54 protein-coding genes and 1 tRNA gene (2 of these 55 running past the window's edge) are annotated in these 57671 nt (G+C 34.4%); 47 read left to right on the top strand and 8 right to left on the bottom strand.

Going from position 1 to position 57671, the window contains the following annotated elements:
* Positions 1-134, top strand: partial view of an immunoglobulin-like domain-containing protein gene (locus BMX53_RS01325; RefSeq protein WP_074744249.1) — the final stretch only. It extends 403 nt beyond the left edge of the window; only the last 134 of its 537 coding nucleotides appear in the window; its start codon lies beyond the left edge, outside the window; its stop codon occupies positions 132-134.
* Positions 135-272: 138 nt separating this feature from the next.
* On the opposite strand, the gene pepE is transcribed toward BMX53_RS01325, so the two are convergent.
* Entirely contained in the window at positions 273-980 is a 708-nt protein-coding gene (gene pepE, locus BMX53_RS01320; RefSeq protein ID WP_074744247.1) for a dipeptidase PepE, read from the bottom strand.
* Positions 981-1071: 91 nt separating this feature from the next.
* On the opposite strand from pepE, the gene BMX53_RS01315 reads away from it, so the two are divergent.
* The 7 genes from BMX53_RS01315 to BMX53_RS01285 all read left to right on the top strand — a co-directional run bounded on the left by BMX53_RS01315 (position 1072) and on the right by BMX53_RS01285 (position 6070).
* Positions 1072-1839: a hypothetical protein gene (locus BMX53_RS01315; protein WP_074744245.1), complete on the top strand. Its 768-nt coding sequence runs from the start codon at positions 1072-1074 to the stop codon at positions 1837-1839.
* 66 nt (positions 1840-1905) lie between these two features.
* Entirely contained in the window at positions 1906-2667 is a 762-nt protein-coding gene (locus BMX53_RS01310) for a hypothetical protein (protein WP_074744243.1), read from the top strand.
* 6 nt (positions 2668-2673) lie between these two features.
* Positions 2674-3420, top strand: coding sequence for a hypothetical protein (locus BMX53_RS01305; RefSeq protein WP_074744241.1), 747 nt, complete (start codon positions 2674-2676; stop codon positions 3418-3420).
* An 80-nt stretch (positions 3421-3500) separates the two neighbouring features.
* The gene (locus BMX53_RS01300) at positions 3501-4256 is read left to right on the top strand and encodes a hypothetical protein (RefSeq protein WP_074744239.1); all 756 of its coding nucleotides are present in this window, start codon (positions 3501-3503) and stop codon (positions 4254-4256) included.
* An 86-nt stretch (positions 4257-4342) separates the two neighbouring features.
* Positions 4343-5104 (top strand): hypothetical protein, encoded by a 762-nt coding sequence (locus BMX53_RS01295; protein ID WP_244154460.1) that lies wholly within the window; start codon positions 4343-4345, stop codon positions 5102-5104.
* An 85-nt stretch (positions 5105-5189) separates the two neighbouring features.
* Complete coding sequence (locus BMX53_RS01290) at positions 5190-5507, top strand: Sec-independent protein translocase subunit TatA/TatB (protein ID WP_038984921.1); 318 nt, start codon at positions 5190-5192, stop codon at positions 5505-5507.
* The gene (locus BMX53_RS01285; protein WP_063175160.1) at positions 5507-6070 is read left to right on the top strand and encodes a phosphatase PAP2 family protein; all 564 of its coding nucleotides are present in this window, start codon (positions 5507-5509) and stop codon (positions 6068-6070) included. Before BMX53_RS01290 ends, BMX53_RS01285 begins: the two co-directional genes overlap by 1 nt.
* Before the next feature lie 45 nt (positions 6071-6115).
* On the opposite strand, the gene BMX53_RS01280 is transcribed toward BMX53_RS01285, so the two are convergent.
* The gene (locus BMX53_RS01280; protein ID WP_038984919.1) at positions 6116-6757 is read right to left on the bottom strand and encodes an O-methyltransferase; all 642 of its coding nucleotides are present in this window, start codon (positions 6755-6757) and stop codon (positions 6116-6118) included.
* 827 nt (positions 6758-7584) lie between these two features.
* Between BMX53_RS01280 and BMX53_RS01275 the strand changes: the two genes are divergently transcribed.
* The 4 genes from BMX53_RS01275 to BMX53_RS01260 all read left to right on the top strand — a co-directional run bounded on the left by BMX53_RS01275 (position 7585) and on the right by BMX53_RS01260 (position 12185).
* Positions 7585-8742 carry a serine hydrolase domain-containing protein gene (locus BMX53_RS01275; RefSeq protein ID WP_063175161.1) on the top strand — a complete coding sequence of 386 codons (1158 nt, stop codon included), beginning with the start codon at positions 7585-7587 and terminating at the stop codon, positions 8740-8742.
* A 3-nt stretch (positions 8743-8745) separates the two neighbouring features.
* On the top strand, positions 8746-9459 hold the full coding sequence (locus BMX53_RS01270) for a 3'-5' exonuclease (RefSeq protein ID WP_063175162.1): 714 nt from the start codon (positions 8746-8748) through the stop codon (positions 9457-9459).
* A 465-nt stretch (positions 9460-9924) separates the two neighbouring features.
* Positions 9925-10374 (top strand): OsmC family protein, encoded by a 450-nt coding sequence (locus tag BMX53_RS01265; protein WP_038984916.1) that lies wholly within the window; start codon positions 9925-9927, stop codon positions 10372-10374.
* 125 nt (positions 10375-10499) lie between these two features.
* Complete coding sequence (locus tag BMX53_RS01260; RefSeq protein WP_063175163.1) at positions 10500-12185, top strand: ABC transporter ATP-binding protein; 1686 nt, start codon at positions 10500-10502, stop codon at positions 12183-12185.
* A 54-nt stretch (positions 12186-12239) separates the two neighbouring features.
* On the opposite strand, the gene BMX53_RS01255 is transcribed toward BMX53_RS01260, so the two are convergent.
* Entirely contained in the window at positions 12240-13595 is a 1356-nt protein-coding gene (locus tag BMX53_RS01255) for a saccharopine dehydrogenase family protein (protein ID WP_074744235.1), read from the bottom strand.
* 115 nt (positions 13596-13710) lie between these two features.
* On the opposite strand from BMX53_RS01255, the gene BMX53_RS01250 reads away from it, so the two are divergent.
* Both BMX53_RS01250 and pckA read left to right on the top strand, forming a co-directional pair.
* Positions 13711-14106, top strand: a complete 396-nt coding sequence (locus tag BMX53_RS01250) for a DUF423 domain-containing protein (RefSeq protein ID WP_038984910.1) — start codon at positions 13711-13713, stop codon at positions 14104-14106.
* A 74-nt stretch (positions 14107-14180) separates the two neighbouring features.
* Positions 14181-15794: a phosphoenolpyruvate carboxykinase (ATP) gene (gene pckA / locus BMX53_RS01245; RefSeq protein ID WP_080752477.1), complete on the top strand. Its 1614-nt coding sequence runs from the start codon at positions 14181-14183 to the stop codon at positions 15792-15794.
* 184 nt (positions 15795-15978) lie between these two features.
* Here the strand turns inward: pckA and BMX53_RS01240 are convergent, their stop codons facing one another.
* Positions 15979-16722, bottom strand: a complete 744-nt coding sequence (locus BMX53_RS01240; RefSeq protein WP_038984907.1) for a uroporphyrinogen-III synthase — start codon at positions 16720-16722, stop codon at positions 15979-15981.
* Positions 16723-16736: 14 nt separating this feature from the next.
* The gene (locus BMX53_RS01235) at positions 16737-17411 is read right to left on the bottom strand and encodes a DUF4271 domain-containing protein (RefSeq protein ID WP_038984906.1); all 675 of its coding nucleotides are present in this window, start codon (positions 17409-17411) and stop codon (positions 16737-16739) included.
* Between the two features lie 103 nt (positions 17412-17514).
* Here BMX53_RS01235 and BMX53_RS01230 point away from each other — a divergent pair, with 103 nt between their 5' ends.
* Genes BMX53_RS01230 through BMX53_RS01220 form a run of 3 tightly spaced genes read left to right on the top strand, consistent with a single transcriptional unit; the run spans position 17515 to position 20029 of the window.
* Positions 17515-18237: a polyprenol monophosphomannose synthase gene (locus BMX53_RS01230; RefSeq protein WP_074744233.1), complete on the top strand. Its 723-nt coding sequence runs from the start codon at positions 17515-17517 to the stop codon at positions 18235-18237.
* A complete protein-coding gene (locus BMX53_RS01225) occupies positions 18237-19574 on the top strand; it encodes a dihydroorotase (RefSeq protein WP_038984904.1) in 1338 nt (445 codons plus the stop codon). The genes BMX53_RS01230 and BMX53_RS01225 overlap by 1 nt, the downstream gene beginning before the upstream one ends.
* A 14-nt stretch (positions 19575-19588) precedes the next feature.
* A complete protein-coding gene (locus BMX53_RS01220) occupies positions 19589-20029 on the top strand; it encodes a DUF4296 domain-containing protein (RefSeq protein ID WP_063175167.1) in 441 nt (146 codons plus the stop codon).
* Here the strand turns inward: BMX53_RS01220 and BMX53_RS01215 are convergent.
* Entirely contained in the window at positions 19962-20960 is a 999-nt protein-coding gene (locus BMX53_RS01215) for an NAD-dependent epimerase/dehydratase family protein (RefSeq protein WP_074744231.1), read from the bottom strand. The two genes, BMX53_RS01220 and BMX53_RS01215, sit on opposite strands and share 68 nt — an antisense overlap.
* A gap of 182 nt (positions 20961-21142) precedes the next feature.
* Between BMX53_RS01215 and tyrS the strand changes: the two genes are divergently transcribed.
* From tyrS to BMX53_RS01195, 4 genes are all read left to right on the top strand, one after another.
* Positions 21143-22435, top strand: coding sequence for a tyrosine--tRNA ligase (gene tyrS / locus BMX53_RS01210; protein ID WP_074744229.1), 1293 nt, complete (start codon positions 21143-21145; stop codon positions 22433-22435).
* 722 nt (positions 22436-23157) lie between these two features.
* Entirely contained in the window at positions 23158-26256 is a 3099-nt protein-coding gene (locus BMX53_RS01205; RefSeq protein ID WP_074744227.1) for a SusC/RagA family TonB-linked outer membrane protein, read from the top strand.
* A gap of 14 nt (positions 26257-26270) precedes the next feature.
* Positions 26271-27800 carry a RagB/SusD family nutrient uptake outer membrane protein gene (locus tag BMX53_RS01200; protein ID WP_038984899.1) on the top strand — a complete coding sequence of 510 codons (1530 nt, stop codon included), beginning with the start codon at positions 26271-26273 and terminating at the stop codon, positions 27798-27800.
* A 211-nt stretch (positions 27801-28011) separates the two neighbouring features.
* The gene (locus BMX53_RS01195; protein ID WP_038984898.1) at positions 28012-28668 is read left to right on the top strand and encodes a response regulator transcription factor; all 657 of its coding nucleotides are present in this window, start codon (positions 28012-28014) and stop codon (positions 28666-28668) included.
* A gap of 221 nt (positions 28669-28889) precedes the next feature.
* On the opposite strand, the gene yihA is transcribed toward BMX53_RS01195, so the two are convergent.
* Positions 28890-29510 carry a ribosome biogenesis GTP-binding protein YihA/YsxC gene (gene yihA / locus BMX53_RS01190; protein WP_038984897.1) on the bottom strand — a complete coding sequence of 207 codons (621 nt, stop codon included), beginning with the start codon at positions 29508-29510 and terminating at the stop codon, positions 28890-28892.
* A gap of 1 nt (position 29511) precedes the next feature.
* Positions 29512-30279 carry an alpha/beta fold hydrolase gene (locus BMX53_RS01185; protein ID WP_038984896.1) on the bottom strand — a complete coding sequence of 256 codons (768 nt, stop codon included), beginning with the start codon at positions 30277-30279 and terminating at the stop codon, positions 29512-29514.
* A gap of 354 nt (positions 30280-30633) precedes the next feature.
* On the opposite strand from BMX53_RS01185, the gene mraZ reads away from it, so the two are divergent.
* The 26 genes from mraZ to BMX53_RS01050 form a co-directional block, all read left to right on the top strand.
* The gene (gene mraZ, locus BMX53_RS01180) at positions 30634-31089 is read left to right on the top strand and encodes a division/cell wall cluster transcriptional repressor MraZ (RefSeq protein WP_063175172.1); all 456 of its coding nucleotides are present in this window, start codon (positions 30634-30636) and stop codon (positions 31087-31089) included.
* A complete protein-coding gene (rsmH, locus tag BMX53_RS01175; RefSeq protein WP_038984894.1) occupies positions 31082-31993 on the top strand; it encodes a 16S rRNA (cytosine(1402)-N(4))-methyltransferase RsmH in 912 nt (303 codons plus the stop codon). Before mraZ ends, rsmH begins: the two co-directional genes overlap by 8 nt.
* On the top strand, positions 31990-32349 hold the full coding sequence (locus tag BMX53_RS01170) for an FtsL-like putative cell division protein (RefSeq protein WP_038984893.1): 360 nt from the start codon (positions 31990-31992) through the stop codon (positions 32347-32349). The genes rsmH and BMX53_RS01170 overlap by 4 nt, the downstream gene beginning before the upstream one ends.
* A complete protein-coding gene (locus BMX53_RS01165) occupies positions 32340-34343 on the top strand; it encodes a penicillin-binding protein (protein ID WP_074744224.1) in 2004 nt (667 codons plus the stop codon). Before BMX53_RS01170 ends, BMX53_RS01165 begins: the two co-directional genes overlap by 10 nt.
* A complete protein-coding gene (locus BMX53_RS01160; protein WP_074744222.1) occupies positions 34340-35797 on the top strand; it encodes a UDP-N-acetylmuramoyl-L-alanyl-D-glutamate--2,6-diaminopimelate ligase in 1458 nt (485 codons plus the stop codon). Before BMX53_RS01165 ends, BMX53_RS01160 begins: the two co-directional genes overlap by 4 nt.
* A gap of 19 nt (positions 35798-35816) precedes the next feature.
* Positions 35817-37028, top strand: a complete 1212-nt coding sequence (gene mraY / locus BMX53_RS01155; protein ID WP_038984890.1) for a phospho-N-acetylmuramoyl-pentapeptide-transferase — start codon at positions 35817-35819, stop codon at positions 37026-37028.
* Position 37029: 1 nt separating this feature from the next.
* Positions 37030-38361 (top strand): UDP-N-acetylmuramoyl-L-alanine--D-glutamate ligase, encoded by a 1332-nt coding sequence (murD, locus tag BMX53_RS01150; RefSeq protein WP_038984889.1) that lies wholly within the window; start codon positions 37030-37032, stop codon positions 38359-38361.
* 5 nt (positions 38362-38366) lie between these two features.
* Positions 38367-39605, top strand: coding sequence for an FtsW/RodA/SpoVE family cell cycle protein (locus BMX53_RS01145; RefSeq protein WP_038984888.1), 1239 nt, complete (start codon positions 38367-38369; stop codon positions 39603-39605).
* A gap of 17 nt (positions 39606-39622) precedes the next feature.
* Positions 39623-40717, top strand: a complete 1095-nt coding sequence (gene murG / locus BMX53_RS01140; protein ID WP_074744220.1) for an undecaprenyldiphospho-muramoylpentapeptide beta-N-acetylglucosaminyltransferase — start codon at positions 39623-39625, stop codon at positions 40715-40717.
* Positions 40718-40719: 2 nt separating this feature from the next.
* Entirely contained in the window at positions 40720-42063 is a 1344-nt protein-coding gene (gene murC, locus BMX53_RS01135) for a UDP-N-acetylmuramate--L-alanine ligase (protein WP_063175178.1), read from the top strand.
* Positions 42064-42080: 17 nt separating this feature from the next.
* Positions 42081-42818: a cell division protein FtsQ gene (locus BMX53_RS01130; RefSeq protein WP_074744218.1), complete on the top strand. Its 738-nt coding sequence runs from the start codon at positions 42081-42083 to the stop codon at positions 42816-42818.
* Positions 42819-42827: 9 nt separating this feature from the next.
* A complete protein-coding gene (gene ftsA, locus BMX53_RS01125; protein WP_038985150.1) occupies positions 42828-44261 on the top strand; it encodes a cell division protein FtsA in 1434 nt (477 codons plus the stop codon).
* A 13-nt stretch (positions 44262-44274) separates the two neighbouring features.
* The gene (ftsZ, locus tag BMX53_RS01120; protein ID WP_074744388.1) at positions 44275-46341 is read left to right on the top strand and encodes a cell division protein FtsZ; all 2067 of its coding nucleotides are present in this window, start codon (positions 44275-44277) and stop codon (positions 46339-46341) included.
* Between the two features lie 86 nt (positions 46342-46427).
* Entirely contained in the window at positions 46428-46877 is a 450-nt protein-coding gene (locus BMX53_RS01115) for a GatB/YqeY domain-containing protein (RefSeq protein WP_063175179.1), read from the top strand.
* 13 nt (positions 46878-46890) lie between these two features.
* Positions 46891-46964 (top strand) — tRNA-Arg (locus tag BMX53_RS01110).
* Positions 46965-47568: 604 nt separating this feature from the next.
* A complete protein-coding gene (locus BMX53_RS01100) occupies positions 47569-47991 on the top strand; it encodes a CBS domain-containing protein (protein ID WP_038984882.1) in 423 nt (140 codons plus the stop codon).
* Positions 47992-48202: 211 nt separating this feature from the next.
* Entirely contained in the window at positions 48203-48667 is a 465-nt protein-coding gene (locus BMX53_RS01095) for a GAF domain-containing protein (RefSeq protein WP_074744214.1), read from the top strand.
* Positions 48668-48889: 222 nt separating this feature from the next.
* The gene (rpsO, locus tag BMX53_RS01090; RefSeq protein ID WP_038984678.1) at positions 48890-49159 is read left to right on the top strand and encodes a 30S ribosomal protein S15; all 270 of its coding nucleotides are present in this window, start codon (positions 48890-48892) and stop codon (positions 49157-49159) included.
* Positions 49160-49331: 172 nt separating this feature from the next.
* Entirely contained in the window at positions 49332-51488 is a 2157-nt protein-coding gene (locus BMX53_RS01085; protein ID WP_074744212.1) for a polyribonucleotide nucleotidyltransferase, read from the top strand.
* A 482-nt stretch (positions 51489-51970) separates the two neighbouring features.
* The gene (locus BMX53_RS01080; protein ID WP_074744210.1) at positions 51971-53356 is read left to right on the top strand and encodes a trimethylamine monooxygenase; all 1386 of its coding nucleotides are present in this window, start codon (positions 51971-51973) and stop codon (positions 53354-53356) included.
* A gap of 186 nt (positions 53357-53542) precedes the next feature.
* Entirely contained in the window at positions 53543-54406 is an 864-nt protein-coding gene (locus BMX53_RS01075; protein WP_074744386.1) for a sigma-70 family RNA polymerase sigma factor, read from the top strand.
* Positions 54407-54474: 68 nt separating this feature from the next.
* Positions 54475-54843, top strand: a complete 369-nt coding sequence (locus BMX53_RS01070; RefSeq protein ID WP_244154459.1) for a hypothetical protein — start codon at positions 54475-54477, stop codon at positions 54841-54843.
* An 89-nt stretch (positions 54844-54932) separates the two neighbouring features.
* A complete protein-coding gene (locus tag BMX53_RS01065) occupies positions 54933-55805 on the top strand; it encodes a helix-turn-helix domain-containing protein (protein WP_074744208.1) in 873 nt (290 codons plus the stop codon).
* A 100-nt stretch (positions 55806-55905) separates the two neighbouring features.
* On the top strand, positions 55906-56271 hold the full coding sequence (locus BMX53_RS01060) for a hypothetical protein (protein WP_143061400.1): 366 nt from the start codon (positions 55906-55908) through the stop codon (positions 56269-56271).
* Positions 56272-56353: 82 nt separating this feature from the next.
* Positions 56354-57163, top strand: a complete 810-nt coding sequence (locus BMX53_RS01055) for an MbnP family protein (protein ID WP_074744204.1) — start codon at positions 56354-56356, stop codon at positions 57161-57163.
* A gap of 61 nt (positions 57164-57224) precedes the next feature.
* On the top strand, positions 57225-57671 hold the start of the coding sequence (locus BMX53_RS01050; RefSeq protein ID WP_074744202.1) for a cytochrome-c peroxidase. The gene runs 597 nt beyond the window's last position; the window shows 447 of its 1044 coding nt (coding positions 1-447); its start codon is at positions 57225-57227; its stop codon lies beyond the right edge, outside the window.

The raw sequence follows: 57671 nt of genomic DNA, 5'->3' as shown, positions 1-57671 counted from the left end.
GAGAGAGTAAGACTTTTAATATTAATTTATTCTCAGATAAATTGTCTTATAATGAAGGTGTCTATCGTATACGTAAATTATTTAGTTTTGAATGGGCGCGTTTTGAGCAAGATATAGAGATTGTTATTGAATAGTCCTTTATATGATTTTATTCAGTTAGTAGTAGTTGTATTTTAGATATATGTATATATTAAAAGAATCCCCTAATATTGTTTTCAAGAGAAGACAGTATTAGGGGGATATTTATTTTAGATAGACTCTATCCTATCTGTTTAGTTCAGATCGCTTAAGTCAGTATTAGTCTCTACTTCGTATGCTGCTTTATTTTGTTTGAAGATACGTGCTTGGTGCTCACCTCTCAGTATTATCACATCACCCTTTACTTCTAGCCAACTACCTTCTCTAAGACCAAGTACAGGTTGAGTATTAAATGCGTGAAATTCATTAATACGCGTCTCTCTCGTCTCTCCCATATGAGTAGAGCCTTCGATAGGATCTAGGTAATGTGGGTTAAGGTTAAAAGGAACAAATCCGAATGTCTTAAATGAAGGTGGATATACGATAGGCATATCATTAGTAGTTTCCATAGTCAGACCACAGATATTGCTCCCTGCACTACACCCTAGATAAGGAGTGCCATTATTCACTGCCTCTTTTACCGCGTCTAGCACACTTGTTCTATATAGTTGTTGTACTAATAAGAATGTATTACCACCACCTGTGAATATACCTTCTGCTTTCTGTACAGCTTCTACTGGATTATTATATTCATGAATTCCTTTTACATCTATTCCTATAGAAGCGAATGCTGTACGCACCTTATCAGTATATTGATCATGAGTGATACCACTAGGGCGTGCGTATGGTATAAATAATAATGTAGATACGTTTTTAAAGTGCTCCTTTAATGTAGGTAATAAGTACTCTAGGTACGTACCATTATATATAGTAGATGTACTAGCTATGATTAGATTCTTCATAAGGATAATAATTTTTGTAAAAATAAGCCGTTTAAATAGAACATTGGTCTTTTATCGGGCAAATGTTCACCTAACTAAACAAAACACTATAATGATTAACTTTTTGAGACTACTGAGTCTAGCGGTACTACTGTGGTGTAGTATCGGATATGCTCAGGAGAACACTTCTTTTATAAACGGAAAGATAGTAGTACGTAGAGGCAGTGTAGATGCTATCTCTGTTATTAATGCTACTAAGAACGCTTCTATACTATCAGATAAGTATGGCTACTTCAGCATCAGTAGTCAGGTAGGAGATACACTAAAGTTTATTAGTCCTAATTATATAGAGTATACTTATGTAGTCAATGAATTTGATATAAAGAGAAACCCTGTTCTCTTTCCATTAGAACCGTTATTTACAATGAATCAGTTAGACGAGATTGTGATTACTAAGATAGATAGTGATGCATTAGGTATTACTAATCAATATACCAAAAGGCATACTCCTGCTGAGCGTCAACTAAAGAAAGCTACTACAGGAGGAGGTATTATACCTGTAGATCCTATTGTCAATTACTTTACAGGTAGAACAGCTATGCTTAAGAAGGCGGTAGCTTATGAGAAGGAAGGAACTAGAACAGAGAAGCTTTTAGACTTAGTAAGTAGAGATCGTCTAGTGTCCTATTATAAGATACCAGCAGATTATGTAGATAGTTTTGCATATTACGCAGTAAGTAAACCTGAAGTTAAGGAGGTGCTTAATGCTAGCGTGATAGATACTCGATACTTAGAAAGGTACTTAACACCGATTGTATTTGAGTTTATAGAATTAATTAATAAATCAGACAAAGAATCTATAGATACTAAAGTCAAATAATAATTATAGTTAAGTTACACTATAGTTAGTTATTGATGTATATCAGCTGAATCCCCTAATATAGATATGAGAAGTGTTTTTCCACTATTTAGTCTATTTATCTTCTTTGTTTGTCCTTATTGTATAGGACAGACTAGAGGAGAGGTTATATATGGCAAGATAGTAGTACGCAGTGGCAGTGCAGATGCTATTTCTGTTATTAATACAACTAAGAACGCATCTGTACTATCAGATAAATTAGGCCACTTTGATATCGGTAGTCAGGTAGGAGATACACTAAAGTTTATTAGTCCTAATCATATAGAGTATGCTTATGTAGTTAATGAGTTTGATCTTGGGAGAAAGCAAGTTCTATTTCCACTAGAACCCTTGTTTTCAATGAATCGATTAGATGAGATTGTCATCACTAAGATAGATAGTGATGCACTAGGGTTTACTAATCAGTTTACCAAGAGATATACGCCTGCTGAACGTCAGATAAAAAAAGCTACTACATCTCCAGGAGGAGGAATGTTAGTTATGCCAATAGATCCTATTGTTAATTACTTAAATGGAAGGACTGGGGCGCTTAAAAAAGCATTATCTTATGAGAAGGAAGATACTAGAACAGAGAAGCTCCTAGACCTAGTGAGTAGAGATCGCTTAGTATCATATTATAAGATACCAATAGATTATGTAGATAGTTTTGCTTATTATGCGATAAGTAAACAGGAGGTTAAGGATATACTCAATGCTAGCGTGGTAGATACTCGATATTTAGAGAAACTCTTAACGCCAGTCGTATTCGATTTTATAGAATTGATTAATAGAGAAGTAAAACAAAATTAGATTATTATGCGTTGTACTAAGCCATTCTTATTTGTTGTGTTTTTATTGTTTCACGTCTTTGCTTTTGCACAGCAAGGCTTGAAGAGTCTACATGGTAAGATAATTAGCAATGAAGGAAGTAAAGAAGGAGTTACGATTATCAATGTAAGCAAAGGGATTTTTGTAGTATCAGATGATGCTGGTTATTTTGATATCAATAGTCAGGCTATGGATACACTTCGCTTTATAAGCCCTACCTTCTTACTGTACACCTACGTAATCAAGGATGCGGACTTTGATCGTGATCCTGTGCTCTTTCCTTTAGAACGAAATAAGTCAGGTGAGATATTAGAAGAGATTATTATTACTAAGAAACCTAGTCATATCTATACTTATAAATCTAAAGGACCTTCACCAGTAGAGCGAAAGTTAGCTTCTGCTACCTCGGGTATTATCACTCCATTGATCAACTTGATTAATGGACGAACAGCTATGCTGAAAAAAGCCTTGCTTTATGAAAGAGAAGGGTTCAGAGTAGAGAAGTTTTTAGATTATATACCCCCAGAGAGATTAACCACTCAGTTTAATATACCTTATGATTATGCAGAAGGTTTTGCTTTCTATGCTGTGCTTAATGATAAGGTGAAAGAGGCTTTAGTTATTACTCCAGTCGATGTTCATTATCTAGAAGGAATTATCACTCCTCTAGCTGTCGACTTTTTAGACTTGATAAACCAAGACGATAAAAAGATGTTAAATAATAAAACAGAATAATTTTTATTAGAAGTATTCGTTTTAGTTTATATCTGTTATCATTAGGGGAGCAGATCACCTTACTAAACACTATTGCTAATATGAAAAGCACACACTCACTATGGTGCCTTTTCTTCTTCCTTATTTATTTAAGTAGTATAGCGCAGCAGAGTACTGATGTGTTACATGGGAGAATTATTACTCGAGAGGGTAGTAGAGAAGGTATTGTAGTAACGAATAAGACTAAGGGTAACTCTGTACTGTCTGATAAGATTGGTTATTTTGATATCAACAGTCAAGTAAACGATACCCTAAAGTTTACTAGTCCTTTCCATATCGAATATACTTATGTAGTAACTGAACTTGATATGAAGCGCAACCCTGTTCTGTTTCCTCTAGAACAATTGTATGAAGTAAATCAGCTAAACGAAATCGTAATCACTAAGTATAGCGGGGGCTCTCTTGGACTCTTTGAGGGAATAGGAAAGAAATATACTCCCGCAGAACGCAAGCTTAGAACAGCTACTACAGGATCTCTAGATTTATTAGTCAATGCTTTAAATGGGCGTACTTCTGTATTAAAGAAAAATCTAGAGTATGAACGCGAAGGTAGCAGGATAGAGAAGTTCTTAGACGCAGTAGATAATAGTCGTTTAGTGACTTACTTTAAGATACCGAGTGACTATACCGAAAGCTTTGTATACTATGCAGTAACTAAGGCAGAGGTAAAAGATATGCTAAATAGAAATCCTATGGATCCGGGTGCGTTAGAGAAGATTATCACCCCTATTGTCTTTGAATTTTTAGAGATGATAAAAGAGCAACCTGCTACAACAGTTTCGCCTTTAAATGGGTAGGGATGTAAGTTTATTTAACATAAGTTTGCAGATGTAAAATTTGTACGTTGTACAGAATAAGATATTTTTACAACAATAATTACAGAATGATGAGATTTTTTATAGCCTTTCTACTAATATTGAACATATCTACAATATTTGGACAAGAAAGAAAGATAATAGATGGTAAGATTGTAGCGAGAACTAAGCAGCTAGAGGGTGTCTATGTAGCTAATATCAATACTGGAGAATCTTATATGACGAGAGAAGGAGGGTATTTTAGAATAAAGGCACAGGAGAATGATACCTTGATGTTTTCGGGGCCGTTATTTTTAGGATATAGACATAAGCTAGATAATATAGACTTTAAACGTGACTTAGTATTAATCCCATTAGAACCTAACTCGCTATACTATGAGTTAGACGAGATTATAATCACTAAGATTACAGCGGAGTCTCTAGGATTAGTACCTAAAGGGACTAAGATACGTACACCTGCTGAGCGTAAGATATATACAGCTACTACGGGTAGTGGACTAATCTCTGTAGATGCTATCGTTAATATGATTTCTGGTCGTACTAAGATGCTTAAGAAAGCGTTAGCCTACGAACGACAAGAGACTCGTAAAGACAAATTCCTGAATATAGTAAGTGAAGAAAAACTGATTAAGGATTACAGTATCCCGAAAGACTATGTCAACGGATTTGCTTATTATGTGGCTACAGATGAGCTGATGTCATCTTATCTTAATGCTACTGTACCAGACTCTAATAAGGTGACAAGTTATACAGGAGAGTTAGCTTTAAACTTTATCCAATTGATTAATGAGAAGGAGGTAGAGAAGGGTAAGCAGGCTAAGATAGAATAGTTTAACAAATGGTTTATACGAAAATCTATACAGAAATTTAATAAACTTCGTAGATTTGTAATCTTATAATTATAAAAAACACTTTATGTTTGGAATCGGTGGCGGAGAAATTTTCTTCATATTATTAGTAGTCTTAATGTTATTTGGTTCAGATAAAGTGCCTGAGATGGCTCGTACTTTTGGTAAGTTTATGGCTCAGGTTAAGAATGCTACTAACGATATTAAACACGAGATTAATAGAAGTGCAGAAGAATCAGGTATCAAAAAAGAGATAACAGAGACTTTTGACATGGACATTAACCCAATGAAAGATATGAACCCATTACAGGATATTCAGAACGAGGTAGAGAAGCAGAAAGAAGATATAGAGAATATCACTGGACCTATTAAAAGACAATTGTAATGATAGAGACACTTATACAGTGGGACAAAGAATTATTAGTGTATCTAAATAATTTAGGAAGTACTACATATGATCCATTCTGGTTATTTATCACTAAGCAACTTAATTGGTTGCCGTTTTATATCCTACTGTTATACCTAGTCTATAAGAAGGTATCACTAAAAACTCTAGGAGTAGTACTGTTAGTGATAGCTGGACTTATCGCATTTACAGATCAGTTTACTAATCTAGTAAAGGGATACTTCGCTAGACCTAGACCGTGTAATACAGAAGATATACAGAGTATGTTGAGAATTGTAAAATGTAGTAGTACTAACAGTTTCTTCTCAGGGCATGCGTCTAACTCTACTGCTACTATGTTATTCTTATTCTTATTATTGAGAAGATATTATAAGTATGCATTCTTAGTGTTCATATTCCCATTAGTATTTGCGTATAGTCGTATATACTTATCATTACACTTCCCTGGAGATATCTTAGTAGGTATGTGTGCAGGGACACTGACAGGAACTTTATTCTACAACCTGTTTAAATGGTTAGAAAAGAAATATAAACTGGTTTAATCCAGTACTAAAAAAGGCTTAGAGTGTTCTCTAAGCCTTTTTTATTTATCTTACTCTAGATACTGTAAGCCCATCTCTAATCGGTAGGAGTATAGTCTCTACACGAGGATCTTCTTTTAGTAATTTATTGTACTGATCTATCTCTATAGTAGCTCTGTCATTCCACTTAATCTCTTCGACTACCTTCCCTGACCATAACACATTGTCAGATAGGATAATTCCCCCCTTGTTCATCTTCTCTATGATAAGGTGAAAGTAGTTAGTGTAATTCTTTTTGTCTGCATCTAAAAATACTAAATCAAACTTTTTGTCTAACGTAGGGATAATGTCTAATGCACTACCTAAGTGTTGTGTGATCTGCTCACCATATCCAGACATATCGAAGTACTTGCGTTGGAAGTCTACTAGTTCTTCATTCACATCGATAGTGTCGATGGTACCATCTGCTCTCAGACCTTCTGCTAAGCTTAATGTAGCATACCCAGTGAATGTACCTACCTCTAATATATGCTGAGGGTTGACTAGCTTAGATATCATACTTAAAAAACGACCTTGAAAATGTCCACTTAACATTCTAGGTTGCAATACTTTTTGGTAAGTTTCTTTATCTAGTTTTGCTAATAATTCTGGCTCATCTTCTGAGTGTCTTGCAGCATAATCCTCTAGCTCTGGTGATATAAAATGCATAATCGTAATTCAAGTATTATTTAAGGGCACAAATATAAAACTAGATTAACCGTCTGCCAAATACAACTGTAAATTTATGAGTATTAACGTTTTTAGGGTTGATGTTAGTGGGCTACTTACTACCTCATCTCTGTTTTGTGGTTGTTTCGTGTTGGATGAGTGAGTATTGAGTTAGGTGTATTTCCGTAGTGAGTCCGTTGTTTTAATCAAAACAACGGACTCACTACGGACTCATCACGGAGAGATAACGCACTTACTCAAAATAAGACATAGAGTGATATAGAGTAAAACACCAACAGATAGTTAGTAGATGGTTTGGGTACGAGTTTAGTATGGTTTTGAAAATAGCCTCTGAACCCAAGTAAACACTAGAAGTTACCAAACAGTATCCAAACAAATTAAAAATTATGTTTTATTGAATGCTGATATTCAGTATTTTATGTTTAAATGAATACTCCATAATTGACCATTATAACCATGAGAGGGCATTATCTCCAAATAAGGGCAGGTAAAGTGTTGGGTTTATTGTGTATGTATTTTCTTGCTTTATAGGCATAATGCTTTATGCCGACAACGTATTTCCTTATTATTTACTTCAATGTATTGAGAGATTAATTTCTCTTTTTTCGTATGGCGTATTATATGATTCTTAATACTTACGTGACATTAGGCTTGCCTAAGTTATTGTGGATAAGGATCGAGGGTTTTCACATAGTGCATTCAGAATAGGCACAATTTAAATTTCTTTATATAGACATTACGTTCAAACCTTAGTTTTAGAGATTTATTTTTATAAATTTATAGGAACCAATTATTTAAAAACTATTATGAAGGTAATAAAGAAAATCCTGAAGTGGCTGATAGTCATAATCGCATTAGTGGTAGCATTGATGTATATCTTTAAGGTGGATTATCTATTCACTGCGGTTCGTACTATTTATTTTAATGGATATAAGACAGCGTTCTTAGATGATTATAAGTATTTTCCTACACGTGAGATTAAGAATGATGTAGGACAACCGTGGGCATTCACTAAGGATTATAACACAGTGAAGGCAAGTGAGAATCTAGAGAAGACACATAAGGAGCTTCAGTCTATTGCGTTTATAGTAATTAAGAATGATAGTATCTTTTATGAGGCTTACTATGATGGGTATGATAAAGACTCTTATACTAACTCGTTCTCTATGGCTAAGAGTATTGTGTCTGCTGCTCTAGGTAAGGCATTACAGAGAGGGGAGATTAAGAGCTTAGATCAGAAAGTGATTGATTTTTTACCTGAATTAAAAGGACAATATAAGGATGATATTACTGTAGGAGATTTGTCTTCTATGGCATCTGGTTTAGATTGGGATGAGGCGTACTATAGCCCATTCTCTATTGTGACTAGAGCATACTTTGACGATGACTTGCGCAGTGTTATGCTGGGACTTGAGATAAAGGATAAGCCAGGTCAAGAGTTTATCTATAAGAGTGGAGATACAGAGTTGTTAACTATGGTACTAGAAAAGGCGACTGGTAAACCTTTGTCTGAATATGTGTCAGAGTATTTCTGGAAGCCAATGGGGGCTGAGAACCCTGCTCTATGGCAGATAGATCATAAAGGAGATGGGGTAGAGAAGTCATACTGCTGCTTCACGAGTAATGCTAGAGACTTCGCTAGATTCGGAAAGTTATATAGAGATAAGGGGATGTGGAATGGACAGCAGATATTAGATAGTTCGTTTATAGAGAAGTCTATAACTCCTCGATTTAAGAATGCTCCTGAGTATGGATATGGATGGTGGCTAGTGAACTATAGAGGACAAGATTTCTTCTATATGAGAGGTCACTTAGGTCAGTTCGTTATCGTATCTCCTAAGGATAATGTGATTATCGTACGCCTAGGGCATCTTAAAGGGGTGCAGACAGAGACTGATCCTCACAGCAATGATCTATATACATATATAGACGAAGCGTATAGTATGCTAGACCAAAGAAAGTAGGATATGCTGAGTAGTTTAGAGTTAGATAGCCTGTTGTTTTTTGATATAGAGACTGTTCCTGTAAGTAGTAGTTATGATGAGTTGGATGAAGAGATGCAGGAATTGTTTGATATCAAAACGGCTTATCAACGCAAGGATGGTCAGACAGCAAGTGAGTTTTATGAGCGAGCTGGTATTTGGGCAGAGTTTGGTAAGGTGGTTTGTATCTCTGTGGGATACTTTACTTATAAGAATGGAGACAGGCAGTTTAGGGTTAAGTCTTTTGCTGGTGAAGAGAGAGTATTGTTAGAAGAGTTTTCTAATCTAATTGAGGGATACTTTAGAGATCCTAGTCGCATGCTATGTGGTCACAATATCAGGGAGTTTGATATCCCATTTGTGGTTAGAAGAATGTTGATAAATGGGGTAAAAATCCCCAATAAGTTGTGTATGTTTGGGAAAAAACCGTGGGAAGTAAATCATCTAGATACCATGGAGTTATGGAAAATCGGAGATTATAAAAATTTTACATCTTTAAAGCTTTTGACTAGAATTCTTGATATTCCTTCACCAAAAGATGATATAGACGGTAGTGAAGTGGCAAAAGTGTACTATGAGGATAATAATATCGACAGAATTATAGTGTACTGTGAGAAAGACGTAGTAGCTGTGGCACAGGTTTTGCTTAGGTTTAAGCGAGAGGAATTGCTAAGTTTTGAAGAGATATTATCTGTTTAGGTTAAGGAATAGTTAAAAAACATTGGTTAGTGTTTGGTGTTAAAATATATTTTTCCTATTTTTGACTGTAAATAAAGAGATAATAATGCAAATAATTTATTCAAATACGGTTTATTCGATGAAGTCTGTAGTCTTATGTAAGATTGCATATTTTGTGGTATAGGGTACTTTTGAATAATTAATAATATTTATTAAGCCTCTGTACCTCTACAGGGGCTTTTTTTTTAAAATAATAACAACATAAATAATAGAGTAATGAATTTAGTCTTTAATCACATAACGTCAACGTCATATAAGGGAATTTGTATTCCTGTGCGTTCGATGTGGACATACGTTACCAAGAGTGATTGCTGCTTCTGATTTACAATATTTGATATGTAATGATAAAGAAATGAAAAGGTCCTTTTGGTATATACTACTAAAAGGACCTTTTTTTATGGTTTAATATATAATACTTACAAAAAAATGGAAAGTAAAGTTTTAAAAGTTTTGGGGTTCTCTGTGAGAGAGCAACAATTCGCTGTAAAAACAGCCAACTACTCTTTCACAGTGAAAGATGGGAGAGAATTAGTTAGAGACGTTAATGCGGACTCTGCAGAATTATTATTAGCTAAGTTAGCGGGTAGTATCCATGCTGTGGGTAAACTAATCGGTAATACTTTAGGGCTAAACCTTAAGTCTATTCAGATAGAAGTGTCTGGTGTAATCAAAGGTGAAGGCTTCGAAAAAGATAACTTAGATCACTTTAATAGAGTAGACGTAGTGGTAAAACCTACTTCTGAGGCATCTATCGTGTTGCTAAAAGAATGGTTAGACGCTGTGAAATCAGCTTGCCCAATGTTTGCAAATTTTAAAGAAAAAACTCCTACTATCGTTACGTTAGTCAAGGAATATGATGAAGTAAAAGTAGCTTAGTATGTCTGTATATTCTATAACAATTGTGGTATAGTATAGATGTTTAATTAGTTTATTAGATAGCTTATACTATATCACAATTATTATATATTTTTGTTATTCTAGTGATCGTACTGAATATACAAATGAAAGAAGAGACACCTATATTATCTGTAAGGGATTTACAAATTGATTTTCTGAAAGAGAAATCATGGAATACTATTATCAAGAAGAGTTCTTTTGATATCTATTCTAATGAAATTCTCGGTGTAGTAGGAGAATCTGGTTCTGGTAAGTCAGTTACATCACTTGCATTAATGGGGCTATTGCCTAGAGAGATTTCTCAGATAGCTTCTGGTAATATTATTTTTGAAGGGAAAGATATTACGCATTATACAGATAGAGAGTTTCGCTTACTACGCGGAGCACAAATATCTATGATATTCCAAGAACCTATGAGTGCTCTAAATCCTTCAATCACATGTGGAGAGCAAGTAGCGGAGATATTACGCGAACACACTTCTCTTAGGGGTAAAGATTTAAAAGATGAGGTGTTACGCCTTTTTGAGAGAGTTAAATTACCTAATCCAAACCAAGTTTATAGTAAATATCCACATCAGATATCTGGTGGACAGAAGCAAAGAGTAATGATAGCTATGGCTGTGGCATGTAAGCCTAAGTTGCTTATAGCTGATGAGCCTACTACTGCTCTAGATGTAACGGTACAAAATGAAATCATTAATCTACTGAAGGATTTGCAGAAAGATAATAATATGAGTATATTATTTATCTCTCATGACCTTAATCTAGTGTTGTCTATTAGTGATCGCATATTAGTGATGTATAAAGGAGATATAGTGGAACAGGGTGGAGCTACTGATGTGTTTAATCATCCTCAAGATGTCTATACTCAAGCTTTAGTAGCATCACGGCCTTCGCTGACAGAGCGATTAAAAAGATTGTCTACTATAGGTGATTTTCTAAATAATAAGGTGGTTAAAGAGGTGGTGACTCCTGAGAATCGCAAGAATAAGTTGGTTGCTTTATATAGTCAAGCGCCTTTGTTAGAAATACGCAGTGTATTTAAGGATTATGTGATAAATGGAGGGCTGTTTAAAAAAGGGATATTCCATGCATTACAAGATATTAGCTTTAATGTGTATGAGGGAGAAACTCTTGGGCTAGTAGGAGAGAGTGGTTGTGGTAAGTCTACACTAGGTAATGTAATCTTACAACTGGATAGAGCTACTAAAGGGCAAATATTCTATAAAGGACAGGATATTACGAAGCTGTCATCCAAGGAGTTTAGAGTGTTTAGAAAGGATATACAGATCATTTTTCAGGATCCGTATTCTTCATTAAACCCTAGACTTACAGTTGGGCAGGCTATTATGGAACCAATGAAGGTACATAAGATTGGTAATAATGATGCAGATCGAAGAGGGAAGGTTATAGAAATATTATATCGAGTAGGGTTAGATGAGACTGTGTTTAGTAGATATCCACATGAGTTCTCAGGTGGACAAAGACAACGTATAGGTATAGCGAGAACTATAGCTGTACAACCAAAGCTTATTATATGTGATGAGTCTGTGTCTGCTCTGGATATATCTGTGCAAGCACAGGTACTTAACTTACTTAATGACTTAAAGGACAATTATAACTTCACGTATATTTTTATATCGCACGACTTATCTGTAGTGAAGTATATGTCAGATAACGTGATGGTGATGAATAAGGGAAGAATAGAAGAAATAGGTGAGGCTGATGAATTATATGCCAATCCTAAGACAACATATACAAAAGGATTGATCAGTTCGATACCTAAATAAAATAATAAAGGCTCCTACATAAGGAGCCTTTATTATTTTAGTATACATTTAGGTTTAATTAAAACCAGAGTATGGAACTTCATCCTCAACGAAGTTAATACCATAGTTTTCTAATTCTTTTAGAATAGGTTCGTATACATCTTCGGTGATAGGCATCTGTACACCTGGTGTAGTGATGATTCCCTTTAGTATTTTTAGTGTAGCTATGGCTACTGGTAATCCTACTGTTTTAGCCATGGCAGTATATACTTGATTATCTCCAAGACATACCATGCGTGAATCTATTTGTTTCTTTTCTCCATGTAGTTCATATCCAATACGGTGATACATAACAATCATGTCTTTATCGTCAGGATCTAATGTCCAAGAGTCACTTAGTATCTTCTCTAAGATCTGTGCAGGAGTAGCTTGTTTTAACCCTATTTTTTTGGTTGGGTTAAATAAATCAAGTTCTAATAATTTGTCCCACATAATATCATCTTGGTCAATGCCAAGAGCGAGTCTTAGTTTGGTTTCGACTGTGTCGGTAGGATGGTATGGTAGATAGGAGTTGATAAACTCTCTGTAAGTCATTTCTTCAGAGTTGTCTATTTTATAACTGTCATCTGTGATACCTAATTCTACGAATAGATTCCACGCTCTAGAGTACCCTACTCTTCGTATCGTTCCTCTAAATATTGTACGGGCGTCATCTAGTCCATAAATGTCTTTATATTTTAAAGAATCTCTATTGGCATATGCTTCAAACTTTCCATAACCATCTACGTTTAGGAACTCTGTACGTCTAAAGACTTTGTTATATGGGATATACTTGTATTGTCCTTCTTGTAGGAATTTAGCTGCTCCACCTTGTCCTGCAAGTACTACGTTACGAGGGTTCCAAGTGAATTTGTAATTCCAAAGATTGGTGTCTGATTCAGGAGCGATAAGTCCGCCGCAAAAAGATTCAAAAGAGATGACTTTACCTCCTTTGTTTTTAATGTCATGTATAATTTTCATGGCACTCATGTGGTCTATACCTGGGTCTAGACCTATTTCGTTCATGAAAATAAGATTGTTAGCTGTTACTTCTTCATTTAGTTCTTGCATAGCAGGACTGATGTAAGAAGCTGTAACCATATGTTTTTTATATCTAACACAATCCTTAGCTAACTCAACGTGTAATATAGCTGGTAACATAGAGACTACAATGTCTGCTTTCTGTACTAATGCTTGTCGTTCAGATTCGTTGAATAGGTCAAAAGCAATTGGAGTTGCATTTGGATGATTCATTGCCTTCTGTTGGGCAGACTCAAGGGATAAGTCACCTATGGTAAGATGTAAGTTCTCTTCTTTTGACTTGTCTAAGAGATACTTGATTAATGAAGAGCTGGATCTACCTGCTCCTACTATTAAAATTTCTTTGGTCATAATATTTTAGTTGGTTTTTCAATATACAAAATAGCTGTTCAATATTGAGATAAAATTGTACAAAAATTATGATGTGCTAATTGAGTGATAAGTTGTATATTTGAAAGAAAAATAAATGGGACGAAAAGTTGTTTTTATTGCAGCATTAATTGGTGCTATCGGAATAATGTTAGGAGCATTTGGAGCTCATGGACTGAAAAAAGTTGTTTCAGAAGCTCAGGTACTAACTTTTGAAGTAGGAGTACGTTACCAAATGTATCATGCCTTTTTTTTACTTTTTATAGGAATGAGCAGTTATTTTTCAGACAAGGCTAAAAAAACAGCTATGTATCTGGTTTTGTTTGGTATATTGTTCTTCTCCGGATCTATCTATCTTTTGACTTTTAAAGATATGATTTCCATTAACTTAAGATTTATTGGGCCTATTACACCTGTGGGTGGGGTACTGTTTATTATTGCATGGTTATATGCTGGTATACAGGCGTATAAAGGTAAAAATGCGATTAAATAATTCTTTTGTATATTTATATTTTAAATTTATTTCTAAGTTTGCAAACAAATTAATACACAACCTAAATAATGAAAATGGATATTTCTGAATCAATTTCACTGGAAAAATATGGTATTAAAGATGTTGTAGAGGTAATCTATAATCCTTCGTACGACGTTTTATATAATGAAGAGACTAACCCAAACTTATCAGGGTACGATAAAGGAGTAGTAACTGAGCTAGGTGCAGTTAACGTAATGACTGGAGAGTTTACAGGACGTTCTCCTAAAGATAAGTACATCGTTAAAGATTCAGTTACAGAAAACACTGTATGGTGGAATTCTCCAGAATCTCCAAATGATAACAAACCAATTGACAACAAAACTTGGGCTGCATTAAAAGAAAACACAGTTAATCAGTTATCAGGGAAAAGATTATTCGTTGTTGATGCGTTTTGTGGGGCTAACGAGAACACTCGTTTAAAAGTAAGATTTATCATGGAAGTAGCGTGGCAAGCGCACTTCGTAACAAATATGTTTATCCGTCCAACTGCAGAAGAGTTAGCTAACTTCGGTGAGCCAGACTTCGTAGTAATGAACGGTTCTAAAACTTCATTTAAAGACTATAAAAACTACGGATTAAATTCTGAGGTTTATGTAGCATTTAACTTAACTGAGAAAATCCAAGTTATTGGAGGTACTTGGTACGGTGGAGAGATGAAAAAAGGTATGTTCGCTATGATGAACTACTATTTACCTCTTCAAGGAATGGCTGCAATGCACTGTTCTGCAAACAAAGGTAAAGATGGTGATGTTGCTGTATTCTTTGGATTATCAGGAACAGGAAAAACAACTTTATCAACAGATCCTAAACGTGAGTTAATCGGAGATGATGAGCACGGATGGGATGATGAAGGAGTATTCAACTTTGAAGGAGGTTGTTATGCTAAGACTATTAGCTTAAGCAAAGAGAATGAGCCAGATATTTATGGTGCTATTCGTCGTGACGCTTTATTAGAAAACGTTACTGTAGATGCTAATGGAATTATTGACTTCAACGATGGTTCTGTTACACAAAATACACGTGTATCTTACCCTATCAACCATATTGACAATATCGTTAAGCCGGTATCTAAAGCTGGACATGCGACTAAAGTTATCTTCTTAACTGCAGATGCTTTTGGTGTTATGCCTCCAGTTTCTAAATTGACTCCAGAGCAAACTAAATATTACTTCTTATCAGGATTTACAGCTAAGTTAGCTGGTACTGAGCGTGGAGTAACTAAACCAGAGCCTACATTCTCTGCTTGTTTCGGTAAAGCTTTCTTATCTCTACACCCAACTCAATACGGTGAAGAATTAGTTAAGAAAATGGAAGAGCACAATGCTACAGCTTATATGGTGAACACTGGATGGAATGGTACTGGTAAACGTATCTCTATTAAAGATACTAGAGCTATTATCGACCGTATCTTAGATGGTTCTATCGAGAATGCTGAGACTACGATTGTTCCTATTTACAACTTCGCTGTTCCTACAGCTTTAGAAGGAGTAGATACTAACATCTTAGATCCTCGTAACACTTATGACAATGCTGCTGAGTGGGAAGAGAAAGCAAAAGATTTAGCTGCTTTATTCGTTGAGAACTTTAAATTGTACTCAAACAATGAAGAAGGAAAAGCATTAGTAGCTGCTGGACCTCAATTATAATAGAATATCATATATTTTATATAAATCAAAAGGAGATGATTATGTCATCTCCTTTTTTTGTGGGTATATCTTTCTAGATTGCCTTTTTTAAGAGGTTTAAAGAGTAATTTTGGATTAAGTGAGGAAAAGTATTGATATAAAAAAACCTCCTTGTAAAAAGGAGGTTTTGTATTGTTTAAGTGTATTACTTGTTTGCTTGCTGAATATATTTCTCTAAGGCCATAGTCATAGATGGTGTACCAGGTGCTGGTGCCATAATATCTACTCTAAGGTTGTGATCTAGAGCTTCTTTTTGTGTAGTAGTACCAAATACAGCTATTCTAGTATTATCTTGACTAAAGTCAGGGAAGTTCTTGAATAGAGATTTAATACCTGTAGGGCTAAAGAAGGCTAATACATCATACTTCACATCTGCTAAATCAGATAAATCACTCATCACAGTACGATAGAATGTACCTGGAGTCCAGTTTACTTTTAAATCATTTAAAGTAGTTGGAACATCGTGATTTAATTGATCAGATGCTGGTAATAAGAACGTCTCATCTTTGTATTTTTTAATCAAAGGAGCTAGTTCTGCAAAGTCTTTTTGTCCTACGTAAATCTTTCTTTTACGATATACCACGTATTTTTGTAAGTAATAAGCTACAGCTTCAGACTGACAGAAATATTTAAGTGTTTCTGGCACTTTATATCTCATTTCTTCTGCTACTCTAAAGAAGTGATCTACTGAGTTTTTACTTGTTAAAATAATAGCAGTAAAGTTGTTTAGATCAATTTTTTGGTGTCTTACCTCTTTGGCTGGAACACCTTCTACGTGGATGAAGGGTCTAAAGTCAATTTTTACTTTGAATTTCTGCTCTAATTCGAAGTAAGGTGAGTTTTCTACTTTAGGCTCTGGTTGAGAAACCAAAATTGTTTTCACTTTCATAATTGTACTTTTTCTTATAAGGCTCCATAATCTTTAAACCAGAAATATAATAATAGATAAGGAGCTATTTCAAGGGTGCAAAGATACAAAATAAAATAGAAGACTTTATTTATTATTGATTTTTGGTTGTTTTTTATAAAAATGATGTATAATAGGATATTTGTTGCGATTAACGCAATTAAAAAAGATCCTATTATAAACTTGTTAGTAATATCGTTGTAGAATAGTAGTACGTCTACAGCTAACAAGATCATTCCTAAGTAATTTCGATATGTTGCTTTTTGAAGGTTTAATGCATCTGAAAATTCTTCTATACCAAAGGTAGTAGAGATAATTTTATCAATTAAGTATTTACCAATGATAAAAGTTCCTACAAAGTTTAGAATCATTAAGAATGAACCAAAGTTGTAAATAGGAATAATACCAAATGACTTTAATGCTATCTGTACAAAGAAGGTTACAGATAATAATTGAACCAAAAGAAATGAAAGTGTAAAACTGTTTCTTAAGTTTGTGTTGTCTTTGTAAATCTTTAGATATTTATTAGATACTGCAAGTTTAGTGAACTCAGTGAAACGGACACCGAATATCGTTCTATTAATTGCAATAATAGAGAATCCTATAAAGAAAAGGATAGTGGCCCAATCTTTACTTGGTATTATGCGATCGATAAGTATTAGGTTCTCCATAATTAGTGCAAAATTAGCAAAAAAAACATTCAATGATACTTTGTATTTTATTTAAGTGCTAACTTTATAGAAAAAGGTTATTTTTGTGCCAAACGTTTTAAACATGGAATTAGGACTTGTCATTATACCAACGTATAATGAAATTGAAAATATAGAGTTGATTATTGATGCTGTGATGGCATTGCCTCAACGTTTTCACGTTCTAATTGTCGATGATAATTCTCCCGACGGTACTGCTGATGTAGTACAAAGACTTCAAGAAAAATATCCAACTACTTTATTTTTAGAAAAGAGACAAGGTAAGAATGGTCTTGGTACTGCCTATGTACATGGTTTTAGATGGGCTTTATCTCGATTATATGACTATGTTTTCGAGATGGATGCAGACTTTTCTCATGATCCTAAAGATTTGCCAAGGTTACTAGAAGCTTGTAAAGCTAATCAAGGTCTTGCTATTGGTTCTAGATACGTTACTGGTGTAAATGTAGTTAATTGGCCACTTAATAGAGTTTTGTTGTCTTATGGTGCATCTATTTATGTTCGTATGATTACAGGAATGAAGATTAAGGATACCACAGCAGGCTTTGTATGTTTTTCACGACAAGTATTAGAGAGCTTCGATTTAGATAAAGTGCGTTTCGTTGGATATGCATTCCAAATAGAGATGAAGTATCGCACTTATGTCAAGAAGTTTGCTATTACAGAAGTACCTATTATATTCACTGACCGCACTAGAGGTGAATCTAAGATGTCCGGAGGTATTATTAAAGAAGCTGTTTTTGGAGTAATTAATTTACGTATTCGCAAACTACTTAACACACTATAATGACACAGTATTTAATTAAAAACGGAAAGGTTGTAAACGAAGGAACTACAACAGTATCTGATGTATTAATCGAGAACGGATTTATTACTAAAGTTGCACCTTCTATAGAAGTTGCTGACAATGTAACTGTGATTGACGCCACTGGTAAATACGTTATACCTGGTATGATCGATGATCAAGTACACTTTAGAGAACCTGGATTAACACATAAAGGAGATATCGAATCTGAATCAAGAGCTGCTATCGCTGGAGGTATTACTTCTTTTATAGAACAACCAAATACAGTACCTAATGCTGTAACACAAGAAATACTTGAAGAGAAATACCAGATAGCTTCTACTAAGTCTTTTGCTAACTATTCATTTATGATGGGAGGTACAAATGACAATTTAGAAGAGTTATTAAAAACGAATCCTCGTAATGTAGCAGGTATTAAATTGTTTTTAGGATCGTCTACAGGAAATATGCTTGTGGATAGACAGGATGTGTTAGAGAAGATATTTTCAAGTACTTCGCTTCTAATTGCTGTACACGCAGAGGATGAAGGTACAATCAAAGCTAATCTAGCTAAGTATAAAGAAGAGTTTGGAGAGGATATACCAGTTAAGTATCACCCAATTATCAGAAGTGAAGAAGCGTGCTATATCTCATCATCTAAGGCTATTGAATTAGCTAAGAAAACAGGGGCTAGATTACATGTGTTCCATGTTTCTACCGCTAAAGAAACAGAGTTGTTTAGAAATGATATTCCATTAAAAGATAAGAAGATTACAGCAGAGGTATGTGTACACCACCTTTGGTTTACTGATAAAGACTATGACACTAAAGGGAACTTCATTAAATGGAACCCTGCAGTTAAGACTGAAGCTGATAGAGATGGGTTGTGGAAAGCATTATTAGATGATAGAATAGATGTTATTGCAACTGATCATGCTCCTCATACACTAGAAGAGAAGAGTAAAGCTTATATGTCTGCTCCATCAGGAGGGCCATTAGTACAGCATGCATTAGTATCTCTATTCGAAGCATCTAAACAAGGTAAGATTAGTGTAGAGAAGATTGTTGAAAAAACTGCTCATAATCCAGCTATCTTATTCCAAGTGGAGAAGAGAGGATATGTTAAGGAAGGTTATCACGCAGATATTGCTATTATTGATACTGACTATAAATGGGAGGTAAGCAAAGAGAATGTGTTGTATAAATGCGGATGGTCACCATTCGAAGGGCAAGAGTTTAGTTCAAAAATAACTCATACTTTTGTCAACGGTTTCCTTGCTTATGAAAATGATAAGGTAAATGAACAACATCAAGGACAACGATTATTGTTTGTAAGATAAAACCTAAAAATAAAATGAATAGATTCTTAGTTATATTAACGGTTCTTATTCTTATGTCGTGTAAGAATAGTACTACTAAACCAACTCCTTTTATAGAACAAAAGAAAATGGAAGATATCTTATACGATATGGCTGTATTATACTCTATAGAGAGTGTAAGTGCTTATAGTAGAGAAGATACTCTAAAGAAGATTAATGTTAGTGCTATATATAAGAAGTATGACATCGACAGTCTTACTTTTGTCTCTAATAATAGGTATTATGTAGAGTTAGGAGATGGTGTATATAATAAGATGCAAAACAATATTCTAGCTCGTCTAGAAGCAGCTAAAGTAGTAGCTGATTCTCTTTATAACAAGTTTGAAGCTAATAAAGAAGATCAGAAGGCTATCGAAGATGCTCTTCCGCAATTAGAGGCAGAAAAGATTGATAGTGTTCAAATTCAAAAGAAATAGTATTCTTTATTTTCGAACAATCATAGATATATTTAGAATGAGAAGCTTGCGCGAGAGATCGTGTGAAGCTTCTTTTTTTTCTAGTTATTAGAGAGACAAGGTTATCTAACTTCCAAGCTAATACACTAGAGGTACGTGATACTTTTATACTAGGATGTTTCTTACCCATAAGGTCAGCGATATAGTTGATTAGCTCTTGGTATGAGATGTTGTCAGATACTAGTGCAAATCTCTCATTTTTAACTTCACTATTCATAAGCATATACATAGCATTCACCACATCATTTACACCTACTATACCAGCAATACCTTTTGTATAAAAAGGAAAGTCTTTTTTTACTTTCTGAAAGAAAGCTCCACTACCTTCATAGCCAAAACCTCTACCGAATATAATACCTGGATTGACGATGATAACATCTAATCCTTCTTGAGTACCTCTCCATACCTCCATTTCAGCACCATACTTTGTGATAGCATAGTCCCCGTGATATAGTTCTGGATTCCAATCTGTTGTTTCAGTGATGACTTTATCTTTAGCTAGAGTTTCACCTAGAGCAGCTATAGAACTAACATAGCAGAGTTTCTTTATGTTAAAGGCAATAGATAGATTGACGATATTCGCAGTACCTTCTATATTGGTTTTGCGTAGTTGTTTCTCGTCTTTAGGTTCAAACGAAACTAGTGCAGCACAGTGGTAAACATAATCTACATCTTTAAATGCTACTTCTAATGCAGGTACATCAATTAAGTCAGCTTTTACCCATTCTATTTTTAAGAATAATTTCGCTTGATTATTTAAAGCAAAGAAAGCCTTTGTTTTTTTAATACTTTCTTCATTTCTGTATATAGCACGTATTGCATCTTCTGACTGAAGAAGATGTAATAATAAATGCGCTCCTACTAAGCCTGTACCTCCTGTAACTAGTATCATATTTAGACAAAAGTAAGTTATATGTTTTACATAGTGAAAAATTATGAAATAAAGTTGAAAACTAACGCCCCTATTATTAGTTCTTGAAGGATAAATGTAGAAAACGAATAAAAATGCAGTGTTTGAGAATTTTTATTCCATAAGCTAAGGTTTTGGGCTATCTTTGTGTAAAATTTATTTAAATGAAGAATTTTATTGAAGAAGTGACTTGGAGAGGAATGCTCCACGACGTAATGCCAGGCACTGAAGAACATTTGTTGGAGCAAATGCGTGCTGCGTATGTGGGAATTGACCCAACAGCCGATTCATTGCATATTGGACATTTAGTAGGAGTAATGCTATTGAAACACTTTCAATTAGCTGGACATAAGCCTTACGCTCTTGTAGGTGGAGCTACTGGTATGGTAGGTGACCCATCAGGTAAGTCTAATGAGAGAAATTTATTAGATGAAGAGGCTTTACGTCATAATCAAAACGCAATCAAAGAACAGTTAAGTCGTTTCTTAGATTTTAATTCAGGTGCTGAGAATGCTGCTGTGTTAGTGAATAACTATGACTGGATGAAAGATTTCTCTTTTTTAGAGTTTATTCGTACAGTAGGTAAGCATATCACAGTTAACTATATGATGGCAAAAGACTCTGTAAAGAAACGTCTAAATGGAGAGTTCCAAGATGGAATGTCATTTACAGAATTCTGTTATCAATTAATGCAAGGGTATGACTTCTTGCATTTATACAAAGAGAATAATATTACATTACAAATGGGAGGTTCTGACCAATGGGGTAACATTACTACAGGTACAGAATTAATTCGTAGAACGATCAGTGAGAAAGCTTATGCACTTACTTGTCCATTGATTACTAAAGCTGATGGTACTAAATTTGGTAAATCAGAAGGCGGTAATATTTGGTTGTCTGCGGAGTACACTTCTCCATATAAATTCTACCAATACTGGTTAAACGTGGCTGATGCTGATGCAGAAAGATATATTAAGATCTTTACTTTTATTTCTAGAGAGGATATCGAAGCATTAATTAAAGAGCATGCTGAGGCACCACATTTACGTGTATTACAGCGTCGTTTAGCAGAAGAGGTGACTACTATGGTTCACGGCCAAGAACAATTAGACAATGCTATCAAAGCTTCTAATATCTTATTCGGAAATTCTTCTACAGAAGATTTAAAACAATTAGATGAGAAGACATTCTTAGAAGTATTTGATGGAGTAGGACAGTCAGAAGTAGCTAAGGCTGATATCGAAGCAGGTTTAACTATCGTAGATGCATTAGCAGCTAATTCAGATTTAGCTTCATCTAATGGAGATGCTCGTCGCTCGTTACAAGCTAACTCTATCTCTGTAAATAGAGAGAAAGTAACAGAAGACTATGTAATCTCTTCTAACGATTTGATTAATGATCAATTCGTATTACTACAAAAAGGAAAGAAAAACTATTTCATTTTACACGTAAAGTAATTTAGTTTTCTAATTAATATTGTTAAGGATCTCCATCATTGGGGATCCTTTTTTGTTTGGTCGCAGATGAGTCCGTTGTAAGTCCGCTATAAGTCTGTAGTCACTCCGTTCTTTTAGATGTTTTAGCGGAGTTATATCAGAGTCAAGCTGCTGTTATTAAGCTTTTACGTCAACAGGTATTGTAGTAGGGCAACAGTTTTAGCTATATTAAATACGCTATAAACTAATTATTTGAATAGTGAAGGTTGTATTCTAGCCTTAACAGAAGTTTAAATATACCATATATATGGTATTTCAGAAAAGGTTGGGTACTTATACATTTGTAACACAAAAGTAGAGGTATTTATATCTAAATCTGTTGTGTATAATTATTGTTTGTTTTGTAAAGAAATATTCACATTAGACTTACCTCTACTTTATTTTCACTGAAAAGAGAAAATTATAAAAACCCAAATATTATGCAATCAATTGAACAAAAGCGAGAACTTAACGCTCGTAATTTTAGACTTACTGATTCAATTTCTTCTAGTACATTTTCTATAATGTGCATGTGTTGCTGTATATAGTGTTTTAACATTATTTTTTATTCTCATTTAGATCTTATTTTGTTAAAATTTCGTATTTATAGTACGATATGTCACTTTATGTCTTTTATTTTTATATATTTCAGACAAATCAAAAAACCAAAATAAGACTTTTGTCTTTTATTTAACAAAACTTTTATGCAAAAAATTTACACAATCTTGTTTGTGTTTGTAGGATTCCTTACCCTACATGCACAAGAAAAGCTCGTAACAGGAAATGTTACTGATGCTAACGGAACACTACCAGGGGTTAGTGTTTTGATTCAGGGGAGTAACGAAGGTACAATGACAGACTTAGATGGACAGTATTCCATTAAAGTAAAAGATGGTCAAGTGCTAGTCTTCTCATTTATAGGGTATCAAACACAAAATATTACATATAAAGGGCAGAGCCTAATCAATGTCAAGCTTAATGATGAGTCGAATGAGTTAGGTGAAGTAGTTATCACTGTACCTTATGGTACTGCTAATAAAAAGACTTATACTGGATCTGTAGGAGTAGTACAGGCTAAAGCAATAGAAAATGCTCAGGTGAGTAACGTAACTAAAGCTTTAGAGGGTACAGTAGCAGGTCTACAGTCTTTCTCAGCTAGTGGACAGCCTGGATCAGAGGCTACTATCCGTATTAGAGGAGTAGGATCTATTAATGCTAGTAGTAATCCATTATTCGTGGTAGATGGTGTGCCTTATGAAGGTGGTCTGAATGCTATAGCTGCTTCAGATATTGAGTCTATTACAGTACTTAAAGATGCTACAGCTGCTACATTATATGGATCACGTGCTGCTAATGGAGTAGTGATGATTACTACTAAAAAAGGTAGAAAAGGTGAGGCTCCACAGATAGAAATCTCTGCTAAGCACGGTTTTTCTTCTCGTGCGCGTAGTGACTATAAACAGTTAAGTACTAATCAATATATGGAGTTACAGTGGGAAGCACTGCGCAACGGATATATGGATAGTAGAAAGATGAATGCAGCTGATGCAGCATTAGAAGCGACTAATCAATTAGTAAACTCTATAGGTATCAATCCTTATGGGCTTAATAATCCTAATCCAGTAGGTACTGATGGGAAATTAAGAGCAGGGTTAACACCTTTATGGAATGATGACTGGAATGATGCATTAAGCCAGAATGCTAGATTTACAGATATTAATTTACGTGTTAGTGGTGGTGGAGATAAATCTAGATACTATGTTTCTGGAGGGTTTCTAAATGATCAAGGGTATGTGATTGAATCTGGATTCAAGAGATTTAATTTGCGTTCTAACATCGTTGTAGATGCTAAAGATTGGTTAGAGTTAGGAATGAACGTTTCTGCTTCTCACTCTATTCAAGATGCACCAAAACAAGATGATAGTGCTATCTCTAACGTAATTGGATTTGCAAGAGGTTTACCTTCATTCTATCCAGTATATGAAAGAAACTTAACTACAGGAGAATATTTAAGAGACCCTGAGACAGGAGAGAGAATTTATGACTTTGGTCTATATAGAACAACTTCATATGCTAAATATAATTTAGCAGCAACTATGCCTCTGGATAAAGCACAGGTAAAAAGAGATGTTGCTACATTTAGAACATATGCGCAAGCAAAACTTTTAGATAATTTAAAGTTTAAAACATCTTTAAACGTTGATTATAGCAGTGTGAATAGTCACAATGTTACTAATCCAGAAGTTGGGCCAGGGGCAGCTACAGGTGGGTCAGTATCTAAAAGTAATGGAAGAAGAGTAGCACTTACGTTTAATAACGTGTTAAACTATGATTTAGAGTTTGGTGATAAACATTCTCTTGGATTAATGGCAGGACAAGAGTATTTTCAAAATGATTATTCTAACTTTGGAGGTGTACGTCAGCAAATTATTACTGTTGGTTTTGAAGAACCAGATGCTGCATCTCGTTTAGTATCTTTCTATGGAAACTCTGATGAGTATAGAATGTTGAGTTTCTTTGGTAGTGCAAACTACTCATACGATAAAAAATACTTCTTATCAGCATCATACCGTAGAGATGGATCTTCGCGTTTTCACCCTGATAACAGATGGGGAGATTTCTGGTCAGTAGGTGCTTCGTGGAGATTAGTAGATGAAGAGTTTATGACTAAATTCCGTGACAAGTGGTTATCTAACTTATTAGTTAAAGCTAGTTATGGTGCTCAAGGGAATGATAATATTGGTAACCTATATGCTTACCAAGCATTATATGATATTAAGAATTATAACGGTAATCCAGGACTTGTTACTTCAAGATTAGCTACACCAGAATTATCTTGGGAAACTAACTTGAACTTAAATATAGGTTTTGACTTCGGATTGTTTAATAACAGATTGAATGGTACAATTGAGTATTTTGAGCGTAGATCAAAAGATTTATTGTTCTCTAGACAATTAGCACCTTCATTAGGATTTACTTCTTTACAGACTAACATAGGAGGAGTTAAAAACTACGGATGGGAATTTACTGTAGATGGATATCCTTTAGTTACTGAAGATTGGAAGATCCATTTAGGAGCTAACTTGACTACTTATAAAAACAAGATTACTTCATTGCCATCAGATGAAATGTGGAATGGTACTAAGAAGTGGGTTCAGTATGGGTCAGTTTATGATTTTTATTTAGTTGAATGGGCTGGTGTTAATCCAGAAAACGGAAATGGACAATGGTATGTGCAGAATGCAGATGGAAGTAAAACAGTTACAGAAGATTACTCTTCTTTAACAAGTAAAGATAAAGTGTATAAAGGAAACTCTTTGCCAGATGTAACGGGAGGATTCTTAACTGAGGTGACTTATAAAGACTGGACATTGTCTGCTAACTTCTCTTATACTATAGGAGGTAAGATTTATAATGGAGATAAAACTAGTTTATATAGACAAGCAGGAAATGGTAATACGTGGAGTGCTGATATGATGGGAAGATGGACACCTGAAAATACAGATACTGATATCGCTAGATTAACGACTAGCCCTGGAAGTTCATGGACTAGTCAGTCTGATAGATTCTTAGTAGATCGTTCGTTCTTAAAACTTAAGAACTTAACATTGACATATAATCTTCCTAAAGAATGGTTGAGAAAAATCAAATTAGGTTCAGCTAGTGTGTTTTTCCAAGCAGAGAACTTGTTTACTTGGACAAAAGAGCAAGGTATGGATCCAGAGCAAACATTTGATGGAACAACTTATTACAGATACCCAGCTATGAAAGTAATTTCTTTCGGGTTGAACGTGAAACTTTAAAAAACTAAGAAATTATGAAACGTAGATTTATAAAATATATTTTAGGAGCTGTATTAATGTCTGGAACGCTTGTGTCATGTGATTTAGACACGTCTCCGACGACGGCTTTAGAGGATGCGAAAGTATTCAAGACAACTGCTGGAAGTGAAAAAGTATGGAACGGAACGTGGGTGTACTTAATGGAAACTTTTAATAGTTATGCGAATCCAGGATATGGGTCATTTTTAAGAGCTAGTGATGCTATGGGGAATGATGCTGTACTAAATGGTAATTACGGCTTTATTAATCACTATAGATTCTCTGCTATTTATGGTAAAGGAGGAACTAATAGTTTGAGCTGGATAATGACTTATAAAGTCATTGATAATATGAATAATATTATTACTAGAATTGACGGTTCAGAAGGGCCTGTTGCGGATAAGAAACGTATAAAAGGTCAAGCGTTAGCTTTAAGGGGATTTATGTATCTACATTTAGCTTCTAGCTACTCGTTTGCAATAGATCTTGATCCAGAAGCAAAAACGGCTCCAATTTATTTGACCCCGTCAACAGCTACTACAACTCCAAATCCTTTAGCGACTGTTAGAGAATTGTACAATCAGTCTATTAAAGATTTAGAAGAGGCTTATAACTTAATTCCTAATCTTGATTCGTATAAAAGAGGATCTGATAAGTTTAGAATAGACCAACAGGTTGTGTTAGGTTTGTTATCTCGCGTCCATTTATATGCGCGTAATTGGGAACAAGCTAAGAAATATTCTGATTTAGCATTAGCTAATAATGATCGATTAATGAGTGAGAGTGATTATAAAGCAGGATTTAATGATGCTAGTAACGTAGAGTGGATTTGGGGGCATTTACAAACTCCAGAACAGAGTGGTGCTTCTTATCAATTCCATTACTTAGATACTACATCTCCTGATAGTTATTACTATAGTTTCAATGCAGATCCATATTTTAAAGATTTGTTTGACGATGGAGATTATAGAAAGAGTATGATTTATTGGGCGCCAAATCCATCTAATGTAGCACCAAAAGAAAAAGATGCTGCTTATATGCGATATGCTAAGTTTAAGTTTAAAGCTGGACAAATAGCTGATATCGTATTAATGCGTACTTCAGAAATATATTTGATTAATGCTGAGGCTAAAGCACAATTAGGAGATGGTGACGCTATAAATAAGTTAAACCAATTAAAAACTGCACGTGGTGCTAAAGTTGTAAGTGGATTAGCAGGAAAAGATCTTTTAGAGGCAATTTATGTAGAGCGTCGTAAAGAGTTGTTTGGAGAAGGATTTGCTCTTGTTGATATTGTTAGAAACCAAAAGGCAGTTGAGCGTAAAGCTATACCTACAGGAATGACAGTGCCATTTACATACGAAACAATAGATAATGCTGGAGTAGTTAAGAATGTTACAGTGAACCTTGTAGCAAATGGGCATAATGTGTTAAACTTCCCTGATAAAACGGCATTTGTACCTAATAGTAAGTACTATTTATATCGTATTACAGATTCTGAAATAAATGAAAACCCTCATTTGTAAAAGAGTTTAAAATAGAATAAAAGAATTAGTTAGCGAAAGAAGGAGTTTTCAATGTTTGTTGGAAGCTCCTTCTTGTTTTATAAATATCGCTTTATCTAAGTAGAAAGAGTGTTGTAATAAATGGTGAAAGTTCTGTATTTTTGTATTTAGAGACATGGATATAGAAGCTTTGTTTTATTGAGAATAAAGTAATACAATTATAAATATTAGGATGTTAAATATAGGAATAGTAGAAAGTCAAGAGATTACTCGTTATGCATTGAAAGCTTTGATAAGAGAGGTTTATCAAGGGGATATAAATGTGCTAGAGTTAGATAATCTAGCAGACCTTAAGAGTTATTTAGCTAAGGATCCTAATGCTGTGATTATAGTAGATCCGTTTAGTCAGTGTTTAGAGAAACAAAGTGATTTATTACTAATGTTGAGAGAGCAGAACTTAAAATCACAATGGCTTTTATTCTTTAGTGAGTTAAATGAACAGTGGCTTAAGCAGTTCTTGTCTAATCGTATTTCTTCTTTTAATATCGTGTTTCAAAATGATAAACTTGAACATATAAAAGAAGGTATCTCTAAGACTATTTTAAAAGAGACTTATCTAGCTCCTTGGATTAAGAAGAAACTGGAAGAACATCAAGATAGCATCCTAAAGGTAGAGCAGATATTGACTAATGCGGAGCGTGAGATACTGAAAGAGATTGCATCTGGTAAGATGACTAAGGAGATTGCTGCAGAGCGCAGTATTAGTACTCATACTGTCATTACGCACCGTAAAAACATCTTTAAGAAGTTAGGTGTGAGTAATGTCTATGACGCTACTAGATATGCTATTAGATCTGGTATTATTACAGTTAATGATTATTATATATAGTGGTGATGTAGATTGTCACTTTGTTATAAAGATGTTTAAGGCTTGTCTTTTATTAGATAAGCCTTTTTTTATCGGCTTTCGTGAACAGAGCTGTTTAAAGACTGAACAGTTATTTTTTTATAAAGGATAGATGTTGTTGTTTTGTGGTGTCTAATAAAAGGATAGTGTACTACAGCAATGAGGAGTTGTAACAAAAAAGACTGCACATTGGCAGTCTTTTATTATATGAAGTTTTGATTTTTAAACATTTCAACGTTTATTTCTTCGATGTAATCTAGTACTTCGTCTCTTCCTGTTTTGTCTTCAGAAGAAGTGATGAAGCATGGAGGCATCTCTTCCCAGTTATTAGCTAGCATCTTTTTTCTGTAGTCAGCTATTAATCCGTGTACTTTTTGTTTACCTACTTTATCAGCTTTAGTAAAGATTATAGAGAATGGAACTTCTGTTTCTCCTAGGTATTGCATGAACTCTAAGTCGATCTTCTGAGCTTCGTGTCTGATATCAACTAGTACGAATGCGCTTACTAATTGTTGTCTGTTCTCGAAGTAGTCAGTGATAAACTTTTGGAATACAGCTTTAGTTTTCTTAGATACTTTAGCATATCCATAACCTGGTAAATCGACTAAGTACCAATTAGAATTAATTTTAAAGTGGTTGATTAGTTGTGTTTTTCCTGGTCTAGAAGAAGTCTTTGCTAAGTATTTTTGATTAGTAAGCATATTAATCAAAGAGGATTTACCTACGTTAGATCTACCGATGAATGCATATTCAGGGATAGGCTCATTAGGACACTTCTTTGCATCAGAGTTACTAACAACAAATTCAGCTGTATTTATTTTCATTTTATTTAATATTTCTCTTGATGAACCAAGCGTTTAATAATTCGTTGAACTGGTCTGGGTGCTCCATCATAGCAGCATGCCCGCACTCATCGATCCAATATAGATCTGAATCAGGTAATAATTCGTCAAATTCAACAGCTACTTCAGGAGGAGTTACTTTGTCGTTTCTTCCCCAGATTAAACATGTTGGTACTTTTATTTTTGGCAAATCTTTAGACATGTTGTGTCGTATCGCACTTTTGGCAATAGTAATTGTTTTGATTACTTTCATACGATCATTTACAGTAGCGAATACTTCGTCTATAAGTTCTTTAGTTGCTATATCAGGATTGTAAAATACATCTTGAGCTTTTTTCTTGATGTACTCGTAGTCACCTCGCTTAGGATAACTGTCTCCCATCGCACTTTCGTATAGACCAGAGCTACCAGTTAATATCATAGCCTGAAGATATTCAGGATACATCTTAGCAAAGTATAAGGCGATATGCCCACCAAGAGAATTTCCTAGTAGAATAACTTTGTTATAACCTCTTTTGTCGATAAAATCTTTTACAAATTTTGCGAAAGCCTTTACATTCGTTTTTAAAATACTGTTAGTGTAAAGAGGAAGTTCTGGAAGAACTACTTTGTAACCTTCTTTTGGGAAAAAATTTGTAACACCATCAAAATTGCTCAGACCTCCCATTAATCCGTGTAAAATGACGATCGGTGTACCTTCGCCAATTTCTATAAAACGGAATTTACCATCTTCTTTTAAAGTTCGCTCCATGTAGTTTCTAAATGCGATTTTTAAATTCCCACAAATATACGCTTTTATCTATGAGAAATATTCTAAAAGAACTAATAATTTAATGCTAAGGTTGTAATTAATTTATTGCTGTGTGTTTTTGTTAGGTGTTTTTGACATTTTATTTCGGTTGATAAATGTGTTTTTTTGAGTAAAAACTCTAGTTGAAAATGCGAATTGTAATTCAAAATTAAGGGCTATAATTCAGTCGATTACCCTATTTTCTTGATTAATTAGGGGGAATACTCAAAACTTATTAACAAAGTGGGAAAAAGTGGTAAATTGTGGTAAAAAAATGACTACATTTGCTAAGATTATATTTATAGGTGTACACAGATGGCAATAATCGGGACATATGAATGCAAAATAGACGCCAAAGGAAGGGTGCTAGTTCCTGCTTCTCTAAAGAAGCAGTTGCCTGGTATTGCTGATGGTTTTGTATTGAAACGTTCTGTTTTTGAGCACTGTTTAGAGTTATGGCCTATGGCAGAGTGGGAGAAAATGATGAGTAAAATAGGAAAGTTGAATCCTTTTGATAAAAAGAATGATGCTTTTATTCGTCGATTTATGGCTGGTGTGAAGAATGTAGATATCGATGATGCTGGACGTCTTTTGATTGCTAAGGATTTGATTGATTTTGCACAGATAAGCAAAGATCTTGTCTTTTCGTCAAAGGTGAATATAATGGAAATTTGGGATAAGAAGATGTATGAGGCAACACTTGAAGAAGATGATTTTGATTTTGGAGAGTTGGCTCAGGATGTAATGAGTAATATAAGTTTTGATGAGTAAAGAAGAATATGGTTATCACAGACCCGTTTTGTTAACGGAAAGTATTGATGGATTAATAACTGATCCGAATGGTGTTTATGTAGATGTTACATTTGGAGGAGGAGGTCATTCTCGTGAGATACTTAGTCGTTTAGGGAGTGAAGGTAAGTTGTTTGCTTTTGATCAAGATGAGGATGCGTTAGCTAATGCCATAGATGATCCTAGATTTACACTGATTAATCAGAATTTTAGATATCTAAAACGCTATTTGCGTTTTCATGGAGTAAAGGAAGTGGATGGTGTTTTAGGAGATTTGGGTGTGTCATCACATCAATTTGATGTTCCTGAAAGAGGGTTCTCTACTCGTTTTGATGGTGAATTAGATATGCGTATGAGTCAGTCTGGAGATGTGTCTGCATTTAATGTGGTAAATGAATATGAAGAGGCAGACTTAAGAAATATGTTCTACATGTATGGGGAGCTTAAGAATGCTGGTTCTATCGCTAATACAATTGTAAAAGCTAGAGCTGAAGCACCAATTAAGAATACTGATGAATTAAAAATAGTATTAGCTAGATTTTTACCCGCTCACAAGAGTGCGAAGATACTAGCTCAGATTTATCAAGCAATTCGTATTGAGGTAAATCAGGAGATGGATGTGCTTAAGGAAATGTTGATGCAGAGTCTTGAGGTATTAAAACCAGAAGGTCGCTTAAGTATTATTTCATACCATTCGTTAGAAGATCGTTTAGTAAAACGTTTTATGAAGAATGGAATGTTCGAAGGAGAACCTGAAAAGGATTTCTTTGGAAGATTTGAAGTTCCGATGAAGCAGCTTGGCAAGTTAATATTGCCAACTGATGAAGAAATAGCAGTAAATAACAGGGCACGTTCTGCAAAATTGAGAATAGCTGAGAAAAAATGAAAAACAAAGTAAGTAGTCCAGGAGATATAATTAAAGCTAAGATTCTCGTAAATGAGAACTCGGCAAAGACTTGGGCATTTATTATTTATGTTATCATTTTGAGTTTGTTGTTAATTGGGAATACACAGTCGTATGAATCGAAGGTATTCAAAATTGCAAAATTAACTCACGAAGTTAAAATGTTGCGAGCGGAATTTGTGGATACGCGATCAGAGTTGATGGAGTTAAAGATGGAATCTACTATTACCAAGAATTTGGAAGAAGATGGGATATTTCCATCAGAGATACCAGCGACAAAGATTAAAGTAACAGAAGAAGTAACAAAAGAAAGTTTTTGGGATAAGTTATGGCGCTAAATAATAAAAATATTTATGTGAATATATATCTTATCTCTGCTGTGGTTTTACTGTTTGCTGGAGGGATAATTTATCGTTTGGTTCAAATCCAAGGGATAGAAGGAAAAGAGTTAAGAGAAAAGGCACAAGATAAAACTAGAATAAAGATAGAGGACATCCCTGCTAATAGAGGGAATGTGTATTCGTCAGATGGGAGTTTATTAGCAACTTCTGTTCCGGTCTTTGAAATTCGTTTTGATGGTTTGGCTCCAAGTGAGAAAGATTTTTATGATAATGTAAAGCCATTGTCTGATTCTTTAGGAGTGATGTTTAATAAGCCTTCTAGCTATTATGAAAATATGCTTAGAAAGGCAAGGAAGAATGGAAGTCGATATGTGTTTATTGCAAGGGACTTAAGTTACACACAGTATGTGCGTGTGAAAAGCTTTCCTCTGTTTAAAAGAGGTCCTTATAAAGGAGGTATTATTTCTCTTCAAAAAACAATTAGACAACATCCAATTGGGAAAATCGCTCAGCGTACCATAGGGTATGAGAGAAAGAATGAGGATAATACATATAGTAGAGTTGGTATAGAAGGAGCGTTTACTTCTTATTTAAGTGGTATCGATGGTCGACGTAAAATGCAAAGTTTAGGTAAGGATCAATGGAAACCAATTAATGATGAGAATGAGATAGAACCTATCGATGGGCAAGATGTAGTATCTACTATAGATGTGTATATCCAAGATATCGCTCACCACGCTCTTTTAAAGCAGTTGGAGTACTATAGTGCAGATCATGGATGTGTAGTAGTAATGGAAGTACAAACTGGAGCTATACGTGCTATTTCTAATTTAGGTAGATCTGAAAGTGGTAATTATTATGAAACTATTAATTATGCTGTAGGAGAAAGACATGAACCTGGGTCTACATTTAAATTGGCATCGTTATTGGCGTTGCTAGAAAAGAAAAAAAGTGATACAGCTAGAATTTACGATACTAATGATGGGGTTGTGAAGTTTTACAATGCTAGAGTTCGCGATTCTAAATGGGGTGGCTATGGTAAGATTTCACTAGCTAGAGGTATTGAGGTTTCGTCTAATACAGTTATAACACAAGCTGTAAATGAAGGGTTTAAAGATAAACCAAGTGAGTTTACTAATTATCTAAGTTCACTAGGATTAGACAAAGCTGTTGATATACCTATTAAAGGAGGTGGAGTGCCATACATGCCAAAACCAGGTAAGAAGGGATGGAGTGGATTAGCATTGCCATGGATGGCTTTTGGATACGGGGTATCTATAACACCTTTACATACATTGATGTTATATAATGCAGTGGCTAATGATGGTGTGATGGTAAAACCAATGTTCGTATCAGAGGTAAAAGAGTTTAATAAGACTGTGGTGAAGTTTGAGCCAGAGGTTATTAATCCTCAGATAGCGTCACCAGAAGTTATCGATCAAGTACAAGCTGTACTTGCAAATGTAGTAAAGAAGGGAACAGGGAAGAAGCTGAGTTCTCCTAATTTTTCTATGGCAGGTAAGACAGGGACGGCTCAGGTGAACTATGGAAAGGGCAAAGGAAAGGATATGTATTATTCGTCTTCATTTGCGGGATACTTTCCTATAGATAATCCTAAATATTCGTGTATAGTTATTATACATAAACCAGATAGAACGAAGAGTTATTATGGGGCAGATGTGTCTGGTCCAGTATTTAAACGTATCGCACAGAAGATATATACTGATGTGCCTACGACTACTAGCTTAAGCAATATAAATGCGGTACCATCTAATGTAAGAGCTAGTTATAACACATACTCTGATAAAGTAAATGAGAGTGTGGATATCATGCCTGATGTAAGAGGAATGTATGCAATGGATGCAGTTCCATTATTAGAAAATTTAGGCTTGAAAGTTGAAATTAAAGGAATTGGAAAAATAAAGACTCAGTCTATTATAGCGGGTCAGAAAATAATTAGAAATCAAAAAGTAGTATTAGAACTATCGTGAAAAAGTTAAACGAATTATTACAATCAGCAAAAATGATATCTGTAGTAGGTGGTGATTTAGACCTAGCTATAGACAAGATTGCATTTGATTCACGTGAGGTTTCAGAGAATACCCTATTCGTAGCTATCCCAGGTACTGTTGTTAATGGCCATGATTATATTAGTCAAGCTATTAAAGATGGAGCTACAGCAGTAATCTGTGAACAGATGCCAGAGGAGCTAGTAAAGGGAGTTACTTATGTATTGGTAGAAGACAGTAATAAGGCATTAGCTATAGCAGCTAGTAATTATTATGATAACCCTTCATCTAAGTTGAAATTAGTAGGTGTAACAGGTACTAATGGTAAGACAACTATAGCAACATTGTTATATACAATGTTTAGAAATTTAGGTTATGAAGCAGGTCTATTATCTACAGTTATTATTAAGGTAGGAGATATAGCATATAATGCTACACATACAACGCCAGACTCATTGACTATTAATCATTATTTAAATGAGATGGTTGAAGCAGGTTGTGAGTATTGCTTTATGGAAGTGAGCTCGCATGGTATTGTTCAGATGCGTACACATAGTTTAGAGTTTGATGGGGGTATATTTACGAACTTAACTCATGATCACCTAGATTATCACAAGACATTTGCTGAATATAGAAATGCAAAAAAGATGTTCTTTGATCAATTAGGAAACAAAGCGTTTGCTGTGACTAATGCTGATGACAAGAATGGATTGATAATGACTCAAAATACAAAAGCTTTAATTAAGACCTATGCATTAAAGAATGTAGCAGATTTTAAAGGTGAAGTATTAGAGAGTCAGTTCTCAGGGATGTTGATGAAAATTAATCAACGTGAAATCTGGGTACAATTAATAGGTGCTTTTAATGCTTCAAATTTATTAGCTGTTTATGGCGCAGCAGTACAATTAGGAGTAGATGAAGAACAAGCTCTTTTGGAGGTTAGTAAGTTAACAAGTGTAGCAGGAAGATTTCAATATGTGGTTTCTTCTAAAAAAGTCACTGCTATTGTAGACTATGCACATACACCTGATGCATTAAAAAATGTAATCGATACAATAAATTCTATTCGAACTTTCAATGAGAAATTGATAACAGTAGTAGGGTGTGGAGGGAATAGAGATAAAACAAAGAGACCTGAAATGGCTCAGATAGCATCAGAATTAAGTAATAAAGTAATATTTACGTCTGATAATCCTAGATTCGAAGATCCTAATGTGATTTTAGAGGAAATGGAAAGAGGGGTAGAGCCTCAGAACACGATGAAGACTGTAGTAGTAGAGGATCGTAAACAAGCTATCAAATTAGCTTGTCAACAAGCTGAAGCAGGTGACATTATTTTAATTGCTGGTAAAGGACATGAGACTTACCAAGAGATTAAAGGTGTAAGAAATCATTTTAATGATTTAGAGATTGTAACTGAATTTTTAGAACAATAGATTAAGGGAGATTAAAAGTATGTTATATAATTTATTCGAATACTTAGATGAATATTTCAAAATTCCAGGAGCGGGAATGTTTCACTACATCACGTTCCGTTCTGGTATGGCAATGATTTTCTCATTGTTGATATCAATCATCTATGGTAAGAAAATTATTAAGTTTTTACATAAAATGCAGATTGGTGAAACTGTTCGTGAGCTTGGATTAGAAGGGCAAAAGGAGAAAGCAGGAACACCTACAATGGGAGGTATTATTATTATCGTAGCTACGTTAATTCCAGTATTGTTGTTTGCTAAACTTGATAATACATATGTGTTATTATTGTTATTAACTACAGTGTGGATGGGAGCTATCGGGTTTTTAGATGATTATCTAAAAATGAAGAGAAAAGATAAAGAAGGATTAAAAGGAAGATTTAAAGTAATCGGTCAAGTAGGTCTAGGGCTTATCGTAGGTTCAGTTCTTTATTTTAGCCCAAGTGTTACAGTAAGAGAGATGCCTGCGAATCGCGTTTTAGTAGAAGAAGTTGCTAGTAAGTATGATGTAAAATCGACAGCAACGACTATTCCTTTCTTAAAAGATAATGAGTTCGACTATTCTATTTTGATTAGTTGGATGGGTGAAGGAGCCGAAAAATATACATGGCTGATATTTATACCTATTGTAATATTTATTGTTACAGCAGTATCAAATGGAGCTAACCTTACAGATGGTATCGATGGATTAGCCGCCGGGACATCTGCAATCTCAACTTTTGTGTTGGGAATTTTTGCGTTTATTTCGGGTAACGTGATTTTATCTACGTATTTGAATGTAATGTATATTCCTCATTCGGGAGAGATGACGGTGTTTATAGCCTCCTTTATGGGAGCATTGATTGGGTTCTTATGGTATAATACATACCCTGCTCAGGTATTTATGGGAGATACGGGAAGTTTGACAATTGGGGGTATTATCGCTGTATTGGCTATCGCGGTTCGTAAAGAGTTGATTATTCCAGTTTTATGTGGAATATTCTTAGCAGAGAACCTATCTGTGGTATTGCAGGTAGCTTATTTTAAATACACGAAAAAGAGATTTGGAGAAGGAAGAAGGATATTCTTAATGTCTCCTCTTCATCACCATTTTCAGAAGAAAGGATATCATGAGAGTAAGATTGTTACTCGTTTTTGGATTATAGGAATACTATTAGGAATATTCTGTATTGTTTCTCTAAAAATTAGATAGTATGAAAGTGATTGTATTAGGCGCAGGAGAGAGTGGTGTAGGAACTGCTGTGTTAGCAAAGGCTAAAGGTTATGAAGTATTCGTATCAGATTTTGGAATGATTAGCGACAAGTATAAGGCTATCTTGAATGAATTTGACATACGTTGGGAAGAGGGTAAACACACAGAATCAGAAATATTAAGTGGAAATATAGTGGTGAAAAGTCCTGGTATACCAGACAAAGTAGCTATAATACAAAAGATATTGGCTAATGATATTGATGTGATATCAGAAATAGAGTTTGCTTATACTTTTAATACAGAGCCATCTGTTGCTATAACTGGTAGTAATGGAAAAACAACAACAACGATGTTGACTTATCACTTACTAAGTAAAGGAGGGTTAAATGTCGGAATAGGAGGGAATATAGGGGAAAGCTATGCTAAACAGGTAGCTGTTAACCCAGAGAAGTGTTATGTTTTAGAATTGAGTAGTTTTCAATTAGATGGCATACGCAAGTATAGACCTCATATTGCTGTTATTACTAATATTAGCCCAGATCACTTGGATAGATATGATTATAAATATGAGAATTATATCAATGCTAAGTTTAGAATTACAATGAATCAGACAAAAGATGATTATCTAATCTATGATTATGATGATGTCGAGATTCAACGTTGGTTAACTAATAATAAAACTGCCGCTAAGAAAGTTCCATTCTCAATTTCTAAAAAGTTAGAATATGGAGCATATCTAGAAGGGCAAAATATTGTAGTAGCGATGGATAAAGAAACTGTTGTATTGCCTATAAGTGAGCTTGGGATAGAAGGAAAGCACAATGTTAAGAATGCTATGGCTGCAACTGCTGTAGCGCAGTTAAAGAGAATTAGAAAGCAAAGTATTCGTGAAAGTTTATCTGATTTTCAAGGAGCTGAACACCGTTTAGAGAAAGTAATGAAGGTGGAGAATGTTCAGTATATCAACGATTCTAAAGCGACTAATGTCAATGCTACTTTTTTTGCATTAGAGAGTATGAAGACTCCAACAGTATGGATAGTAGGAGGTGTAGATAAAGGAAACGATTATGATGAATTAATGCCTTTGGTTCGAGAGAAAGTTAAGAGCATTGTTTGTTTAGGAGTTGATAATTCTAAGATAAAAGCAGCTTACGAATCTGTGGTAGATACATTAATCGAAGTGCAGAGTATGGCTGATGCTGTTAAAATGGCTCAACGCTTAGCAGAGAGTGGAGATACAGTATTGTTATCACCAGCTTGTGCAAGTTTTGATTTGTTTAAAAATTATGAAGATAGAGGACATCAGTTTAAAGCTGAAGTGAATAATCTATAGATAAAATGAAAAAGTTAGTAGCACATTTATATGGAGACAAACATATATGGACAGTGATTTTTTTGCTGGCCTTATTTTCGTTTGTACCTGTTTATAGTGCAAGTACTAACTTGGTGTATACTGTAGGAACAGGTAAATCTACCTTCTCTTATCTGTTTAAGCATTTTTTTCATTTATCTGTTGGTTTTACACTATTGTATTTAGTTCATAGACTTGAGTATAGATATTTTCGATCAATAGCTATATTAATGATGCCTGTAGCTATCGTTCTGTTGTTTTTTACTCTAATACAAGGGAAAACGATTGGAGGGGCTAATGCAAGTAGATGGTTAGATATTGGCTTTGTGCAAATACAGCCATCGGCTATTGCAGCTATTGTTTTGTTAGCTTATGTAGCACAGTATCTCGTTAGTATACAAGATAAGAAAGTGGAGTTTTGGCCATCAGCGTTGGAGTTGTGGTTGCCTGTAGTGATAGTTGTAGGACTTATTTTACCAGCTAACTTCTCTACTGCAGCGATTATTTTCTTGATGGTTGTTGGTTTAGCATTTATAGGGAAGTATCCCTGGAAGTATCTTTTAGCTATAGGGTTTGCTGGTATTGCATTTGTTGCTTTGTTTGTCTTAGCTGCTAAAACTTTACCAGAAGGTACTATGCCTAATCGTGTAGATACTTGGATTAGTCGTATAGATCGTTTTGCCAATGCAGATGAAGGTGGTAAGGATTTATATCAAGTTGATAATGCTAAGATTGCGATAGCATCTGGTGGCTTGTTTGGTAAGGGACCTGGTAAGAGTATTCAGAAGAACTTTTTGCCACAGTCATCTTCGGATTTTATCTACGCTATTATTGTTGAAGAGTATGGATTATTAGGAGGCTTGACAATACTGTTTTTGTATTTGTATTTGTTCTTTAGATTCTTGATTGCAGCTCATAAGGCACCAACATTGTTTGGGAAATTACTAGTGATAGGATTAGGGATTTATTTTATATCCCAGGCTTTGATTAATATGGGAGTGGCTGTATCACTATTGCCAACTACAGGACAGACCTTGCCTTTGATTAGTAGTGGAGGAACCTCTATTTGGATGACTTGTGTTTCTTTAGGAGTTATATTAAGTGTGACTAAGAAAGAACAAGAAATACAAAAACAAGAGATGGAAAGATTAGAGGAAGAAGAACGAATGCAGGAGGAACTAAAGAGGATAAATGAAATTAGACAAGAACAAGGATTAGCTAATTAGAATAAAGAATTACATAAATGAAACGTGCACCGAGAGTTATATTAAGTGGAGGAGGTACAGGAGGACATATTTATCCAGCTATCGCTATCGCTAATGAAATTAAAGCAAGATATGCAGATGCGGAAATTCTGTTCGTAGGAGCAGAGGATAAGATGGAAATGCAGAAGGTGCCACAAGCAGGTTATAAAATAGAGGGTTTATGGATATCAGGTATCCAAAGGAAATTGACTATTGATAATTTAGCGTTTCCATTTAAGCTTATAAGTAGTTTATGGAAATCAAAAAAAATAATTAAACAGTTTAAACCTGATGTGGTTATTGGAACTGGTGGGTTTGCTAGTGGAGCTGTTGTCAAGGTAGCAGCAAGTATGAGCATACCTACATTAATACAAGAACAAAATTCTTTTCCAGGAATAACTAATAAGTTATTAGGGAAAAAGGCGAATAGAGTATGTGTTGCTTATGACAATTTGGAAAGATTTTTTCCAAAGGAGAAAATTGTCAAAACTGGTAACCCAGTAAGAAATGATTTATTGAACGTTGGAGCTAATAGAGAAGAAGGAATAGAAGTATTTGGATTAGATAGTGATCGACCAATTCTTTTAGTACTAGGAGGAAGTTTAGGTGCTCGTAGAATAAATCAATTAATTGAGAAGAACATAGAAGAACTGAGAAATAAGAATATACAAATCATTTGGCAATGTGGTAAGTTGTACTATGAAGAGTATAAGAAATATAATTCTGAAGACGTTATAGTAACTGCTTTTGTTGAGAAGATGAACTTGGCTTATGGAGCAGCAGATTATGTTATATCTCGTGCAGGAGCTTCTTCTATATCTGAATTAGCATTAGTAGGTAAGCCTGTGATATTTATTCCTTCGCCAAATGTGGCTGAGGATCATCAGACAAAAAATGCGATGAGCATTGTAAAAGAAGGTGGAGCAATATTGCTTAAAGAAATGGAATTAGAAGAGAAATTTTTACCAACGTTTAATGCGTTAGTTGAAAATAGTGATTTACAGAGAGAATTAGGTGCTAAGTTTTTAAGTTTAGCCTTGCCTAATGCGACAAGTGATATTGTAAATCAAGTAGAAGCAATAATGAAGAATTAATTATGGAATTAAGTAAGATAAAGAGCGTATTTTTTATAGGTATTGGAGGTATCGGTATGAGTGCCTTAGCTCGTTATTTTAAGTTTATAGGTAAAAATGTAGCTGGGTATGATAAAACACCTACACAGCTTACAGATGAATTAAAAGAAGCGGGAATAGATATTCATTTTGAAGATAATCTAGACTTAGTGGGTGATGTATATAGAGATAAAGAGAGTACATTAGTAGTAGTAACTCCTGCGATACCTAAAGCACACTCAGAATGGAATTATTTTATTGAAAATGGATTTGATATCCGCAAGCGTTCTGAAGTATTAGGGTTGATTACTAAGGATACATACTGTTTTGCAGTAGCTGGTACTCATGGTAAGACAACAACTACAAGTATTTTAGGACATCTGTTATATCAAGCGAAAGTGGATGTAACAGCATTTGTTGGAGGTGTAGTAGAGAATTACCAAACTAACTTAATAGGTAGTGGTACAACTGTTACAGTAGTAGAGGCAGATGAGTTTGATCGTTCTTTTTTAAGGTTATATCCTAATACGGCTTGTATAACTTCTACAGAGGCAGACCACTTAGATATATTTGGAACAGCAGAAGAGATGTTAGTGGCATTCCAAGACTTTGCTGATAAAGTAGAAGATAAATCTAAATTCTTTAAAACGGAGAACGTAGATTTAGATGGTATTAAGGTTGGCTTTGGAGAAGATTGCAGTTATAAGATAGAGAATATACGCATTGATAATGGATGGTATGTTTTTGATATTATAACACCTAATGAGAGAATTAATGATGTTCGCTTTGGTTTACCAGGAAGACATAATTTATCAAATGCTTTAGTAGCTTTTGCAATGGCTTATACATATGGTGTAAATCCATTAGTATTAGTCGAGGGATTGGCAAGTTTCCAAGGAGTTAGAAGACGTTTTTCATATAAAGTTCGAAGAGATGATCTTATTTATATAGATGATTATGCTCATCACCCTACAGAGATAGCTGCAGTAAGTCAAGCTGTACATGAGTTGTATGGAGATAAGAAAATAATAGCTGTGTTCCAACCACACTTATACAGTCGTACAAGAGATTTTATGAGTGAGTTTGCAGCATCATTATCTAGTTTTGATCATGTTGTGCTTTTGGATATTTATCCTGCTAGAGAATTACCTATTGAAGGAGTAACTTCTTCTGCATTGTTAGACCTAGTCACGTCTAATGAGAAAGTATTGCTACAGAAAGATGAATTACTACCATATTTAAAGAATTCAGGTGCTGAATTGATATTGACAATTGGCGCTGGAGATTTAGGTGAAATGGTTGAAGATATAAAAAGAGGATTAGAATAAAATAGCACTATTAGTAGGTGAAAAAGTTGTTGAATAAAATAAGATGGTCAGATGTTCGCATATTATTAATATGCGGATTGTTACTGTTTTTGTATTCTTTCACTAATAAACGTGGTAATGAAAGGGAAGTTGATAATATCTATGTGGTTTTTAAAGAAAGTGAAGAACACTTCGTAACTGCTGAAGAAATTCGCAATTTGGTTAAAAATAAATTTCCAAAAATTTCCAAGATTACTAGAAGTGTTTTAGATTTGAATAATCTAGAGAAAAATGTGCTGAAAAATGAATTAATCAGAAACGCAGATGTTTATTTGACAGTAGATAATAAGATAATCGTAGATATTTGGCAAAAAAAGGCAATAGGAAGAGTTATTGATGGTAGTAAGAATTATTATCTAGATGAGTTTGGTAAAAGTATGCCTTTATCAACGAATTATTCAGATAGAGTTCCTATGGTGCAAGGAACAGTGAATGCTAATAATGAAAGGGAGATTAAAGAAATACTTGAGTTAATCAACGAGGATGAATTTTTAAGAGAGGATATCACTGGCATTATTATAGAACCTAAAGGAACTTTAATGTTAGTAAGTCGTACTAATCGTTTTGATATTTTGTTTGGAGGGTTCGAAGAGAAAGAAGTCAAATTGCAGAATTACAAAGCCTTTGTACAATATCTAATTAGAGAAGATGTTGAACACGATATATATAAGTATATAAACCTCAAGTTCACCAAACAGGTGGTATGCACTAAATAGAAAATGAGTATGGAAAAAGAAAATATAGCTGTAGGTTTAGACATTGGGACAACCAAGATTGTCGCAATGATAGGTAAGAAGAATGAATACGGCAAACTAGAAATTTTAGGTTTAGGTAAAGCTAAAAGTCTAGGAGTAAAAAGAGGTGTTGTTAATAATATTACCCAGACTATTCAGTCTATTCAGAATGCTGTGACAGATGCAGAATCTGCAGCAGGATATAAGATTAAGAATGTAGTAGTAGGTATTGCAGGGCAACATATACGCAGTATTCAACATAGTGATTACATAAGTAGAGAAAATCCTGATGAAGTAATCGGTGATAAAGATATTGAGCAATTAATTACTCAAGTTCAAAAGCTAAGTATGCTTCCTGGAGAAGAAATTATACATGTACTTCCACAAGAGTTTAAAATCGATGGGGAACCTGGTATTAAGGAACCTATTGGAATGTATGGAAGTCGTCTGGAGGCTGTATTTCACGTAGTAGTAGGTCAAGCTGCATTGATTAAGAATGCTGGTAGATGTATTAAAGACGCAGGATTGGAGCTTTCAGGAATCACTTTAGAACCTTTAGCATCAGCTGAAGCTGTTCTAAGTCAAGAAGAAAAAGAAGCTGGGGTAGCACTTATCGATATAGGAGGTGGTACTACTGACTTAGCTATCTTTAAGGATGGTATTATCCGTCATACAGCGGTAGTGCCATTTGGAGGTAACGTAATTACAGAAGATATTAAAGAAGGATGTTCTATTATAGAACGTCAAGCTGAAATATTAAAAGTGAAGTTTGGATCTGCTTGGCCAGGTGAGAATAAGGATAATGAAATTGTTTCTATTCCAGGATTAAGAGGAAAAGAGCCAAAAGAGATTTCTTTAAAGAATTTATCTAAGATAATTCATGCTCGTGTAGAGGAGATTATTCAATTGGTGTTCTCTGAGATCAAGAGTTATGGATATGAAAGTCCGCAAAAGAAACTAATTGCTGGTATTGTTTTAACAGGAGGAGGTTCTGAGTTAAAACATATTAAACAGTTAGTAGAATATATAACTGGTATAGATACTCGTATAGGGTATCCTAACGAACACTTAGCTGGAGATTCTAGCTTAGAGATTTCTAGCCCTCTATATGCTACAGCTGTAGGGTTAGTAATGGAGAGTGAAAGACATCATATTAAAGGTGCTGTGTCTTTAACAGAGTTAGAACCAGAAGTGAAGGCACCAGAGGTGGTTTCTGTAGTAAATCGTACAGAACCTGTGACGCAACAGTATCAACAAACTGAAGCTTCACATGATCCAGTAGAAACTGTTAGAGCTGCAGAGCCTAGAGTTTCTGAAGAACCAAAAGAAACAGAGGTTAAGTCACCAACGGCTGAGAAATTTGAATCTAATTTCTTTGGTACTTTTTTTAGAAAAATAAAAGATTTTATTGAAAAGCAAGAATAAAAAGGCTACGTATATGGAGAATACAGATTTTGGAGGAATAAAGTTTGATTTACCAAAGAATCAATCAAACGTTATTAAAGTAATAGGTGTAGGGGGCGGTGGAAGTAACGCTATTAATCACATGTTCCAACAAGGAATTAAGGGTGTTGATTTTATAGTGTGTAATACTGACTCTCAAGCATTAGAAAATAGTCCAGTTCCAACTAAGATTCAGTTAGGTGTAAACCTTACAGAGGGGTTAGGTGCGGGTGCTAATCCAGAAGTAGGCCAACAGTCTGCTCTAGAAAGTATTGAAGAAATTGAGAAAATGCTTGATACAAATACTAAAATGGTATTTATCACTGCAGGTATGGGAGGTGGTACTGGTACAGGTGCTGCTCCAGTAATTGCTCAATTATCTAAAGAACGCGATATCCTTACAGTAGGTATTGTAACTATTCCTTTCCAGTTTGAAGGTAAGGTTAGACAAGACCAAGCTTTAAAAGGAGTTGAGCGTTTACGTAAGCAAGTTGACTCTTTAGTTGTTATCAATAATAATAAATTACGTGAAGTATATGGTAATTTAGGTTTCAAAGCTGGTTTCTCCAAAGCCGATGAAGTCTTATCTACTGCTGCACGTGGTATCGCTGAAGTTATTACGCATCACTATACGCAGAATATTGACTTAAAAGATGCTAAGACAGTATTATCTGACAGTGGTACAGCTATTATGGGATCTGCTACAGCTTCTGGTGAAACTAGAGCTAAAGATGCTATCGTAGATGCACTAGATTCTCCTTTATTAAATGATAACAAGATTAGTGGTGCTAAGAACGTATTATTATTGATCGTTTCTGGTGCTAATGAAATTACTATTGATGAGATTGGAGAAATCAATGATCATATCCAAACGGAGGCTGGTCATAATGCTAATATCATTATGGGAGTTGGTGAAGATGAATCTTTAGGTGATGCTATTTCTGTTACAATTATTGCAACTGGATTTAATATAGAGCAACAAAAGACAATTGTGACAACTGGTGAACCTAATAGAATTATTCATGTTTTAGAAGGAGATCAAAAAATTGAGCACAATTTAATGCAAGCTAACAATGTTGAATCTTTCGGATATTCTTCACCAGATGAACCTCTTTCAAAAGTGAATACTGTTATTCATACAGCTGAAGAGATAAAAGAAGAGAGTGATGAAATTACTGTACATCAGTTAGGAGATTTTGAAGATGATGATATCGATGGAGGTGGTAATTTTGAACCAATAGGAGATAGTTCTTTTCAACTTGATCCGATTGCCACAGAAGCGACTGAGAGAGCTAGTGATGCTAATGGATTAGACGTGTTTTTTGAGATAGTGACACCTGCAGAAGAGGTAAAAAAAAATACTAATATTACAGAAGAGCAAGTTTTAGCAAAAACTAAAGATATTCGCGATATTAATGTCGTTGATCCTGAGTTTGTTATTGTAAATGTAGCTAAACAAGCTGAATCTAGAGTATCTCAACAGGTTCCAGTAAACGAGCCAATCGTTTATCATTTAGAAGAAGAAGAAAGAGTGGAAGTACAAGCTAAAGCTGCTTATACAAATGAAGTAAAAGTAGTGCAAGCAAGTGCAGCTCCTAAGGAAGAGATTATCATGTTTTCTTTAGAAGATTACACGGATAAAGAAAGTGAATTAGCTTCTGCTAAGCCAGTAAATAAACACCAAGATGCAATAGAAGATGAATTTAAATTCTCTATTAAATCAGAGGAAGTATCTCCTGTTGTTAATACTACTACTAATACTGTAGTGGTAGAGGAAGAACTAGATGAAGTTAATCCTATTGAAATGAGTATTGAGGAGTTTACTTTAAAAAGTCGCGCTGCTGAACGTAGAAAGAAGATGAAAGAGTTTAACTATAAGTTTAATAATACTAATAGTCAACTTTCAGAGCTTGAGCGTGAGCCAGCTTATAAAAGAAGTGGTGTTGATTTAAAAGAAACTGATGATACGAGTAATAAGTCTCGTATTAGTTTTGGTTTAGATAGTAATAATGATGGACAGTTAAGATCAAATAATTCATATTTACATGATAATGTAGATTAATTACAATTTAACGAAAGATATAGAGCCCGAAAAACATTGTTTTTCGGGCTTTTTTATATATTTGCAGAAAATATAAAATATTTGATATGAGTTTACAAACATCGATTATGGATGCTATTAAAACGGCAATGAAAGCGAAGGATACAGTAGCTTTAGAGGCATTAAGAGCAGTAAAGTCAGAGTTATTATTAGCTCAAACTCAATCAGGAGCACAGGCTGACCTTACTGAAGAGGAGGAGATTAAGATCCTTCAGAAGTTAGTGAAGCAAAGAAAAGATAGTGCTAATATTTTTTCTGAGCAAGGTAGAGCAGATTTAGCAGAGCCAGAATTAGCACAGGCAGCTATCATTGAGAAGTTCTTGCCAGAACAATTATCAGAAGAAGAAGTTCAAAAAATAGTAGGTGAGATTATTAGTAATGGTGGTTTTAGTGGCATGTCTTCTATGGGACAAGTTATGGGAATCGCTACTAAGGAGTTAGCTGGTAAAGCTGATGGTAAAACTATCTCATCTGTAGTAAAATCACTTTTATCATAATAAGTGATTTAATGTCCGTGTAGTTCAACTGGATAGAATATCAGATTTCGGCTCTGAGGGTTGGGGGTTCGAACCCTCCCGCGGACGCAAAATATATGCGCTATTATCTTTTATTAGGTAATAGCGTTTTTTGTTTTCACACCTTAACTGTTTTAGAATAGTAGTGTCATTACTGTTTATTATAGAGTCTAGTATGGATTGTGTTGATTCAGTTGAGAGTACAGTATAGGTGCGTAGTGAGTCCGTCAAATTCTTTAAAACAACGGACTCATAACGGAGGTATAACTGACACACTGTATCTCGTCCCACTATAACTGTACAGTTTTAATCAGTCTATATGTCACTGTATAAGAGGTCTTCTGCAACTATTGTTTTATACTAAAAGTCAACAATCTTATTAACTAACTATTTGTTCCTAGTATTTGTGTTATAATATCTTTTTTGAAAGGAAGGTATGAGATAGGATTTTTTGGATCTCTTTTTACAAAGGATATTGTGGTGTTTATTACATTCTGCGATTTGAATGTAAGAGTTTGCTATTTAGCAGATATCATGAACCTTAGTAAATATGTGGAATTAGAAAAATTAATAGTTTTTTTTGGAAAAAGTAAGAAAAAACTAAAATCTGATAAATATCATATTTTTAGAATTACAGTAGGGGTACATTTGTCCTAACAAAATAGGAAATGCTATGATAAAGGATATTCAAGTTTCTAGTATTATGGCAAAAGAAATTGTCAAATTGAATTTGACAGATTCATTGACAAATGCTGAAAAGTTATTCAAGGAGTTTAAGATTAAACACTTGCCTGTAATATCAGGAGGGAAGTTAGTAGGGATTTTGAGTTATACTGACTTAATTAGAATAAGTTTAGCAGAGACTGGTGGAGATAATGATGATATTATTAACACAACAGTCTATAATATGTTCTCTATAGAACAGGTAATGATTAAAGATGTAGTAACTGTACAAGCAGAATGTAGTATTAAAGTTGCGGCAGAAATAATCATTGATAAGGGATTTAGATCTCTGCCTGTGATGGAAGGAGATATATTAGTAGGAATGCTTACTAGCACAGATTTGATTAAATATCTGATTAAGCATTGCAATTAAGATATAAGAAGAATTGCTATAAAAAAGATTATATTTTGTAGTTTGTGAGTTTGGCTACAAGATTACATATTGTTGTTTGAAAAAAGCATTAGGGTGAGTTCTAATGCTTTTTTGTTTTTATATGGTTTAGCACAACCCTTATTTTTATTTACTTCTCGTTTTATTTATCCATCTGATTACTATATTTGTTTTTATAAAAAAAGTAGAATAGATGAGTACTATATATCAAGGGCTTCTGTCAGAAGCAAAACAAATATTAGAAAAAGAGTCTTTAAACAAAGATGAGAAATTATTAGCAGTGTGTACATTACTTCACAATGAGGTAAACCATTATGATTGGGTAGGGTTTTACTTCGCTGTGCCAGAAGAGAGAGTGTTACACTTAGGTCCGTACTGTGGGCCAGAGACTGATCATACAGTAATACCTTATGGAAAGGGAATCTGTGGGCAGGTGGCCGTGAGTAATGAAACTTTCTTAGTAGAGGATGTTATGGCACAAGATAATTATATCGCATGTAGTATGACAGTAAAGTCTGAGATAGTAGTGCCTTTATTTGTGAATGGAGCGAATATTGGTCAGATTGATATAGATTCAAATACTATCAATGCATTTACAGCTGATGATCAGAAGTTCTTAGAAGAGTTAAACGTAGAGATAGCTAAATTGTATAATTAGTCTCATCATATCATGATGCTATAGAAAAGTATTGAGGTACTTAGGAATGATGATGGATGGTGTTATTTTATATTGACTGATAATCAAATAAGTAAGTGCAATATGAGACTTTTAAAAAAAGTCGATTATTTATAGTTGTAATTTCAAAAATAAAATTACCTTTGCAAACGTAAATATGGAAATACCATATTATATACATAAAAATCATTAAATAATATTAGCATGTATTTATCAAAAGAGAAAAAAGCTGAGATCTTCGCTAAACACGGAGGAAAAGCTGAAAACACTGGATCTGCTGAAGGACAAATCGCTTTGTTCACATTCAGAATTTCACACTTAACTGAGCACTTAAAAAGAAATCGTAAAGATTACAATACTGAGCGTTCATTAGTTCTTTTAGTAGGTAAAAGAAGAAGACTTCTTGACTACTTAAAGAATACTGAAATTAACAGATACCGTGAGATTATCAAAGAATTGAATATTAGAAAATAATCAATAGTAAAGAGGTGCCCTTGTGCGCCTCTTTTTCTTTTTAGCCTTTTTAGCAGAAAAAGTCTGGTTTTTCATTGGGTTTCATACAACTACACAACAACACACACAACACAACACACAATTATTAATGTCTCTCTTCGGAGAGACAGAAACCCTAAAGTATTAATTTATTATGATTCCTAAGGTAACTAAAGAGATTATCGATTTAGGAGATGGCCGTAGCATCTCGATCGAAACTGGGAAATTAGCGAAACAAGCAGATGGTTCTGTAGTTGTTCGTATGGGAGACTGTATGCTTTTAGCTACAGCTGTATCTGCGAGAACTGCTAACCCTGGTGTAGACTTCCTTCCTTTAACTGTAGATTACAGAGAAAAATTTTCTGCTGCTGGACGTTTTCCAGGAGGCTTTTTTAAACGTGAGGCTCGTCCAAGTGATCAAGAGGTATTAACAATGCGTCTAGTAGACCGTTGTTTACGTCCATTGTTCCCAGACGATTATCACGCTGAAACACAAGTTATGATTCAATTAATGTCTCATGACGAGAATGTAATGCCTGATGCATTAGCAGGTTTAGCGGCTTCTGCTGCTTTAGCTGTATCAGACATTCCTTTCTATAATTCTATTTCTGAGGTAAGAGTTGCTCGTGTAGACGGACAATTTATTATCAACCCATCTAAAGAGCAATTAGATGCTTCTGATATCGATATGATGATCGGTGCTTCTAAAGACTCTGTATGTATGGTAGAAGGAGAGATGAGAGAAATCTCAGAACAAGAAATGATTGATGCAATTAAGTTTGCTCATGAAGCGATTAAAGTTCAAATCGAAGCTCAAGAGAAAATGCGTGCTGCATTAGGACTTACTTACCGTGAGTACGAACCAGAAGTAACTGATGCTGAAGTAGAGAAAATCGTTCACGATGCGGCTTATGCTAAATTGTATGATATTGCTTCTCATGCAAGTGCTAAAAGCGAGCGTGGTGAGAAATTTGCAGAAGTATACGAAGAAGTTAAAGCTTTATTCTCTGAAGAAGATTTAGCTGAGAAAGCTGAATTAATCAGCACTTACTTTAAGAAAACTCAAAAAGAAGCTGTTCGTAACCTTATTTTAGATCAAAACATTCGTCTTGATGGTCGTAAGACTACAGAGATTCGTCCTATCTGGAGTGAAGTAGATTACTTACCTTCTGTACATGGATCGTCTATCTTTACACGTGGAGAAACTCAAGCTTTAGCTACAGTTACTTTAGGTACGTCAAGAGATGCAAACATTATTGATCTTCCAAGTGAACAAGGTGAAGAGAGATTCTATTTACATTATAATTTCCCTCCTTTCTCAACAGGTGAAGCTAAACCTTTAAGAGGTACTTCTCGTAGAGAGGTTGGTCATGGTAACTTAGCACAACGTGCACTTAAGAATATGATCCCTGCAGACTGTCCTTATACTATTCGTTTAGTATCTGAGGTATTAGAGTCTAATGGTTCTTCTTCTATGGCAACTGTTTGTGCAGGTACATTAGCGTTAATGGATGCTGGTATCCAAATAGAGAAACCTGTGTCAGGTATCGCTATGGGATTAATCTCAGATTCAAAAACAGGACGTTGGGCTGTATTGTCTGATATCTTAGGGGATGAAGATCACTTAGGAGATATGGACTTTAAAGTTACAGGTACTAAAGATGGTATCACTGCATGTCAGATGGATATTAAGATTGATGGATTAGCTTATGATATTATGGAGCAAGCTTTAAAACAAGCTCTAGATGGTCGTATGCACATCCTTGGATTGTTACAAGAGACTATCGCTGTGCCAAATCCAACTGTTAAACCTAAAGCTCCTAAGATTGTTACTGTTACAATTCCTAAAGACTTTATTGGTGCAGTTATCGGGCCAGGTGGTAAAAATATTCAAGCTCTTCAAGCTGAAACAGGAACTACTATCGTTATTAACGAAGAAGGTGATTTCGGTATCATTGAAGTACTTGGTACGGATCAAGCTGGTATGGATAGAGCATTAGCTGCTATTAGTAACACTACTTTCTCTCCAGTAGAAGGTGAGACTTACCATGTAAAAGTGGTTAAGATGCTTGACTTTGGTGCTGTTGTAGAATTTGTACCTGGTAAAGAAACTTTACTTCACGTATCTGAATTAGATTGGAAACGTATCGAGAATGTAGGTGATGTATTAAAAATGGGGGATATGCTAGATGTAAAATACATGGGTATAGATCCTAAAACTAAGAAAGCTAAAGTATCTCGTAAAGCTTTAATGCCTCGTCCACCGAGAGAGGAGAAAAAAGCAGATGCTCCAAAACAAGAAAATAAATAAGAGTTAACTCTTGTTATTATATAAGGACACCTAGTATTAGGTGTCCTTTTTTTATTATGTCAGTTTTATGACATTGTTAGGCAGACGTATACTGTCATGGAGTTATCATACTCCATTCTTCTATTCTTTTGTATATTCCTATTTATAGAGTTGATTTAATAGTATAATATTAGTTGTCCTTTTTACTTTATAGTGGTGTTTTTTGGTTAAGTCCTTAATTTGTATTATATTAGCAAATAACGTTATTAGGGGATGGCCTGTCTTAATATTATTGACATCGGTGTTATCAGCTCCTATCTATAATCAAGTCTTAGTACTTGACCTTTTTTTTTCGACACAATTAGTGTTGTCTAATGTACATCATTTATAGATGTATCTATTGTAGAATGCATACATGTGGTATTCTATCTCGACTGAGTAATCAGTAATAATCATTTTATTAATTCTTCACTTTTTAGTGAGGACAAAATCGTTATGTAGTTATGTCAAATTTTAAAGTTGGAATTATTGGTGCTGGTCCGAGTGGATTAGCAATGTTACGCGCGTTCGAATCTGAACAGAAAAAGGGTAACCCTATTCCAGAGATTAAGTGTTATGAGAAGCAAGATAATTGGGGAGGTATGTGGAACTATACTTGGCGTACAGGTGTAGGTAAATATGGAGAACCTCTTCATGGAAGTATGTATAAGTATCTATGGTCTAATGGACCTAAAGAGTGTTTAGAGTTTGCGGATTATACTTTTATGGATCACTTTAAACAACCTATCTCTTCTTATCCCCCTAGAGAAGTGTTGTTTGATTATATAGAAGGGCGTATTAAGCAGAGTAATGCACGTGATTTTATTAAATTTAATACTGTCGCTCGTTGGGTAGATTATGTAGAGGATAAGAAGCAGTTCAGAGTTGTGTTTGATGATTTAGTGAAGAATGAGACTTTCGAAGAGTACTTTGACTACTTGGTTGTAGGTACTGGGCATTTCTCTACTCCTAATATGCCTTATTTTAAAGGAATAGACAGTTTCCCTGGTACAGTGATGCATGCACATGATTTTAGAGGAGCAGATCAGTTTATAGATAAAGATATTTTATTGATAGGAAGTAGCTATTCTGCAGAGGACATCGGTGTTCAGTGTTTTAAACACGGTAGTAAATCTGTGACTATTTCTTATAGAACAAATCCTATCGGGGTAAAGTGGCCTCAAGGTATTGAGGAAAAACCATTGGTAACGTATTTTAAAGACAATGTAGCTTATTTTAAGGATGGAACAAAGAAAGAGTATGATGCTGTAGTATTATGTACAGGATATCAGCACAAGTTTCCTTTCTTGCCAGATAATTTGCGTTTAAAGACGAAGAATAATTTATATCCAGATAATTTGTATAAAGGAGTAGTATTTAATGAGAATGAGCGTTTATTATTCTTAGGAATGCAAGATCAGTATTATACGTTTAATATGTTTGACACACAGGCATGGTTTGCACGTGATTATATGTTAGGACGCATAAGTTTACCTAATAAAGAAGATAGAGATATGGATATCTCTAAATGGGTAGAGCTAGAGAAAGCTTCTAAGACAGGAGAAGAGCATGTAGACTTTCAGACAGATTATATTAAGGATTTAATTAGTATGACAGATTATCCGACTTTTGATTTAGATAAAGTAGCTTCTATGTTTAAGAGTTGGTTAAATGATAAGGAGACCAATATTCTTAGTTATAGAGATAAGGTGTATACTTCAGTGATGACAGAGGTGACAGCAGAAGAGCATCATACACCGTGGATGAAGGAATTAGATGATAGTTTAGAACGATATTTAGATGAAGTAGGAGTGGATGAAGAAGAATTAAGTAAGGTAAATTATTACTAGTTAAAAAGTTATAATTTTTATAAAATACTGAAGCACTGCATAAAAACTCTTTTTGTGGTGCTTTTTTTGTAGGTAATAGTAAGAGGTTAAAAATATTTTTAAAAATGTTGTAACCTTTTAGATAGAGTGTACGTATAATAGGTGTGTGGAAAACACAACATAGCAAAAAACAAGGATAGAAATAATATGAGACAACTTAAAATTACCAAGCAGGTAACGAATCGTGAGACCGCTTCTCTAGATAAGTACTTGCAAGAAATTGGTAAAGTAGATTTAATTACTGCTGAGGAGGAGGTAGAATTAGCGCAGCGAATCAAAGCAGGTGATCAGAGAGCATTAGAGAAACTTACGAAGGCTAACTTGCGTTTCGTAGTATCTGTAGCTAAACAGTATCAGAATCAAGGATTGACATTACCCGATTTAATTAATGAAGGAAACTTAGGTTTGATCAAAGCTGCACAGCGTTTTGATGAAACACGTGGTTTCAAGTTCATTTCTTATGCAGTATGGTGGATTCGTCAATCTATTTTATCGGCTTTAGCAGAACAATCTCGTATCGTTCGTTTACCATTGAATAAGATTGGATCTATCAATAAGATTAATAAGATGTATGCTTTATTAGAGCAATCTAATGAGCGTCCACCTTCAGCAGAAGAGATTGCTGTAGAGTTAGATATGACTGTAAATGACGTAAAAGAGAGTATGAAAAACTCTGGACGTCACCTTTCAATGGATGCTCCATTGGTAGAGGGAGAAGATTCTAACTTATATGATGTATTGCGTTCTGGTGAATCTCCAAACCCTGATAGAGAGTTAATTCATGAGTCTCTTAGAACTGAGATCGAAAGAGCTTTAGAAACTTTAACTCCAAGAGAAGCAGACGTAGTACGTCTATACTTCGGATTAGGTGATCAACACCCAATGACTCTAGAAGAAATAGGTGAAACATTTGACCTTACTAGAGAGCGTGTAAGACAGATTAAAGAGAAAGCTATTCGTAGATTAAAACATACGTCTAGAAGTAAAATCCTTAAGACTTACTTAGGATAATAATATATAAAGCGTTACTATTTTTAGTAACGCTTTTTTTATATCCTAATGGACTGTATATTTGTACAGTGAGAAAGTTTTTGTTTATTATCATATCGTTGTTGGTTTTTAGACCAGTAGTGCCTTTGGTAGACTACTTGATAGACTATGATTATATCTCAACGTTCTTATGTGTGAATAAAGACAAGCCTGAGATGCACTGTAATGGACAGTGTTACTTAATGCAAGAAATAGCAAAGTTAGCTAAAGAAGAACAAAAGAAAGATGCTGTAAAACAAGTATGCAGTATTGCTTTTGTCTTAATGTATGTTGGTCAATCTGAAGAGTATTCAGCTCCTCAGTATGAGTCTATTTATACGAATGAAATTAAAGATGCATATAACAATCTTTATTCAAAACTATTAGACTATTCTAGTCTTAGACCTCCCCTCGTTTAATTAATATTTTATAGGAATAATAAATGTTACCACATACCTAAGCGTATCTGTGGTAATGAACTTATGTATAATATTAATTAAAGTTTATTATGTCTGGTAAGATTATAAAATCCTTTTCAATCAATTATTTTACACTAGACCAATCCTCTTTTTTTATTAACACGCTTAATCAATTTGACTCTGACTATCCTTTAATTAAAGATAGTTTTAGAGCTAACTTTTATATGGTAATTGTGCTTAATAAGGGAGACTACTCTATTTGTATTAATGAGTATGAGTTTTCTGAGTCAGATAGGTGTGTCTATGTGGTTAAGCCTGGAGATATCGTACGTATGCGTTTTAACAACACCAGTGAAGGAGTTTGCATAGGTTTTGAAGACTCTTTTTTCTCACAGCGATATCATGAGAATGTTTTAAGGTTTTTTGATTGCTTTCAGTTAGATAGTATTCCTCAGCAGTTTATGGATGACTTCATTAATACTAAAGTCAATATGTTAGTCGAATTGATGAAAGGGGAATATCATTCTAATCGTGTTTATAGAATTAAAGTATTGCGCTCATATTTAAATATCTTATTATGCGAGCTACAGTATTTAGGTGGTTTAGCAGATGCTTTACATGTAGAGTTTACTAAACCTTCTTCTAATGATCGTATTCTTGCTTTTCTAGATTTAGTAGAAGAACATTTTAAGATAGCTAAGACTCCTTCGTTCTATGCTGAGAAATTATGCGTAACACCTAATTACCTAAATAAGCTGTGCAAGCAGGAGAGAGGGGTTACTGCAGGTCATGTAGTACGTCAACGCATAGTAGTAGAAGCAAAGAGACTTTTACAGTTTAGTTCATATAATATTAATGAGATAGCCCGCGAACTAAGCTTTGATAGCACTTCTTACTTTGTTACATTCTTTAAAAAACAAGAGGGAATTACTCCTGAAAGTTATAGAAAGTCATTTGCCTAGTTTAGATATTTATGCTTTTTGTTTTGCGAAGAGTGAATACTATCTAAATCAGGAACTATATTGTTAATTAAATAATACCGTCTTTAATATTTTTGCCACTGTGAAAAATATATACATCATCATAGCGATAGTTTTTATATTCCGCCCAGTTATGCCTGTGGTAGAGTATATCGTTAATTATGATTATATAGCCACAGTCTTATGTGAGAATGTAGACAAACCAGAATTACAGTGTAATGGTAAATGTCACGTAGCAAAAGAGCTAGAGCAGGTATTAGATCATGATGCTCCTGTTAAGCTTGAGAAGGCTACTGTATTGTTTGACTTTATACCTGTAAGCATATTTGAAGCAAAGAATTATACAACCATGATTTCTTTAAATCTAGAAGAGAAAGTATCATTCTTATATGCTAACTTCTATACATTTCTATTTAGCACTATAGTGCTTCAACCTCCTATTTTATAAGGTTTTTTAGTATCAATCACTGTATCTGACTTTGCCGGACAGGTAGTTTATGGAATAAATTTAACTTATAAAACACAATAAAATGAAAAGAATATTATCATACGTAGCACTATTTTTATCTACATCAGTAGCATTGACATCTTGTAGTACTGATGACAACAATAACCAGGAAGTAAAAGAAGTATTAGTAGGAAAGAATGATGTAACCTTTACTTTTAACCATAAGATGTTTGGTGAAGAGTTAAAGTACAATACACTTAATAAAGCAAATGGAAATAATGAGCAATTAAATGTTACATTCTTAAAATATATCATTAGTAATTTTCAACTGACTGATGACAAAGGTGGGGTATATACATATCCAAAAGATAAAGGATACTTCTTTGTGGATTCAGAATCTAATGACTTTAAAGTTACTTTAAAAGATGTACCCGCAGGTTATTATACGAAAGTGAAGTTTGGTGTAGGTGTAGATCAAGAGAAATACTTAAGAGGAGTAGATGATCAACAAGAGTTTTGGGACTTATGTAAGAAACACGATTTAACTTGGGGATGGCTTACAGGATATAAATTTATTAATTACCAAGGGACATTTATTAATGGAACTGAAGAAGAAGCAGGGTTCCAATTGCACATTGGTAGTCATGGAAGTAAATTAGATAACTATAAGGAGAATATCTTAGTGAGTAAAGAGGAGATTAAAGTTAGTGATAAGTACTCACCTTTAGTTGATCTAAATGTAGAAGTGTCTTTATTGTTAGATAGTACGGATAAGATAGTTTTAAAGGAACGCCCATATATCATGGTCGATGCTGTTAGAGCACCAAAGATTATGACCAATGCAACAACTATGTTTAGTGTTGGAAAAGTAACGACCAAACAAGGTTTATAATTTGATTTTTATGTTTAGGGGGAGAGTAATCTCCCCTTTACTTATTTATAATAAGCTTGTTATGAAGAAATTATTTACACTATTTGTTGGTACATTACTACTGTTTAGTTGTTCATCAGATGAGTATGTTGATCTACCTGATGTAGATGAAGATGACATAAAGTGGGAGAAACCATCAAACTTTCCAGATCAAACTTACACTTTTAACAATAATGCACTTAAGAAATCTCGCTTTGAGTTAGGGAAGAAGTTGTTTCACGATCCTCGTTTATCAGAAGATAATACCATATCATGTTCCTCATGTCATATTAAAGAGTTTGCTTTTTCTGATGCAGGTAAGAGTTTTAGTATTGGTATAGATGGTTTAGTAGGTAAGCGAAATGCACCAGCTATTCAGAATATGGCATTTAACAATGAGTATTTTTATGATGGAGCCTCTAACAATTTAGAGATGGTACCTATAGTTCCTATTCACAATGAGATAGAAATGCGCGAAGAACTGCCTACG

The sequence above is a fragment of the Myroides marinus genome, assembly GCF_900109075.1.
Classification (GTDB): Bacteria; Bacteroidota; Bacteroidia; order Flavobacteriales; family Flavobacteriaceae; genus Flavobacterium; species Flavobacterium marinum_A.
The sequence above is the reverse complement of the archived record's forward strand: the minus strand, read 5'-3'. Positions and strand labels throughout refer to the sequence as shown.

What these genes read in the sequence shown, in the direction of transcription:
- BMX53_RS01205 (WP_074744227.1), top strand. Translation starts at nt 23,158, where the DNA reads ATGCAAAAAATTTACACAATCTTGTTTGTGTTTGTAGGATTCCTTACC.
- rpsO (WP_038984678.1), top strand. Translation starts at nt 48,890, where the DNA reads ATGTATTTATCAAAAGAGAAAAAAGCTGAGATCTTCGCTAAACACGGA.
- pckA (WP_080752477.1), top strand. Translation starts at nt 14,181, where the DNA reads ATGGATATTTCTGAATCAATTTCACTGGAAAAATATGGTATTAAAGAT.
- BMX53_RS01230 (WP_074744233.1), top strand. Translation starts at nt 17,515, where the DNA reads ATGGAATTAGGACTTGTCATTATACCAACGTATAATGAAATTGAAAAT.
- BMX53_RS01290 (WP_038984921.1), top strand. Translation starts at nt 5,190, where the DNA reads ATGTTTGGAATCGGTGGCGGAGAAATTTTCTTCATATTATTAGTAGTC.
- murC (WP_063175178.1), top strand. Translation starts at nt 40,720, where the DNA reads ATGGAATTAAGTAAGATAAAGAGCGTATTTTTTATAGGTATTGGAGGT.
- BMX53_RS01295 (WP_244154460.1), top strand. Translation starts at nt 4,343, where the DNA reads ATGATGAGATTTTTTATAGCCTTTCTACTAATATTGAACATATCTACA.
- BMX53_RS01075 (WP_074744386.1), top strand. Translation starts at nt 53,543, where the DNA reads ATGAGACAACTTAAAATTACCAAGCAGGTAACGAATCGTGAGACCGCT.
- BMX53_RS01165 (WP_074744224.1), top strand. Translation starts at nt 32,340, where the DNA reads ATGGCGCTAAATAATAAAAATATTTATGTGAATATATATCTTATCTCT.
- BMX53_RS01240 (WP_038984907.1), bottom strand. Translation starts at nt 16,722, where the DNA reads ATGAAAGTGAAAACAATTTTGGTTTCTCAACCAGAGCCTAAAGTAGAA.
- BMX53_RS01195 (WP_038984898.1), top strand. Translation starts at nt 28,012, where the DNA reads ATGTTAAATATAGGAATAGTAGAAAGTCAAGAGATTACTCGTTATGCA.
- tyrS (WP_074744229.1), top strand. Translation starts at nt 21,143, where the DNA reads ATGAAGAATTTTATTGAAGAAGTGACTTGGAGAGGAATGCTCCACGAC.
- BMX53_RS01265 (WP_038984916.1), top strand. Translation starts at nt 9,925, where the DNA reads ATGGAAAGTAAAGTTTTAAAAGTTTTGGGGTTCTCTGTGAGAGAGCAA.
- BMX53_RS01215 (WP_074744231.1), bottom strand. Translation starts at nt 20,960, where the DNA reads ATGATACTAGTTACAGGAGGTACAGGCTTAGTAGGAGCGCATTTATTA.
- BMX53_RS01280 (WP_038984919.1), bottom strand. Translation starts at nt 6,757, where the DNA reads ATGCATTTTATATCACCAGAGCTAGAGGATTATGCTGCAAGACACTCA.
- pepE (WP_074744247.1), bottom strand. Translation starts at nt 980, where the DNA reads ATGAAGAATCTAATCATAGCTAGTACATCTACTATATATAATGGTACG.
- BMX53_RS01270 (WP_063175162.1), top strand. Translation starts at nt 8,746, where the DNA reads ATGCTGAGTAGTTTAGAGTTAGATAGCCTGTTGTTTTTTGATATAGAG.
- BMX53_RS01260 (WP_063175163.1), top strand. Translation starts at nt 10,500, where the DNA reads ATGAAAGAAGAGACACCTATATTATCTGTAAGGGATTTACAAATTGAT.
- BMX53_RS01250 (WP_038984910.1), top strand. Translation starts at nt 13,711, where the DNA reads ATGGGACGAAAAGTTGTTTTTATTGCAGCATTAATTGGTGCTATCGGA.
- mraY (WP_038984890.1), top strand. Translation starts at nt 35,817, where the DNA reads ATGTTATATAATTTATTCGAATACTTAGATGAATATTTCAAAATTCCA.
- yihA (WP_038984897.1), bottom strand. Translation starts at nt 29,510, where the DNA reads ATGAAAATAAATACAGCTGAATTTGTTGTTAGTAACTCTGATGCAAAG.
- BMX53_RS01225 (WP_038984904.1), top strand. Translation starts at nt 18,237, where the DNA reads ATGACACAGTATTTAATTAAAAACGGAAAGGTTGTAAACGAAGGAACT.
- ftsZ (WP_074744388.1), top strand. Translation starts at nt 44,275, where the DNA reads ATGGAGAATACAGATTTTGGAGGAATAAAGTTTGATTTACCAAAGAAT.
- BMX53_RS01095 (WP_074744214.1), top strand. Translation starts at nt 48,203, where the DNA reads ATGAGTACTATATATCAAGGGCTTCTGTCAGAAGCAAAACAAATATTA.
- BMX53_RS01055 (WP_074744204.1), top strand. Translation starts at nt 56,354, where the DNA reads ATGAAAAGAATATTATCATACGTAGCACTATTTTTATCTACATCAGTA.
- BMX53_RS01085 (WP_074744212.1), top strand. Translation starts at nt 49,332, where the DNA reads ATGATTCCTAAGGTAACTAAAGAGATTATCGATTTAGGAGATGGCCGT.
- BMX53_RS01080 (WP_074744210.1), top strand. Translation starts at nt 51,971, where the DNA reads ATGTCAAATTTTAAAGTTGGAATTATTGGTGCTGGTCCGAGTGGATTA.
- BMX53_RS01170 (WP_038984893.1), top strand. Translation starts at nt 31,990, where the DNA reads ATGAAAAACAAAGTAAGTAGTCCAGGAGATATAATTAAAGCTAAGATT.
- BMX53_RS01305 (WP_074744241.1), top strand. Translation starts at nt 2,674, where the DNA reads ATGCGTTGTACTAAGCCATTCTTATTTGTTGTGTTTTTATTGTTTCAC.
- BMX53_RS01275 (WP_063175161.1), top strand. Translation starts at nt 7,585, where the DNA reads ATGAAGGTAATAAAGAAAATCCTGAAGTGGCTGATAGTCATAATCGCA.
- BMX53_RS01220 (WP_063175167.1), top strand. Translation starts at nt 19,589, where the DNA reads ATGAATAGATTCTTAGTTATATTAACGGTTCTTATTCTTATGTCGTGT.
- BMX53_RS01115 (WP_063175179.1), top strand. Translation starts at nt 46,428, where the DNA reads ATGAGTTTACAAACATCGATTATGGATGCTATTAAAACGGCAATGAAA.
- BMX53_RS01065 (WP_074744208.1), top strand. Translation starts at nt 54,933, where the DNA reads ATGTCTGGTAAGATTATAAAATCCTTTTCAATCAATTATTTTACACTA.
- BMX53_RS01300 (WP_074744239.1), top strand. Translation starts at nt 3,501, where the DNA reads ATGAAAAGCACACACTCACTATGGTGCCTTTTCTTCTTCCTTATTTAT.
- BMX53_RS01100 (WP_038984882.1), top strand. Translation starts at nt 47,569, where the DNA reads ATGATAAAGGATATTCAAGTTTCTAGTATTATGGCAAAAGAAATTGTC.
- BMX53_RS01310 (WP_074744243.1), top strand. Translation starts at nt 1,906, where the DNA reads ATGAGAAGTGTTTTTCCACTATTTAGTCTATTTATCTTCTTTGTTTGT.
- murD (WP_038984889.1), top strand. Translation starts at nt 37,030, where the DNA reads ATGAAAGTGATTGTATTAGGCGCAGGAGAGAGTGGTGTAGGAACTGCT.
- rsmH (WP_038984894.1), top strand. Translation starts at nt 31,082, where the DNA reads ATGAGTAAAGAAGAATATGGTTATCACAGACCCGTTTTGTTAACGGAA.
- ftsA (WP_038985150.1), top strand. Translation starts at nt 42,828, where the DNA reads ATGGAAAAAGAAAATATAGCTGTAGGTTTAGACATTGGGACAACCAAG.
- BMX53_RS01285 (WP_063175160.1), top strand. Translation starts at nt 5,507, where the DNA reads ATGATAGAGACACTTATACAGTGGGACAAAGAATTATTAGTGTATCTA.
- mraZ (WP_063175172.1), top strand. Translation starts at nt 30,634, where the DNA reads ATGGCAATAATCGGGACATATGAATGCAAAATAGACGCCAAAGGAAGG.
- BMX53_RS01145 (WP_038984888.1), top strand. Translation starts at nt 38,367, where the DNA reads ATGAAAAAGTTAGTAGCACATTTATATGGAGACAAACATATATGGACA.
- BMX53_RS01235 (WP_038984906.1), bottom strand. Translation starts at nt 17,411, where the DNA reads ATGGAGAACCTAATACTTATCGATCGCATAATACCAAGTAAAGATTGG.
- BMX53_RS01255 (WP_074744235.1), bottom strand. Translation starts at nt 13,595, where the DNA reads ATGACCAAAGAAATTTTAATAGTAGGAGCAGGTAGATCCAGCTCTTCA.
- murG (WP_074744220.1), top strand. Translation starts at nt 39,623, where the DNA reads ATGAAACGTGCACCGAGAGTTATATTAAGTGGAGGAGGTACAGGAGGA.
- BMX53_RS01200 (WP_038984899.1), top strand. Translation starts at nt 26,271, where the DNA reads ATGAAACGTAGATTTATAAAATATATTTTAGGAGCTGTATTAATGTCT.
- BMX53_RS01185 (WP_038984896.1), bottom strand. Translation starts at nt 30,279, where the DNA reads ATGGAGCGAACTTTAAAAGAAGATGGTAAATTCCGTTTTATAGAAATT.
- BMX53_RS01315 (WP_074744245.1), top strand. Translation starts at nt 1,072, where the DNA reads ATGATTAACTTTTTGAGACTACTGAGTCTAGCGGTACTACTGTGGTGT.